Source organism: Pantoea sp. F_5 (genome assembly GCF_008631595.1).
GTDB classification, from domain to species: domain Bacteria; phylum Pseudomonadota; class Gammaproteobacteria; order Enterobacterales; family Enterobacteriaceae; genus Pantoea; species Pantoea gossypiicola.
In genome coordinates this window covers 1-55367 of sequence record NZ_VWUO01000009.1, presented here as the reverse complement: position 1 = coordinate 55367, position 55367 = coordinate 1, and the positions used below count along the sequence as shown (strand labels likewise).

At 54.7% G+C, this 55367-nt stretch carries 61 protein-coding genes and 1 tRNA gene (1 of these 62 running past the window's edge); 30 read left to right on the top strand and 32 right to left on the bottom strand.

Annotated features, from left to right (window positions below; genetic code table 11):
- On the top strand, positions 1-408 hold the end of the coding sequence (gene lnt / locus F3I44_RS13435) for an apolipoprotein N-acyltransferase (RefSeq protein WP_150012331.1). It extends 1116 nt beyond the left edge of the window; 408 of the gene's 1524 nt are visible here — the last part of the coding sequence; its start codon lies beyond the left edge, outside the window; its stop codon occupies positions 406-408.
- A gap of 64 nt (positions 409-472) precedes the next feature.
- Here the strand turns inward: lnt and F3I44_RS13430 are convergent, their stop codons facing one another.
- Positions 473-700, bottom strand: coding sequence for a hypothetical protein (locus F3I44_RS13430; protein ID WP_150012333.1), 228 nt, complete (start codon positions 698-700; stop codon positions 473-475).
- Between the two features lie 142 nt (positions 701-842).
- Here F3I44_RS13430 and F3I44_RS13425 point away from each other — a divergent pair, with 142 nt between their 5' ends.
- The 4 genes from F3I44_RS13425 (at position 843) to F3I44_RS13410 (ending at position 4163) form a co-directional block, all read left to right on the top strand.
- Entirely contained in the window at positions 843-1739 is an 897-nt protein-coding gene (locus F3I44_RS13425) for an amino acid ABC transporter substrate-binding protein (RefSeq protein WP_013357108.1), read from the top strand.
- Positions 1740-2019: 280 nt separating this feature from the next.
- A complete protein-coding gene (locus F3I44_RS13420; protein WP_150012335.1) occupies positions 2020-2760 on the top strand; it encodes an amino acid ABC transporter permease in 741 nt (246 codons plus the stop codon).
- Positions 2760-3437, top strand: a complete 678-nt coding sequence (gene gltK / locus F3I44_RS13415; protein WP_098051226.1) for a glutamate/aspartate ABC transporter permease GltK — start codon at positions 2760-2762, stop codon at positions 3435-3437. The genes F3I44_RS13420 and gltK overlap by 1 nt, the downstream gene beginning before the upstream one ends.
- Entirely contained in the window at positions 3438-4163 is a 726-nt protein-coding gene (locus F3I44_RS13410) for an amino acid ABC transporter ATP-binding protein (protein WP_150019440.1), read from the top strand.
- Positions 4164-4207: 44 nt separating this feature from the next.
- Here F3I44_RS13410 and F3I44_RS13405 read toward each other — a convergent pair whose 3' ends face one another.
- The gene (locus F3I44_RS13405; RefSeq protein WP_033731844.1) at positions 4208-4690 is read right to left on the bottom strand and encodes a zinc ribbon-containing protein; all 483 of its coding nucleotides are present in this window, start codon (positions 4688-4690) and stop codon (positions 4208-4210) included.
- A 222-nt stretch (positions 4691-4912) separates the two neighbouring features.
- Between F3I44_RS13405 and leuS the strand changes: the two genes are divergently transcribed.
- The 13 genes from leuS (at position 4913) to lipA (ending at position 18404) form a co-directional block, all read left to right on the top strand.
- On the top strand, positions 4913-7495 hold the full coding sequence (gene leuS / locus F3I44_RS13400; RefSeq protein ID WP_150012337.1) for a leucine--tRNA ligase: 2583 nt from the start codon (positions 4913-4915) through the stop codon (positions 7493-7495).
- 14 nt (positions 7496-7509) lie between these two features.
- Positions 7510-8109 carry an LPS assembly lipoprotein LptE gene (gene lptE / locus F3I44_RS13395; RefSeq protein ID WP_150012339.1) on the top strand — a complete coding sequence of 200 codons (600 nt, stop codon included), beginning with the start codon at positions 7510-7512 and terminating at the stop codon, positions 8107-8109.
- Positions 8106-9137 carry a DNA polymerase III subunit delta gene (gene holA, locus F3I44_RS13390; protein ID WP_150012341.1) on the top strand — a complete coding sequence of 344 codons (1032 nt, stop codon included), beginning with the start codon at positions 8106-8108 and terminating at the stop codon, positions 9135-9137. Before lptE ends, holA begins: the two co-directional genes overlap by 4 nt.
- Positions 9130-9774: a nicotinate-nucleotide adenylyltransferase gene (gene nadD, locus F3I44_RS13385; RefSeq protein ID WP_150012343.1), complete on the top strand. Its 645-nt coding sequence runs from the start codon at positions 9130-9132 to the stop codon at positions 9772-9774. The genes holA and nadD overlap by 8 nt, the downstream gene beginning before the upstream one ends.
- A gap of 91 nt (positions 9775-9865) precedes the next feature.
- On the top strand, positions 9866-10183 hold the full coding sequence (gene rsfS / locus F3I44_RS13380) for a ribosome silencing factor (protein ID WP_150012345.1): 318 nt from the start codon (positions 9866-9868) through the stop codon (positions 10181-10183).
- Positions 10184-10186: 3 nt separating this feature from the next.
- Positions 10187-10657 carry a 23S rRNA (pseudouridine(1915)-N(3))-methyltransferase RlmH gene (rlmH, locus tag F3I44_RS13375; protein WP_150012347.1) on the top strand — a complete coding sequence of 157 codons (471 nt, stop codon included), beginning with the start codon at positions 10187-10189 and terminating at the stop codon, positions 10655-10657.
- 34 nt (positions 10658-10691) lie between these two features.
- Positions 10692-12596 (top strand): peptidoglycan DD-transpeptidase MrdA, encoded by a 1905-nt coding sequence (gene mrdA / locus F3I44_RS13370; protein ID WP_150012349.1) that lies wholly within the window; start codon positions 10692-10694, stop codon positions 12594-12596.
- An 8-nt stretch (positions 12597-12604) separates the two neighbouring features.
- Positions 12605-13717 carry a peptidoglycan glycosyltransferase MrdB gene (gene mrdB / locus F3I44_RS13365; protein ID WP_150012425.1) on the top strand — a complete coding sequence of 371 codons (1113 nt, stop codon included), beginning with the start codon at positions 12605-12607 and terminating at the stop codon, positions 13715-13717.
- Between the two features lie 10 nt (positions 13718-13727).
- Entirely contained in the window at positions 13728-14822 is a 1095-nt protein-coding gene (gene rlpA, locus F3I44_RS13360) for an endolytic peptidoglycan transglycosylase RlpA (RefSeq protein ID WP_150012351.1), read from the top strand.
- Positions 14823-14953: 131 nt separating this feature from the next.
- Complete coding sequence (gene dacA / locus F3I44_RS13355) at positions 14954-16165, top strand: D-alanyl-D-alanine carboxypeptidase DacA (protein ID WP_150012427.1); 1212 nt, start codon at positions 14954-14956, stop codon at positions 16163-16165.
- 100 nt (positions 16166-16265) lie between these two features.
- The gene (ybeD, locus tag F3I44_RS13350; RefSeq protein ID WP_013357093.1) at positions 16266-16529 is read left to right on the top strand and encodes a DUF493 family protein YbeD; all 264 of its coding nucleotides are present in this window, start codon (positions 16266-16268) and stop codon (positions 16527-16529) included.
- An 80-nt stretch (positions 16530-16609) separates the two neighbouring features.
- The gene (gene lipB, locus F3I44_RS13345; protein ID WP_150012353.1) at positions 16610-17269 is read left to right on the top strand and encodes a lipoyl(octanoyl) transferase LipB; all 660 of its coding nucleotides are present in this window, start codon (positions 16610-16612) and stop codon (positions 17267-17269) included.
- A gap of 169 nt (positions 17270-17438) precedes the next feature.
- Positions 17439-18404: a lipoyl synthase gene (gene lipA / locus F3I44_RS13340; RefSeq protein WP_150012355.1), complete on the top strand. Its 966-nt coding sequence runs from the start codon at positions 17439-17441 to the stop codon at positions 18402-18404.
- Positions 18405-18513: 109 nt separating this feature from the next.
- Here the strand turns inward: lipA and tatE are convergent, their stop codons facing one another.
- The 4 genes from tatE to cspE all read right to left on the bottom strand — a co-directional run bounded on the left by tatE (position 18514) and on the right by cspE (position 20995).
- Complete coding sequence (tatE, locus tag F3I44_RS13335; protein WP_003854033.1) at positions 18514-18717, bottom strand: twin-arginine translocase subunit TatE; 204 nt, start codon at positions 18715-18717, stop codon at positions 18514-18516.
- A 133-nt stretch (positions 18718-18850) separates the two neighbouring features.
- Positions 18851-19639 (bottom strand): deaminated glutathione amidase, encoded by a 789-nt coding sequence (locus F3I44_RS13330; protein WP_150012429.1) that lies wholly within the window; start codon positions 19637-19639, stop codon positions 18851-18853.
- A gap of 487 nt (positions 19640-20126) precedes the next feature.
- Positions 20127-20558, bottom strand: coding sequence for a GNAT family N-acetyltransferase (locus F3I44_RS13325; RefSeq protein WP_150012357.1), 432 nt, complete (start codon positions 20556-20558; stop codon positions 20127-20129).
- A gap of 227 nt (positions 20559-20785) precedes the next feature.
- Positions 20786-20995: a transcription antiterminator/RNA stability regulator CspE gene (cspE, locus tag F3I44_RS13320; protein ID WP_006118399.1), complete on the bottom strand. Its 210-nt coding sequence runs from the start codon at positions 20993-20995 to the stop codon at positions 20786-20788.
- 1305 nt (positions 20996-22300) lie between these two features.
- On the opposite strand from cspE, the gene F3I44_RS13310 reads away from it, so the two are divergent.
- A complete protein-coding gene (locus F3I44_RS13310) occupies positions 22301-22546 on the top strand; it encodes a hypothetical protein (protein ID WP_150012361.1) in 246 nt (81 codons plus the stop codon).
- Positions 22547-22719: 173 nt separating this feature from the next.
- On the opposite strand, the gene gntT is transcribed toward F3I44_RS13310, so the two are convergent.
- The gene (gene gntT, locus F3I44_RS13305) at positions 22720-24036 is read right to left on the bottom strand and encodes a gluconate transporter (RefSeq protein ID WP_150012363.1); all 1317 of its coding nucleotides are present in this window, start codon (positions 24034-24036) and stop codon (positions 22720-22722) included.
- A gap of 291 nt (positions 24037-24327) precedes the next feature.
- Here gntT and F3I44_RS13300 point away from each other — a divergent pair, with 291 nt between their 5' ends.
- A complete protein-coding gene (locus tag F3I44_RS13300; protein ID WP_150012365.1) occupies positions 24328-25476 on the top strand; it encodes an iron-containing alcohol dehydrogenase in 1149 nt (382 codons plus the stop codon).
- A 63-nt stretch (positions 25477-25539) separates the two neighbouring features.
- Here F3I44_RS13300 and F3I44_RS13295 read toward each other — a convergent pair whose 3' ends face one another.
- From F3I44_RS13295 to F3I44_RS13280, 4 genes are all read right to left on the bottom strand, one after another.
- Positions 25540-26376 carry a Cof-type HAD-IIB family hydrolase gene (locus tag F3I44_RS13295; protein ID WP_150012431.1) on the bottom strand — a complete coding sequence of 279 codons (837 nt, stop codon included), beginning with the start codon at positions 26374-26376 and terminating at the stop codon, positions 25540-25542.
- A 116-nt stretch (positions 26377-26492) separates the two neighbouring features.
- Complete coding sequence (locus F3I44_RS13290; RefSeq protein ID WP_150019439.1) at positions 26493-26975, bottom strand: RcnB family protein; 483 nt, start codon at positions 26973-26975, stop codon at positions 26493-26495.
- A gap of 279 nt (positions 26976-27254) precedes the next feature.
- The gene (locus tag F3I44_RS13285; protein ID WP_150012367.1) at positions 27255-28352 is read right to left on the bottom strand and encodes an ABC transporter substrate-binding protein; all 1098 of its coding nucleotides are present in this window, start codon (positions 28350-28352) and stop codon (positions 27255-27257) included.
- Between the two features lie 221 nt (positions 28353-28573).
- Positions 28574-29860 (bottom strand): HAAAP family serine/threonine permease, encoded by a 1287-nt coding sequence (locus F3I44_RS13280; protein WP_150012369.1) that lies wholly within the window; start codon positions 29858-29860, stop codon positions 28574-28576.
- A 365-nt stretch (positions 29861-30225) separates the two neighbouring features.
- On the opposite strand from F3I44_RS13280, the gene F3I44_RS13275 reads away from it, so the two are divergent.
- Both F3I44_RS13275 and F3I44_RS13270 read left to right on the top strand, forming a co-directional pair.
- Positions 30226-30816 carry a hypothetical protein gene (locus F3I44_RS13275; protein ID WP_150012371.1) on the top strand — a complete coding sequence of 197 codons (591 nt, stop codon included), beginning with the start codon at positions 30226-30228 and terminating at the stop codon, positions 30814-30816.
- Between the two features lie 150 nt (positions 30817-30966).
- A complete protein-coding gene (locus F3I44_RS13270) occupies positions 30967-32160 on the top strand; it encodes a zinc-dependent alcohol dehydrogenase (RefSeq protein ID WP_150019438.1) in 1194 nt (397 codons plus the stop codon).
- A gap of 55 nt (positions 32161-32215) precedes the next feature.
- Here F3I44_RS13270 and F3I44_RS13265 read toward each other — a convergent pair whose 3' ends face one another.
- Together F3I44_RS13265 and F3I44_RS13260 are read right to left on the bottom strand one after the other, a co-directional pair.
- Positions 32216-32422 carry a hypothetical protein gene (locus F3I44_RS13265; RefSeq protein WP_150012375.1) on the bottom strand — a complete coding sequence of 69 codons (207 nt, stop codon included), beginning with the start codon at positions 32420-32422 and terminating at the stop codon, positions 32216-32218.
- Between the two features lie 139 nt (positions 32423-32561).
- A complete protein-coding gene (locus F3I44_RS13260) occupies positions 32562-33254 on the bottom strand; it encodes a YetF domain-containing protein (protein ID WP_150012377.1) in 693 nt (230 codons plus the stop codon).
- Positions 33255-33831: 577 nt separating this feature from the next.
- Between F3I44_RS13260 and F3I44_RS13250 the strand changes: the two genes are divergently transcribed.
- The gene (locus F3I44_RS13250) at positions 33832-37593 is read left to right on the top strand and encodes an NAD(P)-binding protein (RefSeq protein WP_150019437.1); all 3762 of its coding nucleotides are present in this window, start codon (positions 33832-33834) and stop codon (positions 37591-37593) included.
- A gap of 14 nt (positions 37594-37607) precedes the next feature.
- Here F3I44_RS13250 and F3I44_RS13245 read toward each other — a convergent pair whose 3' ends face one another.
- The gene (locus F3I44_RS13245; protein WP_150012381.1) at positions 37608-37937 is read right to left on the bottom strand and encodes a hypothetical protein; all 330 of its coding nucleotides are present in this window, start codon (positions 37935-37937) and stop codon (positions 37608-37610) included.
- A 352-nt stretch (positions 37938-38289) separates the two neighbouring features.
- On the opposite strand from F3I44_RS13245, the gene F3I44_RS13240 reads away from it, so the two are divergent.
- Entirely contained in the window at positions 38290-39528 is a 1239-nt protein-coding gene (locus F3I44_RS13240; protein WP_150012383.1) for an AI-2E family transporter, read from the top strand.
- Between the two features lie 65 nt (positions 39529-39593).
- On the opposite strand, the gene F3I44_RS13235 is transcribed toward F3I44_RS13240, so the two are convergent.
- The 3 genes from F3I44_RS13235 to F3I44_RS13225 form a co-directional block, all read right to left on the bottom strand.
- Positions 39594-39911, bottom strand: coding sequence for a hypothetical protein (locus tag F3I44_RS13235; RefSeq protein WP_150012385.1), 318 nt, complete (start codon positions 39909-39911; stop codon positions 39594-39596).
- A gap of 138 nt (positions 39912-40049) precedes the next feature.
- On the bottom strand, positions 40050-40475 hold the full coding sequence (locus F3I44_RS13230) for a DUF4186 domain-containing protein (RefSeq protein WP_150012387.1): 426 nt from the start codon (positions 40473-40475) through the stop codon (positions 40050-40052).
- Between the two features lie 12 nt (positions 40476-40487).
- Positions 40488-40760: a cupin domain-containing protein gene (locus F3I44_RS13225; RefSeq protein ID WP_150012389.1), complete on the bottom strand. Its 273-nt coding sequence runs from the start codon at positions 40758-40760 to the stop codon at positions 40488-40490.
- 168 nt (positions 40761-40928) lie between these two features.
- Here F3I44_RS13225 and F3I44_RS13220 point away from each other — a divergent pair, with 168 nt between their 5' ends.
- Positions 40929-41825 (top strand): lipid kinase, encoded by an 897-nt coding sequence (locus F3I44_RS13220; RefSeq protein ID WP_150012391.1) that lies wholly within the window; start codon positions 40929-40931, stop codon positions 41823-41825.
- 19 nt (positions 41826-41844) lie between these two features.
- Here the strand turns inward: F3I44_RS13220 and F3I44_RS13215 are convergent, their stop codons facing one another.
- From F3I44_RS13215 to F3I44_RS13180, 8 genes are all read right to left on the bottom strand, one after another.
- Complete coding sequence (locus F3I44_RS13215) at positions 41845-42078, bottom strand: hypothetical protein (protein WP_150012393.1); 234 nt, start codon at positions 42076-42078, stop codon at positions 41845-41847.
- A gap of 173 nt (positions 42079-42251) precedes the next feature.
- On the bottom strand, positions 42252-42701 hold the full coding sequence (locus F3I44_RS13210; RefSeq protein WP_150012395.1) for a DUF421 domain-containing protein: 450 nt from the start codon (positions 42699-42701) through the stop codon (positions 42252-42254).
- 12 nt (positions 42702-42713) lie between these two features.
- Complete coding sequence (locus F3I44_RS13205; RefSeq protein WP_190285944.1) at positions 42714-43223, bottom strand: hypothetical protein; 510 nt, start codon at positions 43221-43223, stop codon at positions 42714-42716.
- Between the two features lie 65 nt (positions 43224-43288).
- Positions 43289-44224, bottom strand: coding sequence for a cytochrome d ubiquinol oxidase subunit II (locus tag F3I44_RS13200; RefSeq protein WP_150012397.1), 936 nt, complete (start codon positions 44222-44224; stop codon positions 43289-43291).
- 9 nt (positions 44225-44233) lie between these two features.
- Complete coding sequence (locus F3I44_RS13195; RefSeq protein WP_150012399.1) at positions 44234-45598, bottom strand: cytochrome ubiquinol oxidase subunit I; 1365 nt, start codon at positions 45596-45598, stop codon at positions 44234-44236.
- A gap of 383 nt (positions 45599-45981) precedes the next feature.
- Complete coding sequence (locus tag F3I44_RS13190) at positions 45982-46947, bottom strand: magnesium and cobalt transport protein CorA (protein WP_150012401.1); 966 nt, start codon at positions 46945-46947, stop codon at positions 45982-45984.
- A 101-nt stretch (positions 46948-47048) separates the two neighbouring features.
- Positions 47049-48068 (bottom strand): DUF481 domain-containing protein, encoded by a 1020-nt coding sequence (locus F3I44_RS13185; protein WP_150012403.1) that lies wholly within the window; start codon positions 48066-48068, stop codon positions 47049-47051.
- 96 nt (positions 48069-48164) lie between these two features.
- A complete protein-coding gene (locus F3I44_RS13180) occupies positions 48165-48761 on the bottom strand; it encodes a DUF1349 domain-containing protein (protein ID WP_150012405.1) in 597 nt (198 codons plus the stop codon).
- 341 nt (positions 48762-49102) lie between these two features.
- Between F3I44_RS13180 and F3I44_RS13175 the strand changes: the two genes are divergently transcribed.
- Entirely contained in the window at positions 49103-49339 is a 237-nt protein-coding gene (locus F3I44_RS13175; protein ID WP_013357057.1) for a DUF2171 domain-containing protein, read from the top strand.
- A 172-nt stretch (positions 49340-49511) separates the two neighbouring features.
- Here F3I44_RS13175 and ddpX read toward each other — a convergent pair whose 3' ends face one another.
- On the bottom strand, positions 49512-50093 hold the full coding sequence (ddpX, locus tag F3I44_RS13170; protein ID WP_150012407.1) for a D-alanyl-D-alanine dipeptidase: 582 nt from the start codon (positions 50091-50093) through the stop codon (positions 49512-49514).
- Positions 50094-50607: 514 nt separating this feature from the next.
- On the opposite strand from ddpX, the gene F3I44_RS13165 reads away from it, so the two are divergent.
- A complete protein-coding gene (locus F3I44_RS13165; protein ID WP_150012409.1) occupies positions 50608-50934 on the top strand; it encodes a SymE family type I addiction module toxin in 327 nt (108 codons plus the stop codon).
- 180 nt (positions 50935-51114) lie between these two features.
- Here F3I44_RS13165 and F3I44_RS23745 read toward each other — a convergent pair whose 3' ends face one another.
- Positions 51115-51270: a hypothetical protein gene (locus F3I44_RS23745; RefSeq protein ID WP_370452848.1), complete on the bottom strand. Its 156-nt coding sequence runs from the start codon at positions 51268-51270 to the stop codon at positions 51115-51117.
- 199 nt (positions 51271-51469) lie between these two features.
- Between F3I44_RS23745 and F3I44_RS13160 the strand changes: the two genes are divergently transcribed.
- Positions 51470-52288, top strand: coding sequence for a DUF4225 domain-containing protein (locus F3I44_RS13160; RefSeq protein WP_150012411.1), 819 nt, complete (start codon positions 51470-51472; stop codon positions 52286-52288).
- On the opposite strand, the gene F3I44_RS13155 is transcribed toward F3I44_RS13160, so the two are convergent.
- The 3 genes from F3I44_RS13155 to F3I44_RS13145 form a co-directional block, all read right to left on the bottom strand.
- Positions 52285-52608 carry a hypothetical protein gene (locus F3I44_RS13155; RefSeq protein WP_150012413.1) on the bottom strand — a complete coding sequence of 108 codons (324 nt, stop codon included), beginning with the start codon at positions 52606-52608 and terminating at the stop codon, positions 52285-52287. The genes F3I44_RS13160 and F3I44_RS13155 overlap by 4 nt on opposite strands.
- A gap of 344 nt (positions 52609-52952) precedes the next feature.
- Positions 52953-53029 (bottom strand) — tRNA-Arg (locus F3I44_RS13150).
- 94 nt (positions 53030-53123) lie between these two features.
- The gene (locus F3I44_RS13145; RefSeq protein ID WP_150019436.1) at positions 53124-53627 is read right to left on the bottom strand and encodes a DUF1198 family protein; all 504 of its coding nucleotides are present in this window, start codon (positions 53625-53627) and stop codon (positions 53124-53126) included.
- A 173-nt stretch (positions 53628-53800) separates the two neighbouring features.
- On the opposite strand from F3I44_RS13145, the gene folD reads away from it, so the two are divergent.
- Together folD and ybcJ are read left to right on the top strand one after the other, a co-directional pair.
- A complete protein-coding gene (gene folD / locus F3I44_RS13140) occupies positions 53801-54667 on the top strand; it encodes a bifunctional methylenetetrahydrofolate dehydrogenase/methenyltetrahydrofolate cyclohydrolase FolD (RefSeq protein WP_033731804.1) in 867 nt (288 codons plus the stop codon).
- Positions 54668-54880 carry a ribosome-associated protein YbcJ gene (gene ybcJ / locus F3I44_RS13135; protein WP_013357050.1) on the top strand — a complete coding sequence of 71 codons (213 nt, stop codon included), beginning with the start codon at positions 54668-54670 and terminating at the stop codon, positions 54878-54880.
- 27 nt (positions 54881-54907) lie between these two features.
- Here ybcJ and F3I44_RS23740 read toward each other — a convergent pair whose 3' ends face one another.
- The gene (locus F3I44_RS23740) at positions 54908-55048 is read right to left on the bottom strand and encodes a hypothetical protein (RefSeq protein WP_190285943.1); all 141 of its coding nucleotides are present in this window, start codon (positions 55046-55048) and stop codon (positions 54908-54910) included.
- 83 nt (positions 55049-55131) lie between these two features.
- The coding region (gene tnpA, locus F3I44_RS13130; protein ID WP_150019317.1) for an IS200/IS605 family transposase at positions 55132-55367 on the bottom strand (236 nt) is incomplete at its 5' end.

Below are 55367 nucleotides of genomic sequence, written 5' to 3'. Positions count from 1 at the left end.
CAACTCAGCGTGGCGGGCTATAACCTGACCACCGCCATCTGTTATGAGATCGTGCTGGGTGAGCAGGTGCGGGCTAACTTCCATCCCGACACCAGTTTCCTGCTGACCGTTTCGAACGATGCCTGGTTTGGTCACTCTATCGGACCGTGGCAGCACTTCCAGATGGCGAGAATGCGGGCGCTGGAGCTGGGACGTCCGCTGTTGCGCAGCACCAACAATGGTGTGACGGCGGTAGTGAATGCCAGCGGTGATGTGGAGGCAATGCTGCCGCAGTTTACCCGCGATGTGCTGACCAGCAAGGTCACCCCGACGCAGGGGGAAACCCCGTATGCGCGGGCGGGCATCTGGCCAGTCTGGTCACTGACGCTGCTGGCAGCGCTGATAGCCCTGCTGCGCCGACGCCGATAACCTGTCCGATCCTTAAAGGCGAAGCCCAGGCTTCGCCTTTTTTCTTTACTGCCCCCGGTATATCTCACTCCCCGGACCACATACTCTGCTGCCTTTCTCGCCCTGTACCGCTTTCTGGCACGATGATTGCAGAATGTTTCACTGTTTTTCGCCGACAGGCGGGTTGCAGGCGCTGATGCCTGGCCGTTTGCACCAAAACAGTCGCCTCTGCTGCACCGTAAACGCGCAGAGCAAGATATTTGCCTTTTTTTGGTGCGGATTGCCTCGCAAAAAAGAAACTTTTTTGTTTCATTGCGTTAACAATCCGCTATGTTAGTGACTCTTCTGCGCCCGTTTAGCCCGCAGAATGAGCAGAAACGCAGCAAAAAACAGACACAACATCATAATCAGCACAGGTAATAGCCTGGGCCTTTTTCATACGAAGGAGTTGGAACATGCAACTACGCAAAGTGGCATTATCTCTTCTGCTGATCAGCGCAGCGGCGGGAGCGGCCCAGGCGGAAGATCTCAGCGGCACCCTGAAGAAGATCAATGACAACGGCGTCATTGTGGTCGGGCATCGCGAATCATCAGTTCCCTTTTCTTACTATGACAACCAGCAAAAAGTCGTCGGCTATTCACAGGCTTACTCAAACGCCATTGTGGAAGCTATTAAAGCGAAGCTGAACAAGCCGGATCTGCAGGTCAAAATGATCCCGATCACCTCACAAAACCGTATTCCGCTGCTGCAAAACGGCACCTACGATTATGAGTGTGGCTCTACCACCAATAACCTTGAGCGCCAGAAACAGGCCGCGTTCTCTGACACCATTTTTGTCATCGGCACCCGTCTGCTGGTGAAGAAAGATGGCCCGATCAAAGATTTCGCTGATCTGAAAGGCAAAACGGTGGTTGTGACATCAGGAACCACCTCTGAAGTGCTGCTGCATAAACTCAACGACGAACAAAAACTGGATATGCGCATCATCAGCGCCAAAGATCATGGTGACTCTTTCCGTACACTGGAAACCGGTCGTGCCGTGGCTTTCATGATGGATGATGCTCTGCTGGCCGGCGAACGCGCCAAAGCCAAGAAGCCGGATAACTGGGAAATCTTAGGTACGCCGCAGTCAAAAGAGGCCTATGGCTGCATGCTGCGTAAAGATGATCCACAGTTTAAAGCGCTGGTCGATGAAACCATTGCTAAAGCCCAGACCTCTGGCCAGGCAGAAAAATGGTTCGATACCTGGTTCAAACAGCCGATTCCACCAAAGAATCTGAACATGAACTTTGAACTCTCTGATGACATGAAAGCCCTGTTCAAAACGCCGAATGACAAAGCACTGAATTAACAAAAAAATACCCAATGGAGCTCAGATTGCATTAATGCGGCAAGAGAATGTATCCCGGAGAGCTTACTCAGGTAAGTCATTCGGGTGAGTGAACATAGCCGACCAAAATGCAGCCTGAAAGACGGCGGGTATAACAAGGGCAGCCTGGCTGCCCTCTCGATTGCTGAAACCGCGGCATGGACAGACAGACTGACACGGGTCGTTCCCCTGAGTCAGGAAATAAAACGCCGTTCATCAATCTTCAGGGTAGCTTAGCTACCCTTTTTTTCCGGAGCTCGTTATGGGTATCAATTGGAACTGGGGCATTTTCCTCGAACAGGCCCCGTTCGGTAACACGACCTACCTCGGCTGGCTGTGGTCCGGTTTTCAGGTGACGATAGCCGTCTCCTGCTGCGCCTGGATTATCGCCTTCTGCGTGGGTTCATTTTTCGGCATTCTGCGCACTGTGCCTAATCGCCTGCTGGCGACCATTGGCACCTGCTATGTCGAACTGTTTCGCAACATTCCGCTGATCGTCCAGTTCTTCTTCTGGTATCTGGTCGCGCCCGAACTGGTGGGCGAAAAGCTCGGCATGTGGTTTAAGTCTGAGCTGGACCCCAACATTCAGTTCTTCCTCTCTTCAATGATCTGTCTTGGCCTGTTTACCGCCGCCCGCGTCTGCGAGCAGGTGCGCGCAGCCATTCAGTCACTGCCGGCAGGACAGAAAAATGCCGGTCTGGCGATGGGACTAACGCTGCCGCAGACCTATCGCTATGTCCTGCTGCCGAATGCGTATCGCGTGATTGTGCCGCCGATGACTTCGGAAATGCTGAACCTGGTGAAGAACTCCGCTATCGCCTCCACCATTGGTCTGGTCGATATGGCGGCACAGGCGGGCAAACTGCTCGACTATTCTGCTCACGCCTATGAATCCTTTACCGCCATTACGCTGGCCTATGTCGCGATTAACCTGGTGATTATGTTGTTGATGAGTCTGGTCGAGCGCAAAGTCCGGCTGCCAGGCAATGCGGGAGGCAAGTAATGTACGACTTTGACTGGAGTTCGATTACACCCAGCCTGCCCTATCTGCTTAACGGCTTAGTGATTACCTTCAAGATAACCATTACCGCCGTGGTCTTCGGCATTCTGTGGGGCACCCTGCTGGCGGTGATGCGTCTGTCGAGCTTTAAGCCCATCAGCTGGTTCGCCAAAATCTACGTCAACCTGTTCCGTTCGGTGCCGCTGGTCATGGTGCTGCTGTGGTTCTATCTGGTGGTGCCGAGTTTCCTGCAGCAGGTGCTGGGCCTGTCGCCGAAAACCGATATCCGGCTGATTTCCGCCATGGTTGCCTTTTCGCTGTTTGAAGCGGCCTACTACTCCGAAATCATTCGTGCCGGCATCATCAGTATTTCGCGTGGACAGGGCAATGCCGCGCTGGCGCTGGGTATGACACAGTGGCAGGCAATGCGCCTGATCATCCTGCCGCAGGCGTTCCGCGCCATGGTTCCGCTGTTACTGACGCAGGGTATCGTGCTGTTCCAGGATACCTCGCTGGTCTATGTCTTAAGCCTGGCGGACTTCTTCCGTACTGCGTCCACTATTGGTGAGCGCGACGGCACCCAGGTTGAAATGGTTCTGTTTGCAGGTCTGGTCTACTTCGTTATCAGCCTGAGCGCATCGCTGTTGGTCAGCTATCTGAAAAGAAAAAGGACGGTTTAAATGATTAGCCTGAAAAATGTTTCTAAGTGGTATGGTCACTTTCAGGTGCTGACCGACTGCTCAACCGAGGTCAAAACCGGTGAGGTAGTGGTGGTCTGCGGGCCGTCCGGCTCCGGTAAATCGACGCTGATCAAAACGGTGAATGGCCTTGAGCCGGTTCAGCAGGGCGTGATTGCGGTCAACGGCACTGAGGTAACCAACAAAAAAACCAACCTTGCACAACTTCGCAGCCAGGTCGGTATGGTGTTTCAGCACTTCGAGCTGTTCCCGCATCTGAGCATTATCAACAATCTGGTGCTGGCGCAGGTGAAAGTGCTGAAACGTGACAAAGCAGCAGCCCGCGATAAAGGACTGAAGCTGTTGAAACGTGTAGGTCTCTCAGCCCATGCCGAGAAGTTCCCCGGTCAGCTATCGGGCGGACAGCAGCAGCGTGTGGCGATTGCACGTGCACTCTGCATGGATCCCATCGCGATGTTGTTTGATGAACCGACCTCCGCGCTGGATCCGGAAATGATCAACGAAGTGCTGGATGTGATGGTCGAGCTGGCGCAGGAAGGGATGACGATGATGGTGGTGACTCACGAGATGGGCTTCGCCCGAAAAGTTGCTAATCGTGTGATCTTCATGGATGAAGGAAAAATTATCGAAGACACCAATAAAGATGACTTCTTTAATAACCCTCAGTCTGACCGTGCTAAAGATTTCCTCGCTAAAATTCTGCACTAAATAACCTATGCGGGTCACCTGAGTGGCCCGCATCGTTTTTATTATCAGGGTTCAAAAGGCTGACGCTGAAACTGATCATTGCCGCATTCCGGACAGCGCGACAGGGTTTCCGGCGTATAGATCGCCCGGGTAAACTGACATTTCTCACACACCAGATTGCCCAGCCCCACCACTTCGCCGCTCTGATATACACCGTGATGATGCAGATCCTGGAAGACTTCGCGCCATTCCAGCTGACTTTTATCGGTGATATCCGCCAGCTCTTTCCAGACGCTCTCGCGAATAATGCGCATAAACAGTGAATCCGCCAGCGGCTCTTCCACATCGGTATAACTGCGTGCAAATTCGCCCAAATCACGGCGCACCGAGCTCAGCGCCTGATCAATCTCTTCTTCCGTCATATCATCGCGCACCCGTAACTGGCTGCGTCGCCCGGCAATCAGCTCATCAAGGTTCCGATCGCCCTGACGGAGACGTTCGGTCAGTACGGCTAACGACTCGCGATATTCCTGAGCTACTTTATTCATTTTATTCTCCTTTATGCAGACCCTCGCTGAATTAAGTTTAGTCGCAATGCGGCTTTTGCCGTGTCGTCTGTACAGTGAATTACAAAAGGGTGAAGAGGCTGACGCTTTCAGCAGAAATCGTGCCAGCAAAAGTGGGAAGTGTTGTTGATACGCGGCCTTATGGGTATGCTATGCGGATCGTAGAGCCCGAAAAATGTTATTCATAAAGGACCACAGGCAGCCATGCAAGAGCAATACCGCCCGGAAGAGATTGAATCCCGTGTGCAGCAACACTGGGATGAAAACGAAACGTTTAAAGTGACTGAGCAGGAAGGTAAAGAGAAATACTATTGCCTCTCCATGTTGCCCTATCCTTCTGGCCGCCTGCATATGGGCCACGTTCGTAACTACACCATCGGCGACGTAATCGCGCGTTATCAGCGTATGCTCGGCAAAAACGTACTACAGCCGATTGGCTGGGATGCTTTCGGCCTGCCTGCGGAAGGCGCTGCGGTTAAAAATAACACCGCACCGGCCCCCTGGACATACGACAACATCGCCTACATGAAAAACCAGCTTAAACTGCTGGGCTTTGGCTATGACTGGAGTCGTGAACTGGCGACCTGCCAGCCAGAGTACTATCGCTGGGAACAGTGGTTTTTCACCAAACTGTATGAAAAAGGTCTGGTCTATAAAAAGACCTCTGCCGTCAACTGGTGTCCGAACGATCAGACGGTGCTGGCGAACGAGCAGGTAATTGATGGCTGCTGCTGGCGCTGCGATACCAAAGTTGAGCGCAAAGAGATCCCGCAGTGGTTTATCAAAATCACCGATTATGCGGAAGAGCTGCTGAACGATCTGGATACGCTGGAAGAGTGGCCTGAGCAGGTCAAAACCATGCAGCGTAACTGGATTGGCCGTTCTGAAGGCGTCGAAATCACGTTCGACGTTGCTGACAGCGAAGAGAAAGTCACCGTTTATACCACCCGCCCGGATACCTTTATCGGCGCAACCTATGTTGCCGTTGCGGCGGGTCATCCGCTGGCAACCCAGGCATCGGTGAATAACCAGGCACTGGCTGACTTTATCGCTGAATGCCGCAATACCAAAGTGGCCGAAGCCGATATGGCGACCATGGAGAAGAAAGGCATGGCGACCGGCCTGTCTGTTATTCATCCGCTGACCGGCGAGCTTCTCCCGATCTGGGTCGCTAACTTCGTGCTGATGGAATATGGCACCGGCGCGGTCATGGCGGTCCCGGCGCACGACCAGCGCGACTGGGAATTTGCCACTAAATACGATCTGGCGATCAAGCCGGTAGTACTCAATCTGGATGGCTCTATTCCTGACGTCAGCGCCGCGGCAATGACCGACAAAGGCGCGCTGTTTAATTCAGGCGAGTTCAACGGTCTGGATCACGCCGCAGGGTTTGCCGCCATTGCAGATTCTCTCGCGGCAAAAGGCGTGGGCGTTCGTAAAGTGAACTACCGTCTGCGCGACTGGGGTGTTTCCCGTCAGCGTTACTGGGGTGCACCGATCCCAATGGTCACGCTGGAAGATGGCACCGTAATGCCGACACCTGAAGACCAGCTGCCGGTGATCCTGCCGGAAGATGTGGTAATGGATGGCATTACCAGCCCGATCAAAGCGGATCCGGAGTGGGCGAAGACCACCGTAAATGGCCAGCCTGCTCTGCGTGAAACCGACACCTTTGACACCTTCATGGAGTCCTCCTGGTACTACGCGCGCTACACCTGCGCCAGCTACAAGGAAGGCATGCTGGATCCGGCCGCCGCAAACTACTGGCTGCCGGTCGATCAGTATGTGGGTGGTATCGAACACGCCATCATGCACCTGATGTATTTCCGCTTCTTCCATAAGCTGCTGCGTGACGCGGGCCTGGTCAACTCAAATGAACCGGCCAAACGTCTGCTGTGCCAGGGCATGGTGCTGGCTGACGCCTTCTACTATCTCAGTAACAACGGCGAGCGTAACTGGGTTTCACCGGTTGACGTTGAGGTTGAGCGTGATGAGAAAGGCCGCATTGTAAAAGCCACCGATACGCAGGGCCGCGAGGTGATTTACGCGGGCATGAGTAAAATGTCGAAGTCGAAAAACAACGGCATCGACCCACAGCTGATGGTTGAGCGTTACGGCGCGGATACCGTGCGTCTGTTCATGATGTTTGCTTCACCGGCCGATATGACGCTGGAGTGGCAGGAATCGGGCGTTGAAGGGGCGAACCGCTTCCTGAAGCGTGTCTGGAAGCTGGTCTACGAGCACACCTCACAGGGTGCGACCGTGGCGCTGGATGTGGCTAGCCTCAATGACGAGCAGAAATCGCTGCGTCGTGACCTGCACAAAACCATCGCCAAAGTGGCGGATGATATTGGCCGTCGTCAGACTTTCAACACCGCCATTGCAGCGATTATGGAGCTGATGAACAAACTGGCGCGTGCCCCGCAGGAAGGCGAGCAGGATCGCGCTCTGATGCAGGAAGCGCTGCTGGCTATCGTCCGTCTGCTCTATCCGTTTACCCCGCACGCCTGCTATGTTCTGTGGCAGACGCTGGGTGGCGAAGGCACCATCGATGAAGCGAGCTGGCCGGTGGCGGATGAAGCCGCTATGGTTGAAGATTCACTGCTGGTCGTGGTACAGGTGAACGGTAAAGTGCGTGGCAAAATTACCGTACCCGCCGAGGCAACGCAGGAACAGGTTCAGGCACGCGCTGCCCAGGAACATCTGGTAGCGAAGTATCTGGACGGCGTGACTATCCGTAAAGTCATTTATGTACCGGGCAAACTGCTTAACCTGGTCGTAGGTTAAGTTCAGGAGGAACTGTGCGACATCCGATTATCAGGCTGTTTGTCATGCTGGCGGTGGTTATCACCGCTGGCTGCGGTTTTCATCCGCGCGGCACCACACAGGTGCCCAGCGAACTGAAAACCCTGATTGTTTCAACCGGCGATCCTTATGGACCGCTGGCGCGTACTGTGCGCCAGCAACTGCGTATCAACGATGTCACTATTGTTGAAGACACTAAACAGAACCGCACCGATATTCCGACGCTGCGTCTGGGTCCTGAGGTGTCGGGACGTAACACCGCATCGGTCTTTATCAGCGGCACCTCTGCTGAGTATCAGCTGGTCATGACGCTGACGGCGCAGGTCCTGTTGCCGGGCAAAGGAATCTACCCAATCAGCACCACGGTTTATCGTTCATTCTTCGATAACCCGAATGCTGCGCTGGCAAAAGATGCCGAGCAGGATCTGATTACGCAGGAGATGCGTCAGCGTGCTGCCGAACAGCTGGTACGTAAGCTGCTGACCGTGCATGCCGCACAGATCAACAACAAAGAGACCTTACCGGCGTCAGTGATTCCGGTTCCGGGTCAGGGTTCACAGGAAGCACCTTCTTCCTCTGCTACCAGCCTGCAATGATCAGGATTTACCCTGAGCAACTCAGCGCGCAGCTCCGTGAGGGGCTGCGCGCCTGTTATTTGTTAGCCGGAAACGAACCGCTGCTGTTGCAGGAGAGTGCGGATGCCATCCGTGCCGCCGCAACCGCGCAGCGATTTGAAGAACATTTTAGTTTTACGCTGGACGCCCAGACTGACTGGGAGAGCCTGTTTGCCAGTTGCCAGTCACTGAGTCTGTTTGCCCAGCGTCAGACGATGACGCTGCAATTCCCCGAGAATGGCCCCAATGCCGCAATGGCCGAGCAGTTGGTTAAGCTGTCGCAGCTGCTGCACGCCGATATTCTGCTGATCTGCCGGATGCCAAAGCTGACCCGCGCGCAGGAAAACAGTGCATGGTTTAAAGCCCTGTCCGCCTCTGCAGTTTTAGTGCCCTGCCAGACGCCCGAACAGGCACAACTGCCTCGCTGGGTCGTGAATCGGGCTAAGGCGCTGAAACTCTCGGTCGATGACGCGGCTGTGCAGCTATTGTGTTACTGCTATGAAGGCAATCTGCTGGCGCTGGCCCAGGCGCTGGAGCGGCTCTCACTGCAGTGGCCTGACGGCAAGCTGACCCTGCCCCGGGTTGAAGAGGCGGTCAGCGATGCGGCCCACTTCACACCGTTCCACTGGGTCGATGCTCTGCTGGCGGGGAAGAGCCGTCGCGCGCTGCATATCCTGCATCAGCTGGAGAAAGAAGAGAGCGAAGTGGTGATTCTGCTGCGCACGCTGCAGCGCGATCTGCTGACGCTGCTGCATCTGCAACGCCATCAGGCGCAGCAGCCGTTGCGTACCCTGATGGATCAGCAGCGTATCTGGCAGAACCGCCGCGCGCTGTTCACCGATGCACTGCAACGCCTGGACGCCACCCGTCTGCAACGCGCGATTCATCTGCTCAGTCAGATTGAGATCACTCTGAAGCAGGATTATGGGCAGCCGGTGTGGCCGCAGTTACAGACCCTGACGCTGCTGCTCAGCAGTCGTGCTTTTCCGACGAGTTTTGCCCATGTCTGAGTTACACGCGCTATTTGGTGGCACCTTCGACCCGATTCATTTTGGTCATCTGCGTCCGGTCGAAGCGCTGGCTCAACAGACCGGCCTGCAGCGTGTGACGCTGCTGCCCAACAATGTGCCACCGCATCGTCCGCAACCGGAAGCCAGCGCCGCCCAGCGGGTTGCTATGCTGCGCTGTGCTATCCGCGGCTTACCGCTGTATGAGATTGATACCCGTGAGCTGGAGCGCGACACGCCCTCCTGGACCGTAACCACCCTGGAAGCCTGGCGCGCCGAACGCGGTGCAGCGCAGCCGCTGGCTTTTATTATTGGTCAGGATTCCCTGCTAAGCCTGCCGAAATGGCATCGCTGGCAGGACCTGCTGTCACTCTGTCATCTGCTGGTGTGCCAGCGCCCTGGCTATCCGACCCGGTTCGACTCGCCGGAGATGCAGCAGTGGCTCGATCAACACCTTGCTCAGGATATCCGGCAGCTGCATCAGCAGCCCGCAGGTCATATCTGGCTGGCGGAAACCCCGCTCTATAACATTTCGGCGACAGAAATCCGCCGCCGTCGCCATCAGAACCAGCCCTGCGACGACCTGTTGCCCGCGGCGGTGATTGACTATATCGACCGCGAAGGCTTATATCGCGACTGATCCGGGCATGCTATACTGCGCCGCTTAAATTTTGGCTGCACTCTCCGGGCTTACAGCCAGCCCGATACCACCAGATTCCAAGGGGAACCTTTTGCAAGGTAAAGCACTCCAACAGTTCGTTATTGATAAGATTGATGATCTCAAAGGCCAGGACATTGTCACCATTGACGTTCAGGGCAAATCCAGCATCACCGATTTCATGATCATCTGCACCGGCACCTCCACGCGTCATGTGACGTCGATCGCAGAACACGTTGAGCAGGAATCCCGTCTGGCTGGCCTGATGCCATTGGGCATTGAAGGTAAAAGCGCGGCAGACTGGGTCGTGGTTGATCTGGGTGATGTCATCGTACATGTGATGCAGGAAGAGAGTCGCCAGCTGTATGAGCTGGAAAAACTCTGGAGCTAATCGGTGAAACTGCAACTTGTTGCCGTCGGCACAAAAATGCCCGACTGGGTGCAGACCGGTTTCATGGACTATCTGCGCCGCTTCCCGAAAGATATGCCGTTTGAGCTGACCGAAGTGACCGCAGGTAAACGCGGCAAAAATGCTGATATCAAACGCATCCTTGAAAAAGAGGGTGAAGCGATGTTAGCGGCGGTCGGCAAAGGCAATCGCATCGTTACGCTGGATATTCCAGGTCAACCGTGGGAAACCCCGCAGCTGGCGCAGCAGCTTGAACGCTGGAAGCTGGATGGTCGCGATGTCAGCCTGCTGATCGGCGGGCCTGAAGGCCTGGCTCCAGCCTGTAAAGCGGCGGCAGAGCAAAGCTGGTCACTGTCAGCATTGACGTTGCCTCATCCGCTGGTGCGCGTGCTGGTGGCCGAAAGTCTGTATCGGGCCTGGAGTATAACGACTAATCATCCTTATCATCGTGAATGACCGATCAGCCCACATCAGACATGACAAGTAGCGGATGAAATTACAAAGCAACGCCTTTCGCGATTACAGCGCCGAACAGAAACTCTTTGTCCGTCGGGCGTTCATCGCCTTCGTCGGTATCTTACTGCTCTCTTCAATCCTGGTGGTTAACCTTTATCATCTGCAAATTCTTCGCTTTGATGATTACAGCACCCGCTCCAATCAGAACCGCATTAAACTGGTGCCTGTCGCACCCAGCCGCGGCATTATTTACGATCGCACCGGCACGCCGCTGGCACTGAACCGCACCATCTATCAGGCAGAACTGGTGCCGGAGAAAGTCGATAACCTGCAGCAGACGCTGGAAAACTTACGCCCGGTGCTTGAGCTGACGGACGAAGACCTCGAAAACTTCCAGAAAGAGCGCAAACGCTCGCGTCGCTTTACCTCCATTCCCGTTAAAACCGGTCTGAATGAAGTTCAGGTGGCACGCTTTGCGGTCAATCAGTACCGCTTTCCCGGCGTGGAGGTTAAAGGTTATCAGCGCCGCTACTATCCCTACGGTGCCACGCTGACGCATGTCGTTGGCTATGTCTCAAAAATTAACGATCGTGACGTTGCACGCCTCGATAAAGAAGGCATATGGCCGAATTACGCCGCGACGCATGACATCGGCAAGCTTGGCATTGAAGCGTATTACGAGAGTCTGCTGCACGGCAAAACCGGTTTCGAAGAGGTTGAGGTCAACAACCGTGGCCGCGTCATTCGCCAGCTGCATGAGGAGTCGCCTCAGGCTGGCCGCGATATCTATCTGACGATCGATCTCAAACTGCAGCAGTATGTCGAGACCCTGCTGGCGGGCAGTCGCGCCGCTGTTGTCGTCAGCGATCCGCGCACCGGCGAAATTCTCGCCATGGTCTCCACACCCAGTTACGATGCCAACTTATTTGTCGACGGTATTTCCAGCAAGGATTATCGCGGCCTGCTGGAAGATGAAAATCGCCCACTCTATAACCGTGCGATTCAGGCGGCTTATCCACCGGCCTCGACGGTTAAACCCTATGTAGCAGTCTCTGCGCTGAGTGCTGGCGTGATTAACCGTAATACCAGTCTGTTTGATCCGGGCTGGTGGCAGCTTCCCGGTTCAGAGAAGCGCTTCCGCGACTGGAAAAAGTGGGGTCACGGTCGTCTTAACGTCACCAAAGCGCTGGAGGAGTCTGCCGACACCTTCTTCTATCAGGTCGCCTACGACATGGGTATTGACCGCCTGTCAGAATGGATGAATAAATTTGGTTACGGCAGCCGTACCGGCATCGACTTACCGCAGGAGAGCGCCGGTAACATGCCGACCCGCGAGTGGAAGCAGAAGCGCTTTAAAAAGCCGTGGTATCAGGGTGACACCATTCCGGTGGGAATCGGCCAGGGTTACTGGACGGCAACCCCGCTGCAGATGAACAAAGCGATGATGATTCTGATCAACGATGGCGTCGTCAAGGTGCCGCATATGCTGCGCGCCACTCGTGAAGGCCGGACTCTTGTGCCCTATCGCCAGCCGCCAGAGGCCCCGATTGGTGATATCCATTCTGGCTACTGGGAAATCGCCAAAGATGGCATGTACGGCGTGGCGAACCGTCCCAACGGCACCGCGCACAAAAGCTTTGCTGATGCGCCTTATAAAATCGCCGCCAAGTCCGGTACGGCACAGGTCTTTGGCCTGAAAGAGAACGAAACGTATAACGCCCACAGAATTGCTGAACGATTACGCGACCATAAATTAATGACCGCGTTTGCCCCTTATGACAAACCTCGGGTGGCTGTGACCATTATCCTGGAAAACGGTGGTGCCGGTCCGGCTGTCGGCACCGTGATGCGCCAGATTCTGGATCACATTATGTTGGGTGATAACAATACAGTTCTGCCGGACGCTGCCCCTGTGCCGCCCGGTTATGAAGGTGAATAAACATGTCGATGCAAGATAGTCCGCAGAAACGATCGATCTGGATGCGCATCCACATCGATCCGATGTTTATGCTGATCATTCTCGCGCTGCTGACTTACAGCGCCGTGGTGATCTGGAGTGCCAGCGGACAGGATCCCGGCATGATGGAGCGTAAGCTCGGTCAGATCGCGATGGGTCTGGTGATCATGATTGTGCTGGCGCAGGTGCCGCCGCGCGTTTATGAAGGCTGGGCGCCCTATCTCTATATTGTCTGCGTCATTCTGCTGGTGGCGGTGGATGCCTTTGGTCAGATCAGTAAAGGGGCACAGCGCTGGCTCGATCTCGGCTTTGTTCGCTTTCAGCCTTCTGAGATTGCCAAAATCGCGGTGCCACTGATGGTGGCGCGCTTTATTAACCGCGATGTCTGTCCGCCAACGCTGAAAAATACGGGTATCGCGCTGATTCTGATCTTCCTGCCCACCCTGCTGGTGGCCGCACAGCCCGATCTCGGCACCTCGATTTTGATTGCCGCCTCAGGCCTGTTTGTATTGTTCCTTTCAGGGATGAGCTGGAAACTGATTAGCGTGGCGATGCTGCTGGTCGCCGCCTTTATCCCGATTTTGTGGTTCTTCCTGATGCACGACTATCAGCGTGACCGCGTTATGATGCTGCTCGACCCGGAAACGGATCCGCTGGGCGCGGGTTATCACATTATCCAGTCGAAAATCGCCATCGGTTCAGGCGGACTGCGCGGCAAAGGCTGGCTGCAGGGCACCCAGTCTCAGCTGGAGTTTTTACCGGAGCGTCATACCGACTTTATCTTTGCGGTTCTGGCCGAAGAGTTAGGGCTGGTTGGTGTACTGCTGCTGCTGACCCTTTATCTGCTGCTGATCATGCGCGGGCTGGTTGTCGCAGCCCGCGCGCAGACCACGTTTGGACGGGTCATGGCGGGCGGTTTAATGCTGATTTTATTCGTTTATGTTTTCGTTAACATTGGCATGGTTAGTGGTATCTTACCGGTAGTTGGCGTGCCGCTGCCGCTGGTCAGTTATGGCGGCTCCGCGCTAATCGTGCTTATGGCGGGATTCGGCATTGTGATGTCGATCCACACTCACCGAAAAATGTTATCTAAAAGTGTCTAAGAGGCTGCAGATGCGTAAGGAATGGCTTGGCGTTGCACTGGCATCACTGGTTCTGGCGGCCTGTACCACGCCGGAACCCCAAAATACGGCACCGCCGCAACCGGCTTACAATGGGCCCGTAGTAGAGATTCCAGGCGTTGAGCCTCGTTATGAGCCGATCAATCCGGGCACCAGCCAGGATTACAGCGTTAACGGCAAAAATTATCGCATCATCAAAGATCCGTCGAACTTCAGCGAGATCGGTCTGGCCACCTGGTACGGCGAAGAGGCACAGGGCAACCGCACCGCCATCGGTGAAGCCTACGATCCGGATGCGCTGACGGCCGCCCACCCTACTCTGCCGCTGCCGAGCTATGTGCGCGTAACCAATATCGCGAACGGCCGTCAGATTGTGGTGCGCGTTAACGATCGCGGTCCCTATACGCCAGGACGCATCATCGACCTGTCGCGGGCAGCCGGTGACCGTCTGAACATCTCCAATAATTCACGGGTACGAGTCGACTATATCAAGGTGGCTCCCGACGGTACGCTCTCTGGCCCGGGCACCATTGGTACTGTGGTCGCCAAACAGAGCTACTCGCTGCCTGCCCGCCCGGACCTGAGCGGGGGTGCGGTGATGAATGGCGGCAGCGCCGCAAACGCTGAACCGCCAGCCCAAAACGTAGAAGCCATCAGCAACAGCACGCTGCAGGGCGGTGACAATATGGGTGCGCCGGTTCAAAGCAGCGGCTTTCTTGGCGCACCTCAGCCATTAGCGAACGGCGTGCTGGAAGGCAGTGAACCACCCGCCGCCGCGCCCGTCACTGCACCGGCCGCCAGCAGTGCTGCTCCTGTAGCCGCCAGCGCTGCGTCGGCAGCCAGCAGTGGTGCCGCAGCCGGCTATGTCGTGCAGGTCGGTGCACTGAATGACCCGGCGCGTGCTCAGCAGATGATGAAAAGCCTGAGCCAGCGTTACGGTGTACCCGGCAAGGTCGAAGACGCGGGCAACAACGTTTATCGCGTTCAGCTCGGCGGTTACAGCTCCCGTGCCGAAGCGGCTGCGCTGCAACAGCGCCTGAGCAGTGAAGGCCAGACCGCCTCATTCATTACTAACACGCGTCGCTGATCGGTTTATCAGACAGTGACACGTTACGTCTGCTAACAACCCAATCATCACGCCCGGTGCCAGATTCACTGGCATTGGGTATGATGAGTGACATTTTTAACCTCAAACTCACGGATGTTGTAGTCCTACACATGAACACGCTGAAATCATCTCGTTTGCTGAAACGCCTGACAGTGGGATCACTGATCGCTTTCTCTCTCAGCCATGCTGCTATTGCTGATGACGTCAATCTCAAAACCATGATTCCGGGCGTGCCGGACATTGATGCTGAAGCGTATGTCCTTATCGACTACAACTCGGGCAAAGTGCTGGCAGAGAAAAACGCCGATGCACGCCGCGATCCTGCCAGTCTGACCAAGATGATGACCAGCTATGTCATCGGTCAGGCCGTGAAAGCGGGCAAAATTCATCAGGACGATTTAGTCACTGTGGGTCCGGATGCCTGGGCCACGGGCAACCCGGTGTTCAAAGGTTCCTCCCTGATGTTCCTGAAGCCAGGCGACCGCGTGCCGGTCTCTCAGCTGACGCGTGGGATTGTACTGCAGTCGGGTAACGACGCCTGTGTTGCGATGGCTGACTATGTCGCCGGCAGCCAGGATGCGTTCGTTAATCTGATGAACAACTACGTTAAAGCGATTGGCCTGCAGAATACCCATTTCGGGACCGTGCATGGGCTGGACGCTGAAGGTCAGTACAGCTCCGCGCGCGACATGGCGTTGATCGGCCAGGCGCTGATCCGCGACGTGCCGGAAGAGTACGCTGTCTATAAAGAGAAAGAGTTCACCTTTAACAACATCCGTCAGATGAACCGTAACGGTCTGCTGTGGGATACCAACCTGAATGTGGACGGTATTAAAACCGGCCACACTAACTCTGCTGGTTATAACCTGGTGGCGTCCGCGACTGAAGGCCAGATGCGCCTGATCTCTGCCGTCATGGGCGGTCATACCTTTAAAGGCCGTGAAACCGAGAGTAAGAAACTGCTCACCTGGGGCTTCCGTTTCTTTGAAACCGTTGCGCCACTGAAAGCGGGTAAAGAGTTCGCCTCTGAGCCAGTCTGGTTCGGTGATAACGACCGCGTGCAGCTGGGCGTGGAAAAAGATGCTTACCTGACCATTCCACGTGGCCGTATGAAAGATCTGAAAGCCAGCTATGTGCTGACCAACACGGAACTGCATGCCCCACTGAAGAAAAACCAGGTTGTCGGCAGCATCAACTTCCAGCTGGACGGCAAGACTATCGAACAGCGTCCGCTGGTGGTGCTGAACGAGATCGCTGAGGGGGGGTTCTTTGGCCGTATTGTGGATTACATCAAACTGATGTTCCATCACTGGTTCGGTTAAGCGTAAAGGGTGATTGAAAAATCACCCTTTCGTCCCCATTACCAGATATTATGATGCTCCCGCTCAGGCGGGAGCCTGTTTTTTATGCACCGGAGTTAATATGAAAACCAAACTGAATGAGCTGCTCGAATTTCCTACCCCGTTTACCTACAAAGTAATGGGTCTGGCACAACCGGAGCTGGTTGATCAAGTGGTTGAAGTGGTGCAACGTCATGCGCCCGGCGATTACAGCCCTGAAGTTAAGCCGAGCAGCAAAGGCAACTATCACTCTGTAAACATCACTATCAACGCCACCCACATCGAGCAGGTCGAACGTCTGTACGAAGAGCTGGGCCAGATCGAAATTGTGCGGATGGTACTGTAATTCACGGGTCGGCAAGACGCCGCTGCCTGACGGTTTGCCGACGTTATCCTCAGCGTTTTTTCCTTTAGCGGGCTATCGCTTTGTCAGTTGAAACCCTCTTTGTCCGTCAGTCCGGTCTGCGTGACTGGCAACCTGTCTCCGACGCCATGCACCATTATACTGACCAGCGCGACGACCAGAGTCGTGATGAAATCTGGCTGGTCGAACATCCTCCGGTCTTTACTCAGGGTCAGGCGGGAAAAGCAGAACATCTTCTGATGCCAGGCGATATTCCGGTGGTGCAGAGCGATCGTGGCGGTCAGGTCACCTATCACGGGCCGGGACAACAGGTGATGTACGTTCTGATTGATGTGAAACGCCGTAAGCTCGGCGTACGCCAGCTGGTGACTATTCTGGAAGAGACGGTGATCGCCACGCTGGCAGAGTTCGGCGTCAGCGCCCGCGCCCGCGCAGATGCACCCGGCGTCTATGTCGGTGAAGAGAAGATCTGCTCGCTGGGATTACGCATTCGCAAAGGCTGCTCGTTTCACGGCCTGGCGCTGAATGTTGCCATGGATTTATCTCCTTTTCTGCGCATCAATCCCTGTGGTTACGCCGGGATGAGTATGACCCAGCTGAAACATTTTCAGCCCGACGTGACCACAGAGCAGGTGCGTTCCCCGCTGGTCAGCGCCTTTGCGCGGCTGTCAGGTTATGAAAATGTTGAATGGATTGCAGGCGATCTCCCTGTTAAGCGTTAACGCAGAATGCCAATTTACAAATATGTAACTTTTCAACGCTGACTATGGCTGCTTCGCAGACGATGAGATGATATAATTTTTGCACTTTTTTCAAATAAAGTTGAAAGCCCCTTTCCCGGTTTGAGTGGGAACGCTTTCAAATCGCAATCCGACCGGAACCTGCTGATTTATGAGTAAACCAATTCAGATGGAACGCGGCGTCAAATATCGTGACGCAGACAAAATGGCGCTGATCCCGGTGAAAACCGTGGCTGTTGAACGGCAGGAGATGTTGCGTAAGCCGGAATGGATGAAAATCAAGCTGCCAGCCGACTCCAGTCGTATTCAGGGTATCAAAGCTGCGATGCGCAAAAACGGGCTGCACTCGGTCTGTGAAGAGGCGTCCTGCCCTAACCTCGCCGAATGCTTTAACCACGGCACCGCCACCTTTATGATTCTTGGCGCAATCTGCACCCGTCGTTGTCCGTTCTGCGATGTGGCTCATGGCCGTCCTAATGCGCCTGATGCTAACGAACCTGCGAAACTGGCACAGACGATTGCCGATATGGGCCTGCGCTACGTGGTGATCACCTCGGTGGACCGGGATGATTTGCGTGATGGCGGCGCGCAGCACTTTGCCGACTGCATAAGCGCCATTCGCGAAAAAAATCCTGCCATTAAAATTGAAACGCTGGTGCCGGACTTCCGGGGCCGTATGGATCGCGCGCTGGAGATTCTCACCGCGACGCCACCCGATGTGTTTAACCACAACCTGGAAAACGTACCGCGCGTTTACCGTCAGGTGCGTCCGGGCGCGAACTACGAGTGGTCACTGAAGCTGCTGGAGCGTTTCAAAGAAGCACATCCTGATGTTCCGACCAAATCGGGTCTGATGGTGGGCCTGGGGGAAACCAATGCCGAAATCGTTGAGGTGATGCGCGATCTGCGTCGCCATGGCGTCACCATGCTGACGCTGGGCCAGTATCTGCAGCCGAGCCGCCACCACCTGCCGGTTCAGCGCTACGTCAGCCCGGCCGAATTCGATGAGATGAAAGCAGAAGCGATGGCTATGGGCTTTACCCATGCCGCGTGCGGTCCGTTTGTCCGCTCTTCCTATCATGCGGATATGCAGGCTAAAGGCGAAGAAGTGAAATAAGTACGCCTTGACGTTCAGAAGAGTGAAAACAAAAAACCAGACTGGAAACAGCCTGGTTTTTTTATGCGCCTGAAATAAAAAGTAACAGTTATTTGCAGCAAATAACCGATTAATCTTTATGAACGACGCGTTCTGCTGGCACATCTTCCGCTGTCGTTCGGGTTGCGCTGGTATCTTCATCTTTCATGGCTTTTTTGAAGCCTTTGATTGCAGAGCCCAGATCGCCGCCCAGTGAGCGCAACTTGTTGGTACCAAAAAGCAGTACGATAAGCGCACCGATAATCAGCAGCTTGGCAATACTGATACCTTCCATATTTAACCTTTCGACTTTATTGAATCACGGTGACTGTTATTTACGCGCAGTTTGCCTGTGACGACAACTGGAATCTGTAACAGAGTAAGATCTTTAATAGAGTGCATACGCGGTCGCTTCCCGGTTCAGGCAATCACTTCAGCTCAGGCCGTTCAAAACGCCGGTTTGCAAGAACCGGTAATACCCGGCGGGCATAGGCGATTCGCTCAGGATCAAGATCGGCAAACAGCAGTGCCGGAGACTCAGCCGCATTTGCCACTGCCACGCCCAGTGGATCGACGACCAGACTATGACCAATATTGCGTGGGCCACACTCGCCCACCGCCACCATATAACAGGTGTTCTCCAGCGCACGGGCGCGGGTCAACAGCTCCCAGTGCATCTCTTTAAGCGGACCTTTCACCCAGGCGGCTGGGAGCACCAGCACTTGCGCACCATCCAGCGCCAGCCGACGCGCCAGCTCCGGGAAGCGCACGTCATAGCAGGTCATTAATCCGACTCTCATTCCTGCGACTTCAATCAGCGGCGGAATGACGTGGCCCGGATTAACCCGCTGTGACTCCTGCATCGCAAAGGCATCGTACAGATGCAGTTTTTCATAGGCGGCGATGATTTTACCCTTGTGGATAGCCACCAGCACGTTGAGCGCTTTATGCTGCTCAGCGGGAACATGAACGCTCATCATGGTGGTCAGCGCATTGTGCTCACTGGCGGCCAGCAACTGGCTGATGAAAGGGCCATCCAGTGGCTGCGCCGCCTTCACCACTAAATCGGGATCGGCATTATCGCGCGCCAGCACGGCTTCCGGCAGCACCAGCAAATCCGCGCCTCCTTCTGCCGCCCGCTGCATTAAGTCCAGACAAGTATCAGCATTTTCCTGCCATTCACGGCTCACTGCAAATTGCCCCAACGCCACTTTCATCATTTCTCTTCTCCTGCTGCGTCGGTAATATCACTTCCGGCGTCAGTTATTGGTGGATCAGCCTCTGCTGATAGTGCCCGTATCCTGCATGAGCCGTCATCTTCACATTGGCGCTAAAACCACTCTCCTGCCAGCAGAGCAGACATTCCTGCGTCACGCACCACAAATCCTTAGCCAGCCACGGCATCGTATCGTCCTGTTTTTCGCGTATCGGTCTCTGCATGGATGTTCGCTCACCTCAGCTTAACGCTACTGGCGGGCTGTGCACGACTTTACCTTAGGCAGAGTGCCACAAGATTGCAGAGCCTGCTGCCCGCCACAGGGTGTAGCCACGCTGGCAACCGTTTCTGCTATCTGGCTGCCAGCGTGAAAGCAGAAAATGCTGACAGGCACAGGATACACTGGTCCGTATCATTTCTGTCGCCAGCCTCAGGAAGGCACAGCAGGAGAAAATGGCCGGAGCACGGGTCGTTCCTCTGGCCGGAAGTTAATCCGCCCGAAGCGCTTTGATGAGATAACAGAGAGATTCAGCATAACCCTCCCGGGCGTAGAACTGATTCGCCTTAAGACGTGACTGATGGCAATGGACTTCCATACGGTCGCAGCCACGACGCGCTGCCAGCGTTTCAGCGTGCTGAAGCAGCTGCTGGCCGACGCCTTTACTGCGCTCACCTTCTGCAATGCAGAAATAGCTGATGCGGGCAAAATCACCGGCCAGAGCAAGCTGAGGGATAAAATGGAGGGAAAGGAAACCCAGCACCTGGCTGCCATGTTCAGCCACCAGCAGTGCTTCAGTGGGATCGCTGCATAACTGCGCCAGGCGCTGTTCAATGAAGCTTTCGGTACCGCCGTAGCCTAGCTCGCTTAACAGGGCACTCAACGCAAAACTGTCTTTTAACTCTGCCTGACGTATCTTCATCCTGCCTCCTCACTCACCGGATTCTGTCGCTTAGTTATATAGCGTCACATGCTAAAAAGCTGCATGTCGGGTTGTTATAAATAAGTTACGGGAATTTTTTGTAAATCGCCGCGCAGTTTGTGCCGCACAGGGAAGATACAGAAGATTATGATGAAAGGGATGAAGCGCAGATTACAGCCATAAAAAAACCCGCCATCAGGCGGGTTTTTAGAATTCTGACTGTTAACTTACAGACTGATAACGTTAGCAGCAGATGGGCCTTTAGCGCCGTCGGTGATTTCAAACTCTACGCGCTGACCTTCAGCCAGAGTTTTGAAGCCGTTGCTCTGGATTGCAGAGAAATGTACGAATACATCTTTGCTGCCATCTTCAGGAGTAATGAAACCGAATCCTTTAGATTCATTAAACCACTTAACGTTACCTTTGATCTTAGACATCTATATTACCTTTACATGAAAAATGGACACTAAACTGTGTCGGGGTCTAGTACAGCAATTGCGGAGGGATTTGTCCAGTACGATTTGATGAAAAAGTGATAAATATCGACTTTACGTACATCCATCACACTTTCCTGCTTCCGGGCTTGCGAATCGGCCGTTAACAGCTAGCAGTTCCATCACCTGCGCTGTACGCTAACCCGCTGGAAAGTCGCACCTTTTTATTTAAGCGTTCTACCGTACTCACATTAAAAAGAAAAATCTTATTAAGACGTATTCCTCTTCTTAATGGAGGCGACAGAAGTAAAAAAGCAATTTTTTTTTCTTCATCAGGACAGCGTTTATCTCTGCCAGACCCGTTTTTAAGGGTTCTCGCAGTCACTGTGGCACAAGTGCTCATTAAACGAGCAAAAATGATTAAATATCTGAGCGCAGTTCCTGCTTTTAATCATGCCCGGAGAAGCGTTGAGTGCCACTAATCCCAGCCAGACTGGGATACTCGCCGATATTTTAGCCAACAGCAAAGAAACATTGAGCAAGATCAATGAAGTGTTTTTTGGTGGCTAAATTCGCATTTGGCAACAAACAATCGGTCTCATAAGAAACTAAGTTTCTCATCGCGGTCCGGAATAATAGTGCGCAGCAATAGATAAATTCTGCTTAACCGGTCAGAGGCAGGCATTCGTCAGGACGCATTAAAAAGGAGGATGAGACGCAGAATGGTGATGAAGATACGCTGTAGCCAATGTGGAAGCGCACGGTTCGTTTTCACTGATTATCGGGAGGGTAAGCGCAACTTTCATGGTGCCTGCTGCGCATGCTGTAAAAAACAGCTGGGCTCGCAGGATCTGCTGCCGAATACGCCGATGGATCCCATCAGCCACTATTTGCTAGCAAGCCAGAAAACAGCTCGGGCACCTGATTAGGTGCCCGCTGTCGCTGAAGCTTTAACAAAGTTATGACATCAGAAAATCAGTTTGAACACCCCTGTCAGGGTCAGCAAGCCCACGATAAATATGATCGCGATAATCCACAGAATAATTTTCATTTCCTTTTCCCCTCACTGATTAAACATGTTTCTTGTAAGCAGTATAGACAGAAAAAGTTGTCCCGCCGCGTCACTCAGGATTCAACTGCTCATAAGTTCAGCAGATTTCGCTTTTATTTATGTTCTGAGATAACGATCGCAACACTACTTTTTACCGGCCCTCTTTCTTCGTTTTACAGACCACTCCTGGCTAAAATTTAGGCGGCAAGGCAGGCCTTAGTAGTGATGAGATTGAAAATGAGTCGCGAGGAGATCTTATGAGCACGATTAATACCAGCATGGGCCGCTACAGCCTCAAGGCAAAAAACAGCGGTAACCACATTAAAGGTTCTTTCGCCATCAACGATGAAGGCGGCACTCAACTCACGATGCAGGAGTTTGAAGAGCACTACCTTGATGATGTGGTAAACAACGTTATCTATCCGGTCACCGGTGGCAACCGTGAAATAGCGCGTGCACTGCGGGAACAGATGGTCAAAGCCGGATTTGAACCGCCTCATTAAAGAGGCAAGATTTACTCTGTTACAGACCTGTGGGCCGCGCTTTGCGGCCCTTTTTATCGTCGTGGTTACGAGCCGAATAAACCGGCCAAAGAAGCTGCCCGCGATAAACAACGAAACGGGCAAGAGAGAAGCAAAAGCAGAGTGCCGCTGGCAAGTCTGCCAGCGGCCAGAGGTTAAATCATCCAGGAGAGCAGCAGACAACCCACCAGACCACAGACCGAAATAATGGTCTCCAGCGCCGACCAGGAGCGAATGGTTTCACCAATCGTCAGGTTGAAATACTCTTTGAACAGCCAGAAGCCGGGGTCATTAACGTGCGAGAAGATCACGCTGCCGGACCCCACAGCGATCACCATCAGTTCCGGGCTGGCACCACTAGTAACAATCAACGGCGCCACGATGCCCCCGGCGGTAATCGCCGCTACCGTGGCAGACCCCAGGGCGATACGCAGTACGGCAGCAATCGACCAGGCCATAAAGATGGGTGAAAGCTGTGTAGAGTGCATTATGCTGGCGATATATTTATCCACGCCGCTGTCCACCAGCACCTGTTTAAAGGCACCGCCACCGCCAATGATCAACAGCATCATGGCGATGATTTTGATCGAGTCGGTCAGGGTGTCCATCACTTGCTCCATCGTACGACCGCGATTCAGACCAAAGGTGAAGATCGCAATCAGTACCGCAATCAGCGTTGCCATTACCGGGTCGCCAAAGAACTCCGCATAGGGCAGCAGAACGTGGCCTTTAGGCAACAGCATCTCCGCCACGGCACGCAGCGCCATCAGTACCACTGGCACCAGTGCCGTCCAGACGCTAACGCCAAACCCGGGCATTTCCGCTTCAGTAAAGGTTTTTGGGTTATAAAGCCCCTGCGGAATCGGTTTGTCGATGTTTTTCAGGAAACGGGCATAAACCGGACCCGCCAGAATCACCGTCGGAATACCCAGCAGCGTACCGAACAGCAGTGTTTTACCCATGTCAGCATTAAACAGCGTGGCAATAGCCGTCGGGCCGGGGTGTGGCGGAAGAAAACCGTGCGTCACAGAAAGAGCCGCCGCCATCGGTACCCCGACATAGAGCAGCGGTACACGCGCCGACGCCGCCACGCTGAACACCAGCGGCAGCATCAGGACAAAGCCAACTTCGTAGAACAGCGCGAAGCCGACGATAAAACCGGTCAGCACCAGCGCCCACTGAATATGCTTTGTGCCGAATTTTTCAATCAGGGTGGTGGCAATACGCTGCGCACCGCCGCAGTCGGCCAGCAACTTACCGAGCATGGCACCAAAGCCCATGATCAGCGCGAGGCTGCCAAGCGTGCCACCCACGCCCGCTTTGATTGAGGTAATGACTTTATTAACCGGCATGCCCTGCATCACACCGACCGCCAGCGCCACCAGGATCAGCGCGATAAATCCATTAAGCTTAAAGCGAATCATCAGCAGCAGCAGTAACGCGACGCCGATCGCCACATAGAGTAATGGCATAGGTTTTCTCCACCTTGCGCACTGAAGGGTATTCAGTGTCGGTTTATTATCATGATCCCCGGAGGGCGACAAAACAGTGCGCTGTAAGATGTTTACACATACCGACAAACGCTGTTACCGATAACATGTTAAGGGTAACATCCGCATTAAAGCACCACCCCGCCGACGGTGAATTTCTGTTTTGCGAAGATGATCAACTTTTTGCCATCGTGTTATCAGAAAGTTTGCCCACGCTGACGCCACGCTTTTCGTTACACTCAGATTTTAGCGAAATGTAAAAAGGATGCGCTGGTGAGTGAGAACCTGAGTGAGCTGTACAGTAATCAACGAACCCTCTTTGGCCGCGGCAGTCTGGATAAACTGGTGCCGCTGCTGGCCGCCCGGTCACAACCTACCCTGCTGTTTTGCGGACACTCTTTCCTGCAGGGGGAGGCCTATGCCCGGATAAAAGCTGAACTCAACGATCACATCCTCGGCTATGAGATTGTCAGCCATGAAGCTTCGCCCGCTGAGATCGATGGCTGGGTTGCCCGCTGGCGCGGTCATGTTGATCGGGTGTTGGCGATTGGCGGAGGCAGCGTGCTGGATGCGGCAAAAGCCTTTAGTGCCATGATTCAACACCCGCTGCCCACCGCCCGTTATCTGGAAAAGGTGGGTGATACCGCAGTTCAGCCCATCACGCTGCCGCTGATTGCGGTCCCGACGACTGCCGGGACCGGCAGCGAAGTCACGCAAAATGCGGTGGTGACAGATCAGCAGGATATTCAGATCAAAGCGTCACTGCGTCACCCGGTCTTTGTGCCGGAGGTGGCGATTCTCGATCCGGATCTGCTGAAAAGCGCACCTGATCACGTGCTGGCGACCTGCGGCATTGATGCTTTTACCCATCTGTTTGAAGCGTATCTCTCGGGCAAAGGTAACCTCTTCACCCGCCAGCTCGCGCTGACCGGCCTGCGTCAGTTTATCAAGGCCTGGCCTGCACTCAACCGCGAGGATGCGGTGGGTGACGCGGCACGTGAAGCAATGATGATGGCATCGTGGCTTGGGGGCGTCAGTCTCAGCAGTGCGGGGCTGGGGGTGATCCACGGTATTGCCGGGGAACTGGGCGCGATTAAACCGTTCCATCACGGTGAAGTGTGCGGACGCCTGCTGTTTCCGTTCCTGGATCTGTTGTCTGACAGCCAGCAGCCGCTACAGCGTACGCTGATGGCGGAGCTGCACCCACAGCTCTTCAGCGAATCCACAGATTCACCGGCACAGTTTCTGAAGCAGTGGCTGCAACAGCAGGCCATCACGCCATTCTGGCAGAATGGCCCGTCGCTGAGCCGCACTGAGGTGGAGTGGATCCTGGCGCGTGCCAACAGTAAAAATTCGCTGGTGAATTACAGCCGCGAACAGATGCAGACAATGATTGCGCAAGCCTGGCAGATCACCGCGTGATCAACGCGCTGGCCTCCTTCACTGACCTGCCAGCCTGGCAGGTTTAGTCTCAGCGCCTGGCGACTAAGCCTGCGGGGCGGCAAAAGGTCCCTCGCCTGCCAGCATCTGCTCAATCACCTGCAACACGCCCTGCTCATTATTAGACGGCGCGGCAAAACGTGCCGCCTGCTTCACCCGCTGCGGCGCATTGTCCATGGCAAAACTGAAGCGGGACTGTTTCAGCATCTCCAGGTCGTTACCGCCATCGCCAAAGGCCAGCACCTGGTCGTGCGTGATCCCCCAGCGTTTTGCCAGCAGATCCAGACCGTGCGCTTTGTGATTTCCTGGTACGATCAGATCCACCGATCCATGACCGCTTGACGTCGCGGCCACGCGTCCCTGGTGCAGCCGCTCAATATCCGCCATCAGTGGCTCAATGTAGTCGTCAGAGAGATTCAGCGCGAACTTAAACAGCCGGTCATCCTGCACGTCATCCAGTTGATGAATCGGCTTCAGCCGGTGGCAATAGTGGCGCATCTTCTTCAGCCAGCGCTCTTCCATGCCTTCGAAGTAATACGCGCTGTTACGGCCACACAGCAGATAACGCAGGCCGGGATAGTCGCCGTTTTGAAGGGTGCTGATTACCGCTTCAACGTCGCGACGTTCAAAGGCACCGCAAAACAGCTCCTCATCACGGTCAATAATCCATGCGCCGTTTTCCGCCACAAAGGCGATATTGCTGGCGATCTCCGGGAAGAAAGATTTGAGCTGGTAATACTGATTGCCGCTGGCCACAACAAATTTGATATCGCGGGCAGTGAGTTGCTGATAGCAGGCGAGAAAGCGGGCTCGATTGTACTGCTTGTTATCGTCCAGAAACGTGCCATCCATATCTACCGCAACCATCTTAACCATCGTCATCATGACTCCTTACACAGGAAATTTCAGCGTGGAGTCTCAGGATAGCCGCTGGCGCAGCAAAACGGAAAGAAACAGGGATGGCCGCAGCCATCCCTGTTGATCGGTTCAGGTTAGAATCAGTTCAGGGCGCTGTTCAGCACCAGCGCGGTAATCACACCGGTCGCGGCAGCAATCAGCACATAGTTGCCGTCGATGTTTGCCCAGTGATAACCGCGCGGCGGTTCACGCAGACCGCGTTCATGCCAGTCGGCTACGCGATAATGGTCGCCGCGATATTCCTGCGGGACAGGATGGCCGCGACGGAAATCGTGGCCCTGCCAGGCGAAATGGTCACGGTCATTGCGGGATTCTCTGCCACGATGGTTGTTATCTTCATCATGCCGATTATTGCCCATGTCGTGAGGCTTTTTATCATCATGGCGATTGTTGCCGCGGTCTCGATTCTGATCGGGGCCGCGATTGTCAGGGCGTTTATCACTGTTCTGATGCGGCACCGGCTTACGCTGACCGTCATCATGATCGTCTGCCAGTGAAACCTGAGAGAAGAGCGTGCTGCAGGTTAAAAGTGAAGCGATAAACGTTAATGTTGTTTTTTTCATGATACTGCCTCCGAAAATAACGGCTGTTCAGGCACCGTTGATCGGCATCATGGCAATAATTCTGGCGGGAGGCATCTGTAAAAGTCTTAAAATCCGGTAACTTACACAGTATTACGCTTGCTTAGCGCTTTCTTAACACGGCTCATATCTCTGCAACTTTTCTGACGCAATCCAGACGTTAACCGGGCAGCCCGCACGGCCTGAGCATCACGCATCAGGCTGCCCGTTAAAATCGATTCAAAGTCAGGCTGCTGAAATGCCCCCCGACACTTTACCCGGTTATGGTGTGCTGAGGATCACTGGCGCATCCGGCAATCCCGTGAATTGTTTTACGATGTGGTGAAAATCGGCCGTCGGATCCAGATCGCGGAACAGGTCCGGATAGAGGTCTTTTGCCAGAATTTCCATACCGATGATGTTATATGGGTGATTATAAAAATGGTGATAAACGCCATAGACCCGTTTCTGTTTCACCGGTTCGATCTGCTCCAGGCCAGTACGGCTTTGCAGGCGATTAAAAGTGGCGGCCACATCGGTCTGACTGGCACCGTAACCAAACGGCAGTACGTTACTGTTCGGACGTTTCGAGCCGGTCATGATGTACACGTCCGGCTTCATAGCAATAATCTTCTCCAGCGAAACAAAACCTGAGCTACCGGGCAGCAGCGCTGAGCCAATATTTTTCCCGCCGACCGCTTCCACCAGCGCGCCCCAGCCGTTATGACCATGGGTAAAACAGCAGTTGTCGCTGTTACCGGCAATCGGTTCAATAAACACCGTCGGCTTGTGCGACACCTGCGCAATTTTTTGCTGAATCATCTGCCAGCGCTGCTGATAAAAATCAGCGTAGGCTTTCGCTTCGGTTTCGCGATTCAGAACGGTACCCAGCACTTTCACACTCTTCAGGGTGTTCTCTTTGGGGTGAAGCTCATCATCCAGGAACAGCACCGGAATATGCAGATTTTTCAGGGTAGCCAGCACGCCCGACTGCGTCAGTGCCGGTTTAGCGCGCAGCTGCGCAATCATCAGATCGGGCTGCTTCGCCAGTACGCTCTCCAGATTGACCTGCCCCTGATCGTTAAAGCCCATATCCACAATCGATGCCACCTGCGGCCAGCGCTGCTTCAGCAGATTCCAGGTCTGGGTATCCTGCTTTTTCGGCAGATTATTCCAGGCAACGACCCGCTGGAACGGGTTCTGTCGATCCAGCAAGGCCAGCGCCATCACGTCGCGTCCGTCCTGCAAAATCACATGCTGCGGCTCCTTTTGCAGCGTAATTTTCTGACCATCCATGTCGGTCACCGTGACCGGATAGGTGGTCGCCGCGCAGGCGGTTGACAGTAACAGCGTGGTGGCAGCAACAATCCCGATTTTCATTTTTCTCCTGTCCTTTAAAGGAATAATAATTATTCGCGTTAACTCTACCATGTGAAAAAGTAACAAATGTAAATATTGCTGACGAGATGCGTCTGACAGAGAGGAGTTACTGTGCGGCGGCTGGCTAAAACAGGGAGGCGATATACGGAGAAAATGACGGGTAGCGGGCAGAACAGCAGGCGCCTCTCAATACCGCTGAGAAGCGCCTGTTGAGTGATCGGTTACTTCACCAGCGAATAGAAAATCGCGGAAATAGCAATCAGACCTGTCAGCACCACAAACAGGTTACTGATGTGACCACTGTATTTCCGCATCGCAGGTACCTTCTGGATGGCATACATCGGCATCAGGAACAGGATCATCGCAATCACCGGCCCGCCCAGCGTCTCAATCATGCCGAGAATATTCGGGTCCAGTGTTGCCACCAGCCAGGTGGTGAGCAACATAAAGAGTGACGTCAGGCGATTCAGTCTGGCGGGCGCGATAGTTTTACCGCGACTGCGCAGCGCCTTGTTGACCATACCGTTAAATCCTTCACGCGCCCCCAGATAGTGGCCGAGGAACGATTTGGTGATCGCCACAATGGCAATCAGCGGCCCGAGCCAGGCAATCATCGGCACCTGAAAATGGTTCGCCAGATAGGAGAGAATGGTAATGTTCTGCGCCTTGGCAGCGTGCAGATCGTCAGGCGACAGGCTCAGCACGCAGCTGAAGACAAAGAACATCACCGTCACCACCATCATCAGGTGCGAGCAGGCCAGAATGCGCGAACATTTTTTCTCAGCGGCGTCGCCATACTCTTCGCGCTTCGCCAGTGCAAACGAGGAGATGATCGGTGAGTGGTTAAACGAAAAGACCATAACCGGTATCGCCAGCCACAGCGTCATCCAGAGACTGCTGCCCGCAGGCTGAACGTTCAGAGTGGAGAGTGCAGCGCCGTGCCAGTGCGGGATCAGGTAGCAGGCCATCAGCATCAAAACCGCCACAAACGGATAGACCAGCACGCTCATCGCTTTGACGATCATCTTTTCGCCGAAGCGTACAATGGTCATCAGTCCGACAATCAGCAGCAGCGACAGCAGCACACGCGGCGGCGGCACCAGGCCGAGCTGATTCACCATCAGGCTCTCAACCGTGTTGGTAATCGCCACGCTGTACATCAGCAGAATCGGGTAAATCGCGAAGAAATAGAGCAGCGTAATCAGCTTACCCGCGCCGACGCCGAAATGCTCCTCGACCACCTCGGTAATATCACCCGCCGGATTTTTACCGGAAAGGACAAAACGCGTCAGGGCGCGGTGCGCGAAGAAGGTCAGCGGAAAGGCCAGCACCGCCATAATGATCAGCGGGATCAGCCCGCCGACACCGGCATTGATGGGCAGGAACAGCACACCGGCTCCAATTGCGGTGCCGTATAAACCCAGCATCCACATCGTGTCAGTTTTACGCCATCCCGTATCAACGTCACTCTCAAGCGCGCCCAGCGTGCCAGTTTGCGTGGTTTTCATCAGATAGTCCGTGTTAAAAGCCGCCAGTAACCTGAGCCGTCAGGCAGGTAAACGTATGCCCCGCTCAGCCTCAGCTGCAGACGGATCGGTGAAGCGTAAAAGTGATCCACCCGCGCATATAGGTAATCGATTGCGTGCGCCACTTTTTACACTACCTGACGATAAAAGTTCAAGCCGCGAAGACAAACACGCATGGATTGCTGAAAAAACCGTCAGGGTGTGCAAAGTGACTGCGCGGCGATCATGCCATTTTCGCGCCCGTTTTACTGCCCCTGAAAAGGTGATCCCTGTAACGATTAAGCGTAACGGACTACGCTTTAACTGACGCTGTCGCGATTACGCCGACAGGTACACAGGAGAAAAGAATGAAAATTGCCTGTCTGGGATGGGGATCGTTAATCTGGAAACCTGGTGCACTGCCGGTGGCCAGTCAGTGGCATCATGATGGTCCTGCCGTACCCATTGAGTTTGTGCGCATCGCTGACGGCGGGGAACTCTCTACGGCAATCTGTCTCAACGCCTGCCCGGTGCCGGTGTTCTGGGCCTGGCTGAACACCGCCTCTCTGGAGAGCGCCTGCCGCGCGTTGCGCATTCGGGAGGGGATACCGGACAGCCGCGTCGATGGCGTCGGCATGATGACGGTGACTGAAAGCTCAGCCGGACCGCTGGCAACGTGGGCGCAGGCCAAAGGCATTGAAGGTCTGATCTGGACCGATCTCCCTGCCCGCATGGCGCGTGTCGAAGGCCGGATACCCACGCTGGATGACGCGCGATATTACCTGCAGAAACTTACCGGGGAAACACGTGAGCACGCGTTTCACTACATTGAACAGGTGCCGGCGCAAATCGATACCGCTTACCGGCGCGCGCTGGCCGATCTTACCGGCTGGCAACCGGATGCATTGCCCGTCAACGCCACCACAGCTCAGATGCAGTCACCCAGCCCGCCGGTCTGAAACCGCCCTGCCTCTGGCACCGCTCTGCTTACTCTTCAAAGGATTACTACACTTCAGGCAGGTTTCGATTTCAGATTCCCTGAGTCTTCCTCGCAGGCGGCCATACTTTCTGGTCTGGCTGCCCTTCCCTCGTCAGCAGGAGATCAACAGATGAAAGCATTAACGTATCATGGCCCGCATAAAGTCAGCGTGGATAACGTGCCCGACCCGGGTCTGGAAGCGGCCGATGACATTATCCTGCGCGTGACCGCTACCGCCATTTGTGGTTCAGACCTGCACCTTTACCGCGGCAAAATTCCCGGCACCGGGCATGGCGATATTTTTGGTCATGAGTTTATGGGCGAAGTGGTTGAGGCGGGCAGCGCAGTGACTGCCGTCGCCAAAGGCGATCGGGTAGTCATTCCGTTTGTGATCGCCTGTGGCGACTGCTTTTTCTGCCTGCTGAGCCAGTATGCCGCCTGCGAAAATACCAACAGCGGACGGGGCGCTATTCTGAATCGTAAGAACATCACGCCGCCCGCGGCGCTGTTTGGTTTCAGTAAGCTCTATGGCGGTGTGCCGGGCGGCCAGGCGGAATATGTCAGGGTGCCGAAAGCCAATACCGGCCCGTTTAAAGTGCCGTCGGTACTGTCAGATGAGAAAGTGCTGTTCCTGTCGGACATTCTGCCTACGGCATGGCAGGCGGTCAAAAATGCCGACGTTAAACCTGGCTCCAGCCTGGCGATTTTCGGTGCCGGACCGGTGGGCCTGCTCAGTGCCGCCTGCGCCCGACAGCAGGGTGCCGAACAGATCTACATGATTGACCACAACAACTACCGCTTAAACTTTGCCCGCGATCGCTACGGCGTCATCCCGATTAATTTCGATGAGATCGATGACCCGGCCGGCTGGATTATCGAGCACAGCACCGGCAATCGCGGTGTGGATGCGGTGATCGATGCCGTCGGGTTCGAGGCGAAAGGCAGCCTGACTGAAACCGTGCTCACCAATCTCAAGCTGGAAGGCAGCAGTGGCAAAGCGTTGCGTCAGTGTATTGCTGCGGTGCGGCGTGGCGGTATCGTCAGCGTACCAGGCGTTTACGCCGGATTCATTCATGGCTTCCTGTTTGGTGATGCCTTCGACAAAGGGCTGACCTTTAAAATGGGACAGACGCATGTGCATGCCTATCTGCCCGATCTGCTGAAGCTCATTGAGCAGGGGCATCTGACGCCGGAAGAGATTGTGACCCATCATCTGCCGCTGGAAGATGCTGCACGCGGCTACGATATTTTCGCTAAACGCGAAGAGGAGTGCCGCAAGGTGATTCTGGTGCCTGGCATGGCCGCTACTCAGGCCACGATTTAATCGTCTGAAACGCAATCTCGGATCCCCGGCAGAGCACGCTGCCGGGGATCGCATTTTAATACGGCTTGCGCTGCAGACTGCTTCGCCACTCCCGCCTCTCCAGCAGATGTTCATCCGGCGAGTCCGCCGTATCGACCTGACTCCCCTGCTCCAGCAGTCGCGCACTGCGTGAATGAGGATGACTTTCGCTGATCACCTGTTGTGAAATTGCACCAAACGATAACAGTAAAAACAGTAATGCACTGGCCGCCCTCACTTTCATACGCACACCTCTCTGGTAACGGTGTCGCTATGCTGCCCGACGGGTTTTCATTTTCTGTCAGTAACAGGCAAAGTTATGTGGAGAGCGGGAACAAGCTGCGACGGGTTTAAGCGCGGTTTAGCCCGATGTTCTGACACCACTAATGCAGCCGACGTACGCTTAGCGCCGCAGACCAGCGCTGTCGCTGACAGCGCGGGCAGACGGCCTGTTGCTCCGCCTCAATCCTCTGCGTCTGGCCACAATGGGTGCAGGCGTAAAGCGCGCCGACTGGCACAGTGCTGTAATCCTGTCGGTGCTCCGGCGGCAGCACGCTTAACCCGGCGCGCATCTCGTCATCATCGTAAAAATAGAGGCTGAGCTGACCATCCACCTCCACCAGCGCCAGCCGGATTTGTCCCAGATGCTCTACGCCGCTCTGACGCAACTCCATATAGAACTCATCTTCGGAAATATTCAGCTGATCCAGACTTTCCAGCACATACAGGCCATCCTTAATCAGGGTAATGACGTCGCCCTGAATCAGCCGTGAAAAGCGCGGGCTGTGTGACGTCAGCCAGGTGGTCAGGCGGTAGAGCGCCAGCAATACCACAAACACCATAATCACCGGCAGCACCGGGACATCGTCGTAAAACGTAACGTCACCGGACGCGGAACCCAGCGTCAGAATCACCACCAGTTCGAACAGCGACAGCTGACGCACGCCGCGGCGTCCTGACACTTTCAGAAAAGTAAAAACCACCAGATAAGCGATCAGAACCCGCGCGACCACTTCAAACAAAAAGGTGGCCGGTTGGTCGTTAAGTAAGAAGCGGTGCCAGTCGAATGAGAACATAGTCGGTTAAACATCCTGTTTTAAGGGGCGCGCCGCTTAACCGGCCGCCCGTTAATAGCCTGCAGATTCAGGCCAGCAATAAGTAAATCTTGTCGCCAGCCCGTTAAAAGGCAAGCGAAGCAGTAACGCTAAAACGGGTAAGTCTGTCTGCTCTGCATGTTGAGGAAAAGGTTAACAAAGCTGAAAATAGCGCTGACTCTCTTCACGCCTCGCTTATCAACCCAACAGCATAAACAAAAGTGAAAAATTCCTGTTTCTGAATGTATGGCTTTTACCGCTGCGCTTTTTCCTTTTCACTTCAATAATTTGCGAAGAACCGTTCCTTACCTATACTTTCCAGTAAGGCTTCCGCAAAATCCGTTAACATTCAGAGAAGCCACTCTTTTTCCTGCCGATAGCGCCGCACGTAGAGTTCTGCTATCTCACGTATCCAAACCGTCACAGGCTCTGTTGCCTGCAATTTAGCGTCTGTGGCTTATGGCAAGGATTGCCAGTCTGCTTTGCATACCTGTAACGCCCTGACCCGTTTCGCGACGGCTCGTCAGCGGGAAGCGTGTTGCTTTTTTTTGGAGATGCCATGACGCCCTTTTCCAGTTTCTGGCAGGCCGGCTACGAAGGTGCCGATCATGTCAATCCGGCCGGTGTTGCGCTGTCGATGAACGATCTGAACCAGCATCAGGCGCGGGCGGCAGAGGATTATGCAGCGCTGAGTCCCTTTGCCATTCGCACCGTGCGGGAAAGCGTCGGCTGGCGGTTATGTGAACGCGACGGCCACTATGATTTCTCCACGGTCGCTGCACGGATGCAGGCCGCAGAGCAGCAGGGTATCCAGCTGAGCTGGACAATCTGCCACTACGGCTGGCCCGCGGGTGTCAGTCTGTTTGATCACGACTTTATCCTCCGTTTCGCTGCCTTCTGTGGCGCACTGGCCCGCTTCCTGGCACCCTGGTATCAGCAGGCACCGATCTACTCTCCGATGAATGAGATCTCCTTTGTCAGCTGGGGCATCTCGGTCGGGCTGTTCGCCTGTGAGGCGATCCCGCAGCCGGATGGGGCCGATGCCGTCAAGCAGCAACTGGTGCGCGCCACCCTGGCCGCCTGTGATGCGATCTGGCAGGCCGATCCGCGCGCCCGAGTGCTGCACTGCGATCCGCTGATCCATATCGCGCCCGATCCCGCCGATTCCGACAGCGACCGTCTGGCGCGTGAGATGTGTGACACCCAGTATCAGGCATGGGACATGCTCTGTGGCCGCCGTAACCCGGAACTGGGCGGCGCACCCCGCTATCTCGATCTGATTGGCGTGAATTATTACCACGCCAACCAGTGGGAACAGGGTTCCAACCGGCGGCTTTACTGGCATCTGGGCGACAGCCGACGCCAGCCGCTGCATCAGCTGCTGCTGCAGGTCTGGCATCGCTATCAGCGGCCGCTGCTGCTGGCAGAAACCAGCCACGTCGGCAGCGGCCGCGGTGCCTGGATCCGCGAGATCGCCACACAGGTTGCACAGGCGCAGCTGGCGGGCGCGGACCTGCTCGGCATCTGCCTCTATCCGATTCTCGATCGTCCCTTGTGGGAAGAGACCACCTTCTGGACCCGCAGCGGCCTGTGGGACCTCGATCTTCTGGGTTCCGATCCTTACGCCCGCCAGTTACAGCAGCCTTATGCCGACGCCTTGCGTCAGGCGCAGCGCTTTTTGCAGCACATCCAGTCCCCATTACATCCCAGCCAGGAGCACACCATGAAACCACCTGTTCTCATCGTTTTCAGCCATTTACGCTGGGGCTTTGTTTTTCAGCGTCCGCAGCAGCTACTGACACGCCTGGCGCAGCACTATCGCGTGCTGTTTGTCGAGGAGCCAGTCTGGCAGGCGGGGCCACCAGGTCTGCATCAGAGTTCGCCTGCCGCCAACATTACGGTGATCCAGCCGCACACCGACAGCGACGCGCCCGGCTTTCACGACAGCCAGATCGCCCCGCTGCTGTTGCTGCTGACGCCACTGCTGGAGGAGGACGAACAGCCGCTGATCTGGTTCTATACGCCAATGGCACTGCCGCTGCTGACACCTTTTGATCCTGCACTGGTGATTTACGACTGTATGGATGAGCTTTCGGCCTTCCAGAATGCGCCGCGCCAGCTGCAGCAGCGCGAATCGGCGCTGATGACCCGCGCCGATCTGGTCTTTACCGGCGGCTCCAGCCTTTATGAAGCGAAGCGTGATAAACACGCTCAGGTTTACTGCTTCCCCAGCAGCGTTGATGCCATTCATTTTGAACAGGCGCGCGATCGCACGAATCGTCATCCGTTACAGGATGCCATTCCGTCGCAGCGCCTGGGTTATTACGGCGTGCTGGATGAGCGTATCGACCTGCCGCTGATAGCCGCGCTGGCAGACAGCCATCCCGAATGGCAGATCATCATGGTCGGACCGGTGGTGAAAATTGATCCCGCCAGCCTGCCGCAGCGCGACAATATTCACTGGCTCGGTCAGCAGCCTTATCAGGCTCTGCCGCAGTTTCTGGCGGGCTGGGATGTCTGTCTGATGCCGTTTGCTATCAATGCTTCGACCCGCTACATCTCCCCGACCAAGGTGCTGGAGTATATGGCGGCGCAGTTGCCGATTGTCAGTACTGCCATTGTCGATGTGGCGCGTCACTATGCAGAGGAAGTGGCGGTAGCAGAGACGCACGCGGAATTTATTGCCGCCTGTGAACAGGCAATGGCGATCAGTGCCGCAGAACGGCTGGCGCTGGCGGGACGGATGCAGGCCAAAGTGGATGCCACCTCCTGGGATCGCACCACAGAGCAGATACATGGCCTGATCCAGCAGGCGCTGACGCAGCGTCAGCCCGCGCTGAAGTCAGCCAGCCAGACCCGGGCGCAGGCTGATGTCATGCCACTCACGCCAGCGATGCTGGAGAGCGATGCGGTGCCCTGTCTGATTATTGGCGCAGGACCGACGGGGCTGAGCGCCGGGTATCACTATGGCGAAGGTGCGGTGCTGCTGGAGAAAAATAGCGCGCCAGGCGGCTGGTGCCGATCAATTGACGATCATGGGTTCACCTTCGACTATGCCGGTCACATCATGTTCTCGCAGGATCCCTACGTGTTGCAGCTCTATGAGATGCTGCTGGGCGACAATCTGCACTGGCAGGCGCGCGAAGCCTGGGTTTACAGCGACGGTGTTTATACCCGTTATCCCTTCCAGTCGGCGCTGCATGGCCTGCCGGTCGAAGTGGTAAAAGAGTGCGTGCTGGGCGCTATCGAAGCGCGTTACGGCGAAACCGCGGCGGCTGCCGTGCCGCTGGATCGGGCGCGGGCGCGGCGGGATTGCTGTGCGGATGGTGCAATCCCCGATGAGGGCAGCAGTCTCGGCGCAGTGGAAGGCGAAGAGGATTTCCAGCACTTTATTATGCGCACCTGGGGTAAAGGCATCGCCCGTCACTTCGCCCTGCCCTATAACCAGAAATTGTGGAAAGTGCCGCTGACCGACATGGAAACGTCATGGCTGGGCGGACGCGTGCCGCTGCCCGATCTGTCACAGATCATCGATGGTGCACTGCAACCCCTGGCGAAACCGGTCGGTCCAAATGCCCGTTTCGGCTATCCGCTGCGCGGTGGCTTCCAGGCACTGATGTCGGGCTTTTTACCGCACCTGAAATGTACGCTGGAAACGGACACCACCCTGACCCGCATTTACCCGCAGGCGCATGTCGCCCTGCTGGCGGATGGTCGCCACTACCGTTATGAGCAGTTGATCAGCACCATGCCGCTGCCGGAGCTGATTAAACTGATGGGCGATGAGGTGCCGGAGAGTGTGCAACAGGCGGCGCAGCAGCTGCAGTTTGTGTCGGTGCGCTGTGTGAATCTGGGCATTGGCCGGGCTGACCTGACTGAAAAACACTGGATTTACTACCCTGGCGATACGCTGTTTCATCGCATTTTTGTGCAGGGTAATGCCAGTCCGCACTGCAATCCGCCGGGCGGTTTCGGCTTAACCTGTGAAATCACCTACAACGCGGCTAATCCGCTGCCGCTGGAGGGCGATGCACTGATTGAGCGCTGCCGCCAGGATTGCATCCGGGTCGGCATGATCACCGCGGACGATCCGCTGCTCTGCGCCTCAGAGGTTGATATGCCTTACGCCTATGTAGTCTATGACCATGCGCGCAGCGATAACGTGGCGCTGATCCGCCAGTGGCTGCTGACCCAGGATATCCATCTGTCCGGTCGTTACAGCGAGTGGGAATATTACAACTCGGATCACGCGTTCCTGGCCGGTAAACGCGCGGCCGAAAATGTCCGGTTGCAGCATGTCAGCGCAGGGACGCTTGGTTGATCTGACGCAGCCCGTTATGAAAGACGCTGGCTGCACTTTGCGGCTTTCAGCGACTGCAACGCAGTGACCCGCTTTTCCGCTTTCCGGGTGGCATTGTACTTTGCAATGCCATTTCCCAGTCCGAAATCCCCGACAAAGCCCAGCACGGTCAGGGCATTAAACTGGCCGGTCTGCTCAATATCACTCTGCACGCCGTGCGCTTTGATCAGCGCCTGATCCAGGGCGTTGCAGTTCAGCATCGCTGTCTCTTGCGGCGTCACCGCTGCCGCCTGGGGATAGTGCTTAGTCGCGCAGCCGGTTAACACCAGCACCAGGAGCCCCATTAAGACTTTCTGTTTACACATTTTTCACTGCCTGTTTTTTGCCCGATTAACAGGGTTATCGGCAGCATACACAGAGATCATGAGTCTCTGAGCTACCAATAATGGTCGAAACCGCTACGCTAATGTAGGATTCAGCGCGCTGCCGTCAGAGGCAGGCCGCTACCGACCGGAAGTCACGCAGCGAACGCACATTGCCCGTTCATCACTTCTGCCAGACCTTTCAGACAGTTAGCCAGCATGATGCTGCCAGTAACAGCATTTAACGAGCAAAGCCTGAACGTTAATTTGTGACGAGGCAGCCGCGCAAGCAAAGCCGGACACAGCAAATTTGCGCGTCGGGTTTATCAGAGTTTGTTCCAGATGAGGTTTCTCCATGCGTTTTAAAGGATTGAACATCGGGTTTTTCATTTTAATTCTGGCTATCGCCACCTTCGCGTTTTTCGAGGTGCTTTCGCCCTATTTCTCGCCAATTTTATGGGCGGCGATTCTGGCGGTGATTTTCCATCCGCTAAAAACCTGGCTGCGCAATCGACTGGGTGACCGCAACGGTGTGGCCGCGTTAATTACTCTGTTCTGTATCTGCCTGATTGTCTTCACGCCGCTGGCGATTATTGCCTCCTCGCTGGTGGTTGAAACCAATGCGGTCTATCACAAACTGCAGACTAACTCGTCGCAATTCCCGGCCGTGTTCGCCGATCTGCTGCAGCATCTGCCGCGCTGGGCGAGGCATTTCCTGGCTGAAAATAATCTGGATAACGCCGGACAGATTCAGCAGAAGCTCTCCTCATTTGCGCTTAAGGGCGGTCAGTATGTGGCGGGCAGTGCCTTTATCATCGGTAAAGGGACGTTCAGCTTCACCGTCGGCTTTGGCATCATGCTCTATCTGCTGTTCTTCCTGCTGAAAGATGGCTCCTATCTGGTGCATCTGATTCTGGAAGCGCTGCCGCTTTCCACCTACGTGAAGCACCACCTGATGGTGAAGTTTGCAGCCGTGGCGCGCGCGACGGTGAAAGGTACGGTGGTGGTCGGTATCGTGCAGGGTATTCTCGGCGGGCTGGCTTTCTGGTTTACCGGCATCGATGGCAGCCTGCTATGGGGCGCGCTGATGGCGTTCCTCTCCCTGATTCCGGCGGTCGGTTCCGCCATCATTTGGGTGCCTGCGGCAATCTTCTTCTTCGCTACCGGCGCACTGTGGAAAGGACTGTTCCTGGTTGGTTTCTTCGTGGTGATTGTCGGTCTGGTGGATAACATTCTGCGTCCGCTGCTGGTCGGCAAAGACACTAAAATGCCTGACTATATGATCCTGATCGCTACGCTGGGCGGCATGGAGATTTACGGCATCAACGGTTTCGTGATCGGTCCGGTGATTGCAGCCCTGTTTATCGCCTGCTGGAACCTGCTCTCCGGCCGCGATAACCGCGAAAACATCGACGCCATCGACGAAGACGTGATCGAAGAAGGCAAAAAGCAGTCAGAGACAGCGGCAGAAGCCGCAGCGGAAGCCGCTTCTGCTGCAGCCGATGCGGCCGCTGAAGCGGAAATCAAAGTGTCAGCGTTAGCCGCCGCGGAAAAAGAAGCCGCAGAAAGAAAGGCGGCGGACAACAAAGCATAATTTGGATCAGCCATAAAAAAACCCACCTTCCGGTGGGTTCTTTTTTTAACCTGAAAACCAGCGTCTTAATTGGTCGCTTTGTTTTTCAGCTCTTCAGCACCCTGCTTGGTTTTATCCCAGCCTTTTTCAGTGCCTTCTTTGGTTTTGTGCCAGCCTTTCTGAGCACCTTCGGTGATTTTACTACCGGTAGTGTGGCTTTTGCCTTCAGCGGCATGCTCAGACTTCAGCTTCAGCTCTTTGCCTTCGTTCTGGGTCTGATGCAGTTTTTCTTTCGCAGTATCAGCGCCTTTATGCGCTTCCGCGACGGTGTTATCTGTGGTGGTAGCAGCAAATACTGGCGAGGCCAGCAAAATAGCAGACAGTGCAATAATTGATTTCTTCATAATTCCCTCTGTATTCATCGTTGCCGTGTAGGTTTTAATCCTGGCATAGCCTTCCCAGGAAAGATTTAAGAATAAACCAGGAATGAAAAAGGGCCAGTTTTCACCAGAAAAAGCCGCTGACTGTAGCTTTTTTATCCATTACCAGAGCGCCAGCTGCGGATCGTCGTCCGGATTCGGCTTATTCCGGCTCACGCGGGCGGGCGGTGCTGGCTGCTGCATCTGATGAGTGATCCACGCCAGTAACACCGTCACGACATAATCCTGCTGCTCTGCGCTCAGCGGCTGATGCTGCCGGATGTTGTGCCACTTATTCAGACAGCCACGACAGCAGGTCGCGGTGGCGTGCTGGGCGATAAACACCGGATGACCGCGCATCGGCGTCTGTTTGCCATCATTTTCCGGCTGAGCAGGCGCCAGACGCTGTGCAACAAACTCTGCGGCGTGCTGTCGCAAAACCGGCTCGCCTTTGCTGCTCGCATAATCGTACTCAGCGCGCCCCAGCCGAAAGCGCTGACGAAACGGCGAACGTGCCAGTCGGGTAAACAGCGCGTCAGACACGTTCATACTGATTGCCAGTTACTCATATTTACGCCCCGCCAGATAGCTGACGCCCTGAGGTCCGAACGCTTCGCGATGCAGTTCATTCGGCTGCAGGTGAAACGTCTCGCCGGGATGATAGGTGGTGTCGCCCTGCTCGGTACTGATAGTGATGTAACCACTGAGAATCAGGGCCAGCGCCTCAAAAGGATGGACGTGATTATCAAGCCGGGCTGATGCGGCACGCTCAATCAGCAGTGGCTCATCAAAACCCTGTTCGGCTAACCATTTTCTGAATTCGTGTTCGGTCATTGCAACTCCTCAATATGGAACTGACCCTAAGCAGTGTAGACGATCTTTATCGCCTCTTAGGGCACGGAACGGGTACGTAAAGTCGCGCAAACAGGGTTGTTCACGGGTCAGGCCGATGCTGTACTTGCCGTCTCGTTCCCCATTTTGACATCAGGATGACGTAAAAGTATGCCTTACCCTCAGAAAACGGCTCTGCTGCTGATTAATCAGCGATCACGAAAAGGACGCATTGAGGCCAGTCGGGCGCAGACACTGCTGGTTCAGGCTGGTTTCACCCTGCTGCAACCGGACGAGGATGAGACCCGTACCTACAGCCAGCTCATCGCGGCTTATGCCGGTCGCGTCGAGGCGGTGATCGTCGGCGGTGGCGACGGCACGCTTAACGCGGCCGCGCCAGGAGTGATGCAGACCGGCCTGCCACTGGGCATTTTACCGCTGGGCACCGCCAACGATTTTGCCCGTACGCTGGGCATTCCCGCCAGCCTTGAACAGGCGGTGAACATTATCGCAGATGGACAGCTGCGCGCCGTGGATCTGGGGGAAGTGAATCAGCACCTGTTTCTTAACGTCTCGAGCATCGGCTTTTCGGCAGAGCTGGCGCGTAACCTTACGGCGGAATCGAAAAAACGCTGGGGTGTGGGCGGGTACGCCCTGGCGGCGTTGCGGCTGCTGCGGCAGAGCCGTCCGTTCAGCGCCACACTGGTGCATCAGGGCCAGCGGGTACCGGTCAAAACGGTTCAGGTATCAGTGGGCAACGGGCGCTTCTACGGCGGTGGCATGACGGTGGAACAGCGCGCAGCACCCGACGATGGGTTACTGGATGTCTACAGCCTGGAGTTGCAGCATAGCTGGCAGCTCATTGCGCTGCTGCCCTTTCTGCGGCGCGGCACCCATGGCCGCTGGCGCAACGTGCGGGCATTCAGCACTACGGAACTGACCATTGAGACGCGTCGTCCTCACTACATCAATGCAGACGGCGAGATTATCGGCCAGACACCCGCGCATTTTCGCCTGCTCGCCCGTGCGCTGCGGGTTTATGCACCCGCCGATCCGTCAGCGGAGTAACGGATGGCGCGTCAGGGCGTCAATGCGGAGTCCCGTTCTTTTCAATGTCGTTAATGTGCGTGGTGAGTGTGCTGACCAGCTCTTTCGCCATCTCGATAGTCAGGCCGAAAAACAGCGACTCCTGCGCCGAGCGCTCGCGCGGGGCATGAGGATCAAGGTAGCCAAATTGCAGCACCAGCGCGCCGTGACCGCTTAACGGGCCGATGTGCCAGCCGGTGACCGGATAAAAGGTAAAACGATTAAATTCATTCACTTTAAACCTGACTGTGAAGCATAACGCTGATTGAGTGTCAGGCCAGCTCGGATAATAAAACATGGGTGGATTACTGAGCATGGCGCATATCCGCAGAATAACAAGTAAAAGAGCCGTATCACTATTTACCGGATGCTGAACCTGTAACCCGGTGCACCCTTCCGAGGATGCAGTTACTTCTCCGCCTGGGGAATGATGGAGATATGGCCGTTGACCTCCAGCACCGCATATTTAATCTGATCGAACCGCTCCAGACCCGGACCGGATCGCGCCGCTTCCAGCACGTCATCAGGATTAATGCCGGTCATCTTCATACGCTCGGTCAGCAGATTGCCGTTTTCCACCAGGATGACCGGGCCGCCATCGATGACCTGTTCCACCACCGGAAAACGACTTTTCAGCTTGCCCAGCACAATATCAATGGTGACCAGGGTGATGATGGTCAGCGCCGCCCCCGTCACCGAAAAATCGTCCCCCAGCAGCGCCTGCTGGGTTGCTTCGCTGATAATCAGCAGCAGAATCAGATCAAAAGAGGTCATCTGCAACAGGGTGCGCCTGCCGGCAATTTTGAACACTACCATCAGCACCAGGTAAATAGCTGCCGCACGTAATACCGTTTCCATAACGCGCCTCTGTCAGGGATAGATCCATTGGGTAAAACGGACCGGAGGATGGTCGCCGCCGTTAATGGCAACGTGAATGCGCCCCGGATTGCGTGGCTGCAGGCCGATCCAGATGGCGTGCTCCGGCCCGGTGTCGCGGGCAGAAAAGGTCAGCCGCAGATCGCTGCCGATCGTCACCGCCTCCAGCGGCTGAGGCTGTAGCGTCTGGATTTGCAGGTTATCCAGTGCGCCACCGCCAATCGTTACGTTAAAGTGCCCGGCTACCGGGGCGTTGTAACGAATGCGCATATCCATGTTGCTCTCGACGCGGCCAAACCGCTCATAGTCCACCTGAAGGGTGCCATCCGGCGAGCGGGCGCTGGTGTCACTCAGCACGCCTTTAGAAAAGAGTCCGCATGCACCCAGAATGACCAGCAGAATTAACAGATATTCTCCTGCCCGCTGAATCAGCCATTCGCGGCGAACCCAGCGGAGATCCTCTTTTATCGGGCTATCCCCGGTCGCTGTATGATCTTTTTTCACGCTCTCATTCTCTCCTTTCAGCACACCCACCTATGACGCTCTGCCTGAAGCATAGTGGACAGATATTATTTCGCCCGGCGCTCAACCCAGAACGACCAGCTGTGGTAGAGCAATGTCAGTGGCATAGCAATCGCGGCCCCCACCAGTACAAAGCTTTGTGTGACCGGCGATGAGGCGCTTTCACTGATGCTGAACTGATGTGGCACCAGCCAGGGGTAGAGGCCGCACAGCAGACCGGTAAAAACAGCACCGATCAGCATCAGCGTCAGGATGAGCTGGCATAGCGGCCTGGCTCGCCACAAGGCCAGCGGCAGGGCGATCCAGAGTGTGACAATTGCCGCAGCAGCGATCTTACCCGGCGGCCGCTGCCAGCTTTGCTGCCAGATATCCGCATTAAGGTAGCATTCGACAAGGAAGATCATCAGCGCCAGCAGCCACCACAGCCAGCTCTGTACCGCCGCCAGCGGTTGCACCCTGTCGCCGATGCGCCAGCCGATCCAGCAGCATGCCAGCAGCGAATTGATCGCCATGAGGCCCGCACCGCTGATCAGCGGAACCAGGCTCAGGCCATCCGGCAGGCCGGTTTGCGGCTGCGCGCTGATGATCATCCCGGCGCACCAGCCCTGAATAAAGGTTGCCAGTGCCGAACTGCCCGCCATGATGCGGTCCAGCCAGTGACGCAGTTGTGAAGAACTCCGGGCGCGGTATTCCAGCGCCATCGCCCGTACCAGCAGCGCCAGCAACATGGCAAACAGCGGCACGCTCAGCTGACTGAAGAGCAGTGCATAGACCGGCGGAAACAGCGCCAGCAGCCCACCCGCCGCCAGCACCAGCCAGGTCTCATTCGCATCCCATACCGGCAGAATACTCTGCGTCATCAGCTCACGCTGTTCCTCAGCGTGAAACCAGCAAAAAAGCATCCCCACCCCCAGGTCAGTGCCGTCCAGTAGCAGATAGAGCAGCAGGGATAGGCAGATAATCAGCGCGGAGAGATCGGCCATCACAGACTCCTAATGTGGCGTTTTTAGCTCAATGACGACCGGTTGTCCCGATGGCAGTTCACCCTTAATCCGGCGCAGCAGATAGTGTAAGCCGAGAGCGAAGGCCAGCACGTAGATCAGCAGCACGGCCACGAAAATGGCCAGCGTGGCACCGAACGACAGGGGGGAGACGCTCTCTGCGGTGCGTAACATGTTGTAGACCGTCCACGGCTGACGCCCCACTTCCGTCACGACCCAGCCAGAGAGCAGTGCGATAAAGCCCGCCGGTGAGAGCCATACCATCCAGCGCATTAACTGCCCCGATGCGGCCAGCCGTCCACGCCAGCGCTGAAGATTAGCCGTCAGCGTGGTGAGTAAGATGATCAGTCCCAGCCCCACCATCAGGCGAAAGGCGAAAAATACCGGCAGCACCGGTGGAATGGCCTCTGCAGGAAATTCACTCAGGCTTTTAATGTGCCCAGTGAGGTTGTGCCGCAGATAGAGCGAGCCAAGAGCGGGCAGGCTCACCTCAAGATGGTTACGTTGAGCCTGCTGATCCGGTAGCGCGAACAGTCGCAGCGGTTCCCCCTCACCCTGCGCAGGTGGACGCCAGCTACCCTCCATCGCCGCGAGTTTAGCGGGCTGATAGTCGCGGGTATTTTCACCGTGCAGATCGCCAAGGACAATCTGCAGTGGAACGGCAAACAGCAGAAGGGTCAGCGCGCTGTTGAGCATCAGCCGTGAAGCTGACTCCCCCTTAAAATGCCGCAGTCGCCAGGCCGCAACCCCCATCATCAGCACCGCGACGGCAATCAGTGACCCCACCACCATATGACTGAAACGCCAGGGAAAAGAGGGCGACAGCAGAATCGACCGCCAGCTTTCGGCCAGGAAAACACCGTTCTCATTGCGCGTAAATCCAACCGGCGTCTGCATCCAGGAATTGGCAGCCAGAATCCAGAACGCGCTAAGCAGCGCGCCGACGGCCACCAGACAGGTCACGGCAAAATGAATGCCAGGCCGGATTTTATTGAAGCCAAACAGCATCACCCCGGTCAGCGCTGATTCCAGAAAAAAGGCGACCAGCACCTCATAAAACATTAACGGTCCAATCACGCCACCAACCTGATGGGAAAAGCGCGCCCAGTGCGTACCAAACTGGAACTCCATGACTACGCCGGAGGCAGCACCAATCGCCACCGTCAGGGAAAAAATGTTCAGCCAGAAGTGAAGCGCATCCCGGGCGACCTGCTGCTTTCCCCACAGCCAGCGCGCCTCAAACCAGACCAGAAACGGGGCCAGCCCAAGCGTCAGCGCCGCCAGCGTGATATGCATGCCCATGGTCAGCGCAAACTGCGTCCGGGCAATAACCAAAACCCAGTCGCTGTCATTCATAAGGGGAGTGTTCCGGCGCAGACACGCTGGGGTGAGTGCCTGGCGTGAACAGACACGCAGGCAGCGGTACTTTCATCTGAGTCTCTCCTGGCCGGTAAATGATCGCGTCTGCCGGGGCTGCATGACATCCGTAGCGGGATGAATTTACCAGCAGATAGCGTATATATGATGTTATCTGTTTATCGTAGTGAAGAAATAAAAAATCAGCCAGTTACGACGAGCCTGTAATAACGACCACGCTGAAGATGATTTTATTGTGGCAACGTAAAGAGAGGTGAAATAAAGTTATTACCGCGGGCCGTTTCCGACTCGCTTAAATAAAGGAAAATAAAATTAAGCGAGGCGGATAATTAATCCGCCCCGCTGTTACAGAACGGGCTGCTTTACAGCCAGCCGGAGCGTCGCAGTCTGGCCCACAGACCGCCGCAGGCCACCAGCGTCAGCCCAACCGCCAGCGGATAGCCATACAGCGACTTCAGCTCCGGCATATGTTCGAAGTTCATACCGTACATGCTGAACACTACGGTCGGAATCACCAGGATCGCGCCCCAGCCCGCCAGCTTTTTGACCACCTCATTCTGCTGCACTGTCACCAGCGCCAGGTTAACCTGCATGGCGCTGGTCAGCATCTCGCGCATATCTTCCGCGTCGGTCACCACATGACGGGCGTGATCCTGCACGTCGCGGATATAGGCGCGCAGCGGACGCGGGATCAGATCTTCATGCAGGTGGATCAGCTGATTACAGATCTCTTCTACTGGCTGCGCTGCATTGCGTAGTGACAGCAGATGACGGCGCATGGTGTAGACCGACTGAACCGACTTACGGTCAAATTCGCTGGTGAAGAGTTCGTTCTCCATCTGCCCCACCCGCTCATTCAGCGAAGTGGAGAGCGCGGCATAGCGATCGACAATGAAATCGAGCAGGCAGTAGAGCGGCCAGGCAGGGCCGAACTTCAGCAGCGCCGGATTTTCAGACGCCCGCTGCCGCACCGGGGTATAGCTTTCAGATGCGCCGTGACGGATGCTGATAAGGAATTTTTTTCCGACAAAGAAATGGGTTTCGCCCAGTTCACAGCTGTCATCCTTCGCACAAACCGTCTTGACCACGATAAACAGTGAGTCACCGTAATGTTCGATTTTAGGTCGCTGATGGGCATTAAGCGCATCTTCAACCGCCAGTTCGTGCAGGCCGAACTCCTCTTTAATCTTTGCCATAAATTCAGCGTCTGGCTGCCACAGCCCGAGCCAGATAAACGCTTCCGGCTCTTTAATCACTTCACTGATATCTTCGACGTCGACCTCTTCGCCCGCACTTCCCGGACGATATACCCTGCTGCTTACGATCATCTTCTGCATTCCCGTTGTGTCAGTACATGCAGCTTAGCCAAAGCCGGGCCTGTAACCGGATAAAAACCGTAAGGATTTGCTGCGACTCCACTATCAGCGGGTTACCACTTCAGGCCTAATCCGGTGGAAAAGATGCCTTCGTTCAGGGTATCAGGAATGCCGCTGACCAGATTGCGATGATAGCCAAGGTGCAGGGTTGACCAGGAGGTCAGGCTATAGCGCATCCCGACTTCCGCATCCAGCATAAACACCCCGTCATCATCCAGTGAATGACCGACATCGCCGTTGCTGTAAAGCGTGACCGATTTACCCAGCAGATAGCGCTGATAGTTCCAGCGCAGCGAGCCGCCAACGTGCCGTTCTTCGCGATCGTCGCTGTAGCCATATTCAAAGGCTCCGCCCAGCACGGAGAGAGAGAAAGCGCTGAGTTCGGTGTCCCACAGCTGATAACCGGGGCCGGTGCCGAGCAGCGCCTGGCGTGAGAGGTTCTCCACCCAGTCGCGCTTGTAGGTCGCGCGTGTCTGCCAGAAGAACTGCTCACTGACCAGATAGTCGAAGGCGTAGCGCAGGCTGTAATTGTCTGTGTTGACACTCGCGTTTTCCTGCTCACGGTTATAGGTCGCCCCGATGTCGTGACGCCAATTCCCCTTGTTCAGTTTGGTGTTGAGCGCAAAGCTGTAGTCGTCAGTTTTCGTCGAGGCTTTTTTGACCTTAACACCGGCATCGATATTGCCGGTCCAGGCAAGCTGATCGCTGCGCACTTTGGCTTTCATAAACTCATCGATGCGCCTGACGGAGACCTGCTGCTCCTGCTCATTGCGTTCCACCCAGACATAGCCGGGATCGGACGAAGAGAGCCGCACCTGATAATGTTCGCCGGTCTTTTTGTTTTCGACATTGACCGGATTGTCGCTGGCGAGCGTACTGACCGCATTCCACGCCAGGGTGACGGTGCCCGCGTAGTGTGTCTCAATCGCCAGCTTGCCGTCGCTGAGGTAACGGATCGTGCCGGTCAGCCGATCGCCATTAGTCAGCCAGACGGTATCGGCTGCGGCCTGCTCTGCCCAACCGGTACAGCATAAGATGACCAGCAGCCGGGTCAGTAAGGTGGCGCAATGCATAGCTTTCCCTGTAAAGGCGTCGTCCGGTATGGACGACACGTCACCGCAAATTCGGACCTGACAATTAAGCGGATTCCGCGATGATATGCAATGCGGTCAGGAGAGATCGTGGAGTGCTTTGCCAGGCGGCGGACCCAGCATGAAGTCGCTGAAACGGATCGCCAGCCCCTCGCGTTCAGGCGAACAGCCCATCACGCCGACAAAACGCCGCGTCTGACCCGGCCACGGGCAGAGCCGCAACAGTGGCCAGGTCAGGCCATCGGTGGAGTACTGGATTCGTAATACCGCCTTTTCCAGCGTGGCACGCAGCCAGAACTGACGCGCATCACCGGGAAAAACACCGGTAGACCAGTCAGAAAACTTACGCGTGACCACGCTGCCGATGGCAGGCTGGTCATCGTTAAACTCAATGCCCGCTTTAACCCAGTGCGTTTCACTGTCCTGAATAAACAGACCGGCCTGATCGTAGAGCTGGCTGAAGTCCGCCCTCACCTGCACCTGAACGGTAAAATCATTTTCCACCCAGAAGCCAAAAGCGTGGCCGCTGTGCCGTTCGAAGCCGTACCAGGTGCGCTGCCAGAAATCGCTGTTTAACGCGGTTTCGAACTGCAATGTTTCACCATCCAGACTGTGTACCGGCGGCTGATTAATCCAGACGCCGCCTTCGGTGTTAAGTGAGCTGATCGCAGACATAAGCACTCCTTTATGTGAGTTAAATCGCCTGCGTTCAGGCAGACCCGGGCGCGGCGACAGGCCTGATTATCATAGCGTTGATTGATGAAACAGCCGCAGAGGATCGCGGCAAATCTGAACATGCCGGAGTGGAAAGGGTTTAGCTGAGCAGACCCGATACTGCGAACATCGGGATCGGTTCGCGGTTTCTTTTTTCATGTCGCGGAAACCAATAATTGCCTTCAGGTCCGGTCAACTCAACTATTTCATTTTGTTAATCGCCTGGCGCAAACCGCGATTAACAACCAGGCTTGTTCTGTCTGAGGGCAACTGAACTCATCAAATATAAGGATTAAGTCAACATGGTAGATAAATCAGAGATTCTGGATCACGCACAGGTTGTTGATGTGAATGGCGAACATGTCGGGATTGTTGACCATTTCGAAGGCGACGACAAAATTAAGCTGGCGAAAAGCGATCCTGAAGCAGGCGGCAAACACCACATTATTCCATTCAGCTGGGTGAAAGACGTTGATGACAATAAAGTCATCCTGTCTAAATCTAAAGCGGATGTTGAAAGCGAGTGGCAGTCTGCATAAGTCCTTAGCCGTGGCATCTGCCACGGCTTATTTATTTTCTTCGCGTTAAGCTATTTTTACTTATCACCCTGCCCGAACCCGCTCATTTTATCGCTCTGCCCTTCTGCATTTTATGAAGATCAACGCTTTCTGCATTTCCTCTAAACAGATATATCAAAACTGTTCTCTTTTCTCAGAGGCTGATATTTTCTGCCTGTGGTGAGGAATAACAGCCAAACACGCCGTCGATCAGAAGATAGCTTTCTGAACCGGGCAATTCAAAATGCCACCATTCGGTCGCAATGCCAGTGAAGCCACCGCCCAGCATGATGGCATTAAGCATCAGACGGTTACGCTGTGCCTGAACGGGCACTGCAGGATGATAAGGATGGGAGTGCTCACTCATCTCATCGAAACCGGTACCCATATCCACGATCTTCCCATGCTCGTCGAGCAGCGTCACGTCCACTGCGGTGCCGCGGCTGTGGTTTGATCCGCGCGTCAGCGGTGCGACATAGTCCTGATTCGGGCAGGCCTGCCAAAGGATTGCCTGCGCGGCAGGTGGCCGGTACGCATCGAGCACCAACAGCCTGTAGCCCGCAATTTTTGCAATGTTAATACTCTTTGCCAGCGCTTTCACCGCATCAACATGCAGCAGACAACGTGCATCGCGGTAGATCGGTTGCCCTGTGAGATTATCGGCAGTGGCGTATTTCAGATCGATGGCTAACTGAGGAAAGGCTTCAGCAATATCAACAAGATTTTTACTTTCCATGACGGAGTGCTCCCTGTTTATGTGCTCTGTGGCGGGCTGGCCGGAGAGGATGATTATGAGGCGGCTATCATGGCACTGCGGCGGGAGGAAAAAAAGTGTCTTTAATTTTTGAGTCCGGACAAGGTGTGGCAGTTTGTTTACTCCGGATGCTGGCTGGCAGCGTTTATGGTTTCAGGAATTGTTATGAGCGAGATAATCAGTCCGGTGACGTCAGGATCTACGGCGCTTTATCATTAAGCGTGGTCAGGTGAAAATCGTTATTTTATTTATGCTATATACAAATCAGAACTCTGTTTTGCATTGGCTTTCGTGCTGCAGTTAATTACTTTATTTTGCGATCTGCGCCGCAAATAATATCGTTTTAATTGTGAGAAAACTCGCTGATTTACATCGATTTTCAGCTGGACTTTTTTCGTATTAGTTGATTATATGTACAGGTATTTAGCGCGATACAGAGGTGTTGGAGCACCTCTATATCGCTAATCACAATCACTATTGAAAAGGAATAGAGATCATGACTGAGTCAGAGTGTAATGCAGTTGGTTTAAATCCAGAAGCCCCTTCCGTCACCCGGCGCAAATTAACGGTAAGTTACGCCAGCCGTTATCCAGACTATATCCGTATTCCGTCGATCATTATGAAAGGCCAGTGGCTGGCAGCCGCCGGATTTACTACCGGAACCGAAGTTGAGGTGAATGTCACAGAGGGCCGTATTGTGCTGACCGTGAAGCCACCCGAGCTTGTCGATGAACAACTGGTTAATGCATTAGCGCAGCTGAACAAGCTGCCTGCAAGAAAACAGAAGCAGGTGCTGGCATTGTCCGGTGTGGCTGCGGGTTAGTGGTGTTGAGGTGAAAGGATGCCGCTTCTGGTTGGGGAGCGGCAGATTAAATTAGTCGCATGAGGAGCGTGCAGATTACAATTTTCAATGCGGTTATCTGCCGCTCATATTCGCCGTTAAATTTAATGATATAACCTGCTTCTTTATAAAGAGCAGTTAATCTGAATAAGACCTCAATGATTACGCTGTCGGACGTTCATTCCAGGCATCATGTGCCAGCAGATTACCGTCTTTATAAAGGTGTGTGATTTTCTCATAATTTAATGCAACTTCTTCCATATGTCCGGTTCCCGGACTACTGTGCGGAACAGCTAAAGGGAAAGTACGTTTGCGCATTTTTTGTCCAGGCCAAAGTTGGATCTGGAATCCATTTTTTATGTTTTATCGCCCCTAATGCCACTCTGTAGTGAACTTTCCCTTAGTGGATCACTAATGCAGAACCTCCACGCTTCAATTTGAGATCCTTTTCAACTCCAGCTATTTCAGGATCTGAAAATCACGTTTAGTGAGACCACGTTTTTACAGAGGCACTGTTATGGACAACTACTGGGACACGAAAAGACTCTCAAACTACTTTCTTACGATGGCAAATTTGGAGGCTAATCATTTAGTTAACATAGCCACTTCACTTTCTCAATTTCATCTTAAGGATGCGCTTGTAAGACTAAAATTTCAGGATGAGGTGCGCGAGTTCGCTCGTCTACAGATCCATACGATTCGTACTTCGAATTCTGACGAGCAGTGTCAGGAGTGCATTCAGAATCTGAAGCAGGAAAGCCAGCATCTCAGGATTCAGGACAGAATGCTCAGAACGGGTGAAGCAGTCGTATCGTCTTCGGTGCAGTTTTATCATGACCATGAAAAGGTCATAGGATATGTAATCAATGGCATCGGCGTGGTGCTGAGCGGCTTACAAATCGTGGCTGGAGTCGGTCTGATTGCAGGCTCTGTAACTACGGGTAATGTTTTGGGTGTTGTAGCGGGTTCAACCCTGGTGATGAATGGCGTAGGATCAGGCATTGAGAGCACAGGTAAACTCAGCGGTGTGGCCCACCCATCAAACCCAGTAAGAGATAAATATGAAGATGTTGCAGATTTTTTTGGCTTTGATAAGCGACTCGGATTGCTAGCCTATCAGGTAGTTGATTTGACAACCTCATACTATGGCATTTTAAAACTGACTTTAAAGCCAGAGGCATGGAGGCTATACAAATATCTGCCAACTGACTATTACCGCAAAGTTCAGATTATGAGTAAACCAGCACTTGCTTTAAAAGGCGCTGGAGCAGCCTACAAGGGGACTGGAATAGGTTTGAACCTTTATCAAATGCATAATAGCCCCCAACAAAACTAATTCCTGTTTTTTCTGATAAACCTGTTAGCTTTCCAGGCCAGATTCAGAGGGGTGACAAAATAGACTACAAAGAATGCAAACGTCAGAACAATAATATATGGAATGGCATTTGAAGCATCTGCATTGAAAATGCCATCCAATCCAACCAGGGTCAAAATAACAAGGGCAATCACTCCTCCCCAGAAGCGTTTACTCAGATCAATCACAAGACTTTGAAGTGTATCTTTTTTTGACTCGTCTTTTTTAATAATGCTTTTGAGCTTACCAATGTCTTTAGCAGAGAAGCCGTTATCATAAAGTTCTTGCTCAAATTCGTTCATCTTATTCATCCTGAATGACGTTGCGATACGTGCGAAATATAGCACAGTGAACCCGGCACATGCTAACCAACTGGCTTGCTCTGGTATCAATGTTTCCTCACTTTTGCAGGCTCTGCCTGAACATCAAGCTGAAACCCTAAAGCGCAAAATATTATAGCGCTCAATATAAACAGCAGGTTAAAAACTAGCACATTATAAGCCTCGAAAAGTCAAAGCCCTGTTCAAAACGCCATGAAAGTACTGATGACAATTAATTTCGTGGAGAAGAATAAGAGTAAAACGTTGAGGTATGCTTCTGAGAGTTAAACAAAAGTGAGTCTCAGGATGCAATGCAGAAGAGAATTTGGCACGCCCTACAGGATTCGAACCTGTGACCTACGGCTTAGAAGGCCGGTGCTCTATCCAGCTGAGCTAAGGGCGCATGGAGATGGCACGGATTATACGTCGGGAAGCGGGTACGTCAACGTTTTTGCCGTTTCACCGCAGCGAAGTGCTGCGGTAATAACCAATTGGCGTCAGTGACGCCTGCGCCATTCGCTGAGCGACACGAGTTTCCTGGTGCCGGAAAATTCTCCTTCCAGCTCAATCCCTTGTGAGGTGAAACGCGCATTGTACTGCTCACGAAGTGCGTGCAGCTCCTGGCTGTCCGGCTCCAGCTGGCGCAGAAAGCCCAGCGCGAGCAGCAGCTGCTGGCGGCTGATAAGCGGTGGAAAACCGGCACGACTGAGAATCGCATGCCAGCGCTGACTGTTCTCCCCGCTGCCATCAACAATCAACACCTGCCAGATCAGCAGTACCGCTGCGCCGTTATGCAGATGCGTTTCATTATCGCTACTGAGATAGTCGGTAAACTCTTTTGCCGCCTCTTTGCCCATCATAGAAATCATTGATTCCACCTGTACCGGTGGCAGTTGCAGCCGTTTACTGAGCCTTTGAGCGGCGTGGCGTGAGCCAGCGGTGAGCAGCTGAAATCCAGCGACAAAAACCACCGCCAGCGTAGCAAGCATTATCCAAATCATTACATCTTCCCCGGATTGTCCTGCAGATATCATACGCATGCAGGCAGGTACGCGTCGCGACGAAAAAGCCGGAAAGCGCATACGTGGCTGAAACTGTGACTGACAGCAGCCCACGCTTCTGACAAAATAGCCCCCTTCCCCGATTCAACACAACACAGTGGATTTCCTCTCTGATGGCAGCAAAAATTATTGACGGTAAAACGATTGCGCAGCAGGTGCGCGTTGAGGTTGCGGAAAAAGTGAAGCAGCGCCTGGCCGCCGGAAAACGTGCGCCAGGTCTGGCCGTGGTTCTGGTGGGTGAAAACCCGGCATCGCAGATTTATGTGGCCAGTAAACGCCGCGCCTGTGAAGAGGTCGGTTTCCACTCCCGCTCTTACGATCTGCCTGCCACCACCCGCGAAGCTGAGCTGCTGGAGCTGATCGATAAGCTCAATCAGGACGACGAAATCGATGGCATCCTGGTGCAGCTGCCGCTGCCAGCGGGTATCGATAATGTAAAAGTGCTGGAGCGCATCACGCCGGATAAAGATGTTGATGGCTTCCACCCTTATAACGTCGGTCGCCTGTGTCAGCGTGCGCCAACCCTGCGTCCCTGCACCCCACGCGGTATCGTGACGCTGCTGGAGCGCTACAACATCGATACCTACGGCCTGAACGCTGTGGTGGTCGGGGCGTCTAACATTGTTGGTCGTCCGATGAGCATGGAGCTGCTGCTCGCAGGCTGCACCACTACCGTGACCCATCGCTTTACTAAAGATCTGCGCCATCACGTTGAGCATGCCGATCTGCTGGTCGTTGCGGTGGGCAAGCCAGGCTTTATTCCGGGCGACTGGATTAAACCGGGTGCCATCGTCATCGACGTAGGTATTAACCGTCTGGACAGCGGTAAAGTGGTGGGCGACGTTGATTTTGACAGCGCATCAGAGCGCGCCTCCTACATCACGCCAGTGCCGGGCGGTGTGGGACCGATGACAGTTGCAACACTGATTCAAAACACGCTGCAGGCGTGCGAAGAGTTTCACGATAAAGAGGACGTTTAAATGGCAAGTTTTTCACTGGGTAAATTCCCGCACGTCGATCTGTGTGACCTGCTGAAGCTGGAAGGCTGGGTTCAGAGCGGCGCACAGGCGAAAGTCGTGATTGCCGAGGGAGAAGTGAAGGTCAATGGCGCGGTAGAGACCCGTAAGCGCTGCAAGATCGTTGCCGGTCAGACCGTGGAGTTTGCCGGTTTCCGCATCACTGTCGTCGAGTAATTTTCGGGCGTCCCTGCGGGGACGCTGTCACAGCAACGCCTCTCCCCTGCCCCTTGTCTCACCTTCCCGCTGTTCCCGTGCAATATGATTCACTGCCGTATGCGGCGCAATCGGCCTCAGGTTACGGACTGAACGGAAGCCGCGGATCTCGATCTGTTCAATCGCCATAGTAAAAATCCGCCTTCATAGAAGGCGGCTTTGTTTTCCGCCCCATAGGGGCGTACTAAGTTCGGACTCTTAGAGCCCTCTCTTCACACCTCATGAAGCGACAGTTGTTTATCTTCAACTTCATGCTTCTCTTGATATTTTACATATTTACGGATCATTTCAGCATTCACGCCCACTGTATCCACGCAGTATCCTTTGGCCCAAAAGTGATTGCCCCATAACTTGTGCTTACGCAGGTAGGGGAACTTGTTGAACAGCCTGATTGCTGTTCTTCCTTTCAGATGGCCCATGACTTCTGACACTGATAACTTCGGTGGGA

What these genes read in the sequence shown, in the direction of transcription:
- dacA (WP_150012427.1), top strand. Translation starts at nt 14,954, where the DNA reads ATGAACACGCTGAAATCATCTCGTTTGCTGAAACGCCTGACAGTGGGA.
- mrdA (WP_150012349.1), top strand. Translation starts at nt 10,692, where the DNA reads ATGAAATTACAAAGCAACGCCTTTCGCGATTACAGCGCCGAACAGAAA.
- F3I44_RS13330 (WP_150012429.1), bottom strand. Translation starts at nt 19,639, where the DNA reads ATGAAAGTGGCGTTGGGGCAATTTGCAGTGAGCCGTGAATGGCAGGAA.
- F3I44_RS13260 (WP_150012377.1), bottom strand. Translation starts at nt 33,254, where the DNA reads ATGTTCTCATTCGACTGGCACCGCTTCTTACTTAACGACCAACCGGCC.
- F3I44_RS13425 (WP_013357108.1), top strand. Translation starts at nt 843, where the DNA reads ATGCAACTACGCAAAGTGGCATTATCTCTTCTGCTGATCAGCGCAGCG.
- F3I44_RS13430 (WP_150012333.1), bottom strand. Translation starts at nt 700, where the DNA reads ATGAAACAAAAAAGTTTCTTTTTTGCGAGGCAATCCGCACCAAAAAAA.
- F3I44_RS13290 (WP_150019439.1), bottom strand. Translation starts at nt 26,975, where the DNA reads ATGAAAAAAACAACATTAACGTTTATCGCTTCACTTTTAACCTGCAGC.
- F3I44_RS23745 (WP_370452848.1), bottom strand. Translation starts at nt 51,270, where the DNA reads ATGCGCAAACGTACTTTCCCTTTAGCTGTTCCGCACAGTAGTCCGGGA.
- F3I44_RS13270 (WP_150019438.1), top strand. Translation starts at nt 30,967, where the DNA reads ATGAAAGCATTAACGTATCATGGCCCGCATAAAGTCAGCGTGGATAAC.
- ybeD (WP_013357093.1), top strand. Translation starts at nt 16,266, where the DNA reads ATGAAAACCAAACTGAATGAGCTGCTCGAATTTCCTACCCCGTTTACC.
- F3I44_RS13240 (WP_150012383.1), top strand. Translation starts at nt 38,290, where the DNA reads ATGCGTTTTAAAGGATTGAACATCGGGTTTTTCATTTTAATTCTGGCT.
- F3I44_RS13325 (WP_150012357.1), bottom strand. Translation starts at nt 20,558, where the DNA reads ATGAAGATACGTCAGGCAGAGTTAAAAGACAGTTTTGCGTTGAGTGCC.
- F3I44_RS13155 (WP_150012413.1), bottom strand. Translation starts at nt 52,608, where the DNA reads ATGAACGAATTTGAGCAAGAACTTTATGATAACGGCTTCTCTGCTAAA.
- F3I44_RS13235 (WP_150012385.1), bottom strand. Translation starts at nt 39,911, where the DNA reads ATGAAGAAATCAATTATTGCACTGTCTGCTATTTTGCTGGCCTCGCCA.
- F3I44_RS23740 (WP_190285943.1), bottom strand. Translation starts at nt 55,048, where the DNA reads ATGGCGATTGAACAGATCGAGATCCGCGGCTTCCGTTCAGTCCGTAAC.
- leuS (WP_150012337.1), top strand. Translation starts at nt 4,913, where the DNA reads ATGCAAGAGCAATACCGCCCGGAAGAGATTGAATCCCGTGTGCAGCAA.
- F3I44_RS13420 (WP_150012335.1), top strand. Translation starts at nt 2,020, where the DNA reads ATGGGTATCAATTGGAACTGGGGCATTTTCCTCGAACAGGCCCCGTTC.
- F3I44_RS13160 (WP_150012411.1), top strand. Translation starts at nt 51,470, where the DNA reads ATGGACAACTACTGGGACACGAAAAGACTCTCAAACTACTTTCTTACG.
- F3I44_RS13275 (WP_150012371.1), top strand. Translation starts at nt 30,226, where the DNA reads ATGAAAATTGCCTGTCTGGGATGGGGATCGTTAATCTGGAAACCTGGT.
- F3I44_RS13405 (WP_033731844.1), bottom strand. Translation starts at nt 4,690, where the DNA reads ATGAATAAAGTAGCTCAGGAATATCGCGAGTCGTTAGCCGTACTGACC.
- F3I44_RS13175 (WP_013357057.1), top strand. Translation starts at nt 49,103, where the DNA reads ATGGTAGATAAATCAGAGATTCTGGATCACGCACAGGTTGTTGATGTG.
- F3I44_RS13295 (WP_150012431.1), bottom strand. Translation starts at nt 26,376, where the DNA reads ATGACGATGGTTAAGATGGTTGCGGTAGATATGGATGGCACGTTTCTG.
- F3I44_RS13285 (WP_150012367.1), bottom strand. Translation starts at nt 28,352, where the DNA reads ATGAAAATCGGGATTGTTGCTGCCACCACGCTGTTACTGTCAACCGCC.
- F3I44_RS13225 (WP_150012389.1), bottom strand. Translation starts at nt 40,760, where the DNA reads ATGACCGAACACGAATTCAGAAAATGGTTAGCCGAACAGGGTTTTGAT.
- holA (WP_150012341.1), top strand. Translation starts at nt 8,106, where the DNA reads ATGATCAGGATTTACCCTGAGCAACTCAGCGCGCAGCTCCGTGAGGGG.
- F3I44_RS13185 (WP_150012403.1), bottom strand. Translation starts at nt 48,068, where the DNA reads ATGCATTGCGCCACCTTACTGACCCGGCTGCTGGTCATCTTATGCTGT.
- F3I44_RS13280 (WP_150012369.1), bottom strand. Translation starts at nt 29,860, where the DNA reads ATGAAAACCACGCAAACTGGCACGCTGGGCGCGCTTGAGAGTGACGTT.
- tatE (WP_003854033.1), bottom strand. Translation starts at nt 18,717, where the DNA reads ATGGAAGGTATCAGTATTGCCAAGCTGCTGATTATCGGTGCGCTTATC.
- gltK (WP_098051226.1), top strand. Translation starts at nt 2,760, where the DNA reads ATGTACGACTTTGACTGGAGTTCGATTACACCCAGCCTGCCCTATCTG.
- F3I44_RS13245 (WP_150012381.1), bottom strand. Translation starts at nt 37,937, where the DNA reads ATGTGTAAACAGAAAGTCTTAATGGGGCTCCTGGTGCTGGTGTTAACC.
- F3I44_RS13265 (WP_150012375.1), bottom strand. Translation starts at nt 32,422, where the DNA reads ATGAAAGTGAGGGCGGCCAGTGCATTACTGTTTTTACTGTTATCGTTT.
- F3I44_RS13410 (WP_150019440.1), top strand. Translation starts at nt 3,438, where the DNA reads ATGATTAGCCTGAAAAATGTTTCTAAGTGGTATGGTCACTTTCAGGTG.
- gntT (WP_150012363.1), bottom strand. Translation starts at nt 24,036, where the DNA reads ATGCCATTACTCTATGTGGCGATCGGCGTCGCGTTACTGCTGCTGCTG.
- F3I44_RS13310 (WP_150012361.1), top strand. Translation starts at nt 22,301, where the DNA reads ATGAGCACGATTAATACCAGCATGGGCCGCTACAGCCTCAAGGCAAAA.
- F3I44_RS13250 (WP_150019437.1), top strand. Translation starts at nt 33,832, where the DNA reads ATGACGCCCTTTTCCAGTTTCTGGCAGGCCGGCTACGAAGGTGCCGAT.
- F3I44_RS13200 (WP_150012397.1), bottom strand. Translation starts at nt 44,224, where the DNA reads ATGGCCGATCTCTCCGCGCTGATTATCTGCCTATCCCTGCTGCTCTAT.
- cspE (WP_006118399.1), bottom strand. Translation starts at nt 20,995, where the DNA reads ATGTCTAAGATCAAAGGTAACGTTAAGTGGTTTAATGAATCTAAAGGA.
- F3I44_RS13220 (WP_150012391.1), top strand. Translation starts at nt 40,929, where the DNA reads ATGCCTTACCCTCAGAAAACGGCTCTGCTGCTGATTAATCAGCGATCA.
- folD (WP_033731804.1), top strand. Translation starts at nt 53,801, where the DNA reads ATGGCAGCAAAAATTATTGACGGTAAAACGATTGCGCAGCAGGTGCGC.
- F3I44_RS13230 (WP_150012387.1), bottom strand. Translation starts at nt 40,475, where the DNA reads ATGAACGTGTCTGACGCGCTGTTTACCCGACTGGCACGTTCGCCGTTT.
- F3I44_RS13165 (WP_150012409.1), top strand. Translation starts at nt 50,608, where the DNA reads ATGACTGAGTCAGAGTGTAATGCAGTTGGTTTAAATCCAGAAGCCCCT.
- mrdB (WP_150012425.1), top strand. Translation starts at nt 12,605, where the DNA reads ATGCAAGATAGTCCGCAGAAACGATCGATCTGGATGCGCATCCACATC.
- ybcJ (WP_013357050.1), top strand. Translation starts at nt 54,668, where the DNA reads ATGGCAAGTTTTTCACTGGGTAAATTCCCGCACGTCGATCTGTGTGAC.
- F3I44_RS13195 (WP_150012399.1), bottom strand. Translation starts at nt 45,598, where the DNA reads ATGAATGACAGCGACTGGGTTTTGGTTATTGCCCGGACGCAGTTTGCG.
- nadD (WP_150012343.1), top strand. Translation starts at nt 9,130, where the DNA reads ATGTCTGAGTTACACGCGCTATTTGGTGGCACCTTCGACCCGATTCAT.
- F3I44_RS13145 (WP_150019436.1), bottom strand. Translation starts at nt 53,627, where the DNA reads ATGATTTGGATAATGCTTGCTACGCTGGCGGTGGTTTTTGTCGCTGGA.
- lipA (WP_150012355.1), top strand. Translation starts at nt 17,439, where the DNA reads ATGAGTAAACCAATTCAGATGGAACGCGGCGTCAAATATCGTGACGCA.
- rlpA (WP_150012351.1), top strand. Translation starts at nt 13,728, where the DNA reads ATGCGTAAGGAATGGCTTGGCGTTGCACTGGCATCACTGGTTCTGGCG.
- F3I44_RS13180 (WP_150012405.1), bottom strand. Translation starts at nt 48,761, where the DNA reads ATGTCTGCGATCAGCTCACTTAACACCGAAGGCGGCGTCTGGATTAAT.
- ddpX (WP_150012407.1), bottom strand. Translation starts at nt 50,093, where the DNA reads ATGGAAAGTAAAAATCTTGTTGATATTGCTGAAGCCTTTCCTCAGTTA.
- F3I44_RS13210 (WP_150012395.1), bottom strand. Translation starts at nt 42,701, where the DNA reads ATGGAAACGGTATTACGTGCGGCAGCTATTTACCTGGTGCTGATGGTA.
- F3I44_RS13190 (WP_150012401.1), bottom strand. Translation starts at nt 46,947, where the DNA reads ATGATCGTAAGCAGCAGGGTATATCGTCCGGGAAGTGCGGGCGAAGAG.